We start from the raw sequence: 55,782 nt of genomic DNA on the forward strand, positions 1-55,782 counted from the left end.
TAGGAGGAATCCCATGCGCACGCGAGCCGCCGTTGCCGTAGAGGCCGGAAAACCACTTGAGATTATGGAAGTGAACCTTGAAGGCCCGCGTGCCGGCGAGGTTTTGGTTGAGATCAAGGCCACCGGCCTGTGTCACACCGACGAATTCACCCGTTCTGGCGACGATCCCGAGGGGATCTTCCCGGCCATTCTGGGCCACGAAGGCGCAGGCGTCGTGATTGAAGTGGGCGAAGGTGTGACCTCACTCGAAGTCGGCGATCACGTGATCCCGCTCTACACCCCAGAATGTCGTGAATGCGACTATTGCCTGAACCCGAAAACCAACCTCTGCCAGTCGATCCGGTCAACGCAGGGTGCAGGCTTGCTGCCCGATGGCTCGACCCGTTTCTCGATGCTGGATGGCACGCCGATCCACCACTACATGGGCTGCTCGACCTTCGCCAATCACACCGTGGTGCCCGAGATTGCGCTGGCTAAGGTCCGCAAGGACGCACCGTTTGATAAGATCTGCTACATCGGCTGTGGCGTCACAACCGGCATTGGCGCGGTGATCAACACCGCCAAGGTTGAGATCGGGTCGACCGCTGTGGTCTTCGGTCTGGGCGGCATTGGCCTGAACGTGATCCAGGGCCTGCGGATGGCCGGTGCGGATCAGATCGTGGGTGTGGACCTGAATGACAGCAAAGAAGAAATGGGGCGCCACTTTGGCATGACCGATTTCGTGAACCCCTCGAAGGTGGATGGCGACATGGTGGCCCATCTGGTTGAACTGACGGGCGGTGGCGCGGATTACAGCTTTGATGCGACCGGCAATGTGAACGTGATGCGGCAAGCGCTGGAATGCGCCCACAAGGGCTGGGGGGAATCGATCATCATCGGCGTCGCGCCTGCAGGTGCCGAGATCTCGACCCGCCCCTTCCAACTGGTCACCGGCCGCGTCTGGCGTGGCACGGCCTTTGGTGGCGCGTCGGGTCGGACGGACGTGCCCAAAATCGTCGACTGGTACATGGACGGCAAAATCGAGATCGATCCGATGATCACTCACAAGCTGAGCCTTGATCAGATCAACGAAGGGTTTGACCTGATGCACAAAGGCGAAAGCATCCGCGCCGTGGTGGAATTCTAACCATCAACAAAGCAATCACAAAAGGGGGCCAAGGCCCCCTCAGACCGCTGACAAAGGTCGGGCTTGCGTTTTCGCGGCCCGACCTTCTTTTTTGCTGAAAATCAGATGTGCGCCTTATTCTTCAATTTTCATTCGGTTAGCTATGGGTAGCTTGTGCAAGTTTACCTTGCTAGCATTTTTGCCCTAGGATCTTGATAACTAATTCAGGTTTGAGTTCCGAATGCTTAAGATCACTCTCCGATATCTCCCTTCAATAATGGTGGCGGGAACGCTTCTAGTACTTTTTTTCCTGTTCAGTTTTTCAGACCGCGATGAATACAACAAATTTTCGACATGCAAGAACGAAACCTCTGCGCAATGTATAACAGATTTGGGGTTGGATCGCGTAGCGAGTGCTCGTTCTCTTCCGCCACATATGCGTGAAGTCGACATGTTGGCCCAGATGGATCGTATAGAAGATGCTTTCGCGCTGGAACTGCGAATCCTGAGTGAAAAAGAGCGACCACCAAAGAACATAGAAGCATCCGCAAATCGCAGGCTTGCCAGTCACAGGATAGCCGCCCAAATTCGCAAGGGTAACAGCTTAGAGACCGCGATAGACCAAACACCATCTACAGACGCGGGTGTTCTTTGGATCAGCGCACTCGATTTGCTTGGGAGAAAGCCATACGGCCCGTTGATCAGCCCGACGTTGAAACCTGATAAGAGAACGCTTGAAATCGTTTCTGAGATTGCAGAACGCATTGCCAGGTTTGCTACAGAAGAAACAGAGCGCGCTCGAATAAGCCACCTTATCTATGCGGCGGAGTTGTACGCAGCACTCGGAAACCAGACTCGTGTGATCGAGTTATTAGGCAATCTCCCACAAGCTAAAAATCCTCACATAAACCTATCAGAAGACCTTTTGCGGCTCATTGGTCCACAGGAAGGGATGCATCTTTACCACAAGGCAGGCGGAAATAGGCCCCACATTCTTCTGACCGCGGCTTCGGCAGAAACAGATTTGATCCGCGCTGCCGACTACTTGGAAAGAGCGTTCAATGAGTATTCCACAGCAGATCGTCGCCCCGACTTGGATAGGATGGAACGCATCGTTTCCCTCGCTGCGGATCTTGGGCTGGAAGAGTTTGCGTTGCGATTGGCGCGCGCGGTTGCAGATCAAGCTCAAACAGCGCCTTCGAACTTTCCGGTGTTCCCACATCTCAATGCAGTGCGTGCACTTATGGCCGCCGGCGCTGATGAATCCGAAACTCGTGAGAGTCTGGTCCGTGCGGAAGAAGACTTCCCACAAAACGATCAAGAATACTTAGGTGTAGGCCTTGTAAGCGGCGCCATTTTTTGGGGAAGTTCGGGGCTTAAGGCGCAAGCGAGGCGCGAGTTCGCAACCCTGTCGGCGCGTCAGGGTGGGGTCGACGCAACGATCCAAATGATGGATGACATTGAACAACCCGTATTCGCTTGGAACGACATGCTAACCCATGAAATTCCACTCGAAGCCTTGGATGAATTGTTTAATGCCGCAAGCGCTGTTCTTACGAGAGAAGAACTAGCTTATGTGAAGGCGCAGCATGCGCAGGACTTGCTGCTTTCTGGTGGGGCGGAAGAGCAGCTTTCTTGGGTAAAAGAAACCACAAAAGATGTTTTACGAGGTGAGCAGTTGGTTGGAGATAGGTCGGTTACGACTTATAGTACGCTGACGAGGATTGCAGCCAGGTTGGGCGATCAGGATAATCTGAAATTGGCGTTGAGGAGAATGGCTGATGCAGCTCTGGGTTCTAGAGAACCGAGTGATCTGATAACTGCCGGTTTCTATTGGTATCAAGCTGATAACATCCGCTAGAGCGGACGTTGGGTTCTAACACATCTGTGCTCACCTCATGCGGCCCCGCCACCCTTCAACGTTCTCTGAATCTCCCCTTGATCCGCCGCCTTTGTGCTGATTCAATCTTATAATGTTGAAGAGACTAACAGCCCGCCAGACCGAGCTTGAGATGGTCACGCTTGAAAGCCTGGTGCCCGCCGATCACTTGTTGCGCAAAGTGGAAGCAGCGATTGATTATAGCTTCATCCGCGAACTGACTGAGGGGCTTTACTGCCTCGACAATGGTAGGCCGCCGATCGCGCCGGAGACCTTGTTCAAGGCATTGTTCATCGGCTACCTGTTTGGCATCCGATCAGAGCGCCAGTTGATGCGCGAGATCGAGGTGAATGTGGCCTATCGCTGGTTCCTAGGGTTGCGTCTGACGGACAAGGTGTTTGATGCCTCGACCTTCAGCCAGAACCGGCGTCGTCGCTTTGATGGCACAGACATCGCCCAGCAGATCTTCGATCACATTGTGGAACAGGCCATTGAGTTAGGTCTTGCAGATGGGACAGTGCTCTATACGGACAGCACCCATCTCAAAGCCTCGGCCAACAAGAGCAAGTTCGATTCCGAGATGGTGGCGAAATCCAGAGCTGCCTATTGGGATGATCTGGATGCGGCAATCTCGGCCGATCGGATAGCACATGGCAAGAAGCCGCTAAAGCCCAAGCCACGTGAGGCGGAGATCAAGGAAACGCGCGTGAGCCGCACCGATCCCGATGCGGGCTATATGGTGAGGGACGGCAAGCCCAAGGGGTTCTTCTATCTCGATCACCGAACTGTAGACAGCAAGCACAGCATCATCACCGACACCCATGTCAAAGCTGGCAATGTGCATGACAGCATCCCTTATATCGAGCGGCTGGATCGGCAGCGGCGTCGCTTCGATTTGGATGTGAAGGCGGTCGGACTGGATGCGGGATATGCCAATGCACCCATTGCACAGGGTTTGGAGGAGCGCGGCATTCTGGGCGTCACAGCGTATCTCCGGCCTGCTGGTCCGAAGAACACGTTGCGCAAACGACAGTTCGAATATGATCCGAAGGCAGACGTCTATCGCTGTCCAAATGGGCAAGAGCTGCCATACTCGACAACCGGTCGGGGTGGCTATCGCTACTATCATTCGGATCCAGAGAAATGTCGCGAGTGCCCGCTCCTGTCTTCTTGCACCAAGAACGCCAAAGCACAGAAAACCCTCACCCGCCATGTCTGGGCCGATGCCCGAGAGCGTGTGGATGCTCACAGGAAAACAGACTGGGGCAAGCGCATCTACGACCGGCGAAAGGAAACCGTCGAGCGATCCTTCGCCGATGCCAAACAACTCTTCGGACACCGATACGCCCGCTATCGAGGGCTCACCGGTGTCAAATGGCAATGCCTCCTCGCCGCAACCGCCCAGAACATCAAGAAAATCGCAATGGTCATGGACCAAACGACCACAACCAGCCCCGCATGAGGGGCTGGGCAACCGTTTATCTCGCCAAATCAACTCCTGCCAGATCACCAAAAAAGAAAACCCCGCTCAAATGAGCGGGGTTTGTCAGTGGTCTGAGGGGGCCAAGGCCCCCTTTTTTATTTCAGGCGCGACAGAATGTAAGCTTGCCTTCCCGTCCGAAAGCCATAAATTAGAACCATTCTAATTCAGGAGCTTTCAATGCTGTCCGCCACTCTGCACCGCCGCCGTTTCTCGGACCTGTCGGAACAAGAAATCCTCGCACTCGCGATCTCGAACGAAGAAGACGATGCGCGGATTTACCGGCAGTATGCTGAACACCTTCGTGAGGAGTTTCCCTCGTCCGCAAAGGTATTCGACGGCATGGCCGAGGAAGAGGACGAGCATCGCCGCCTTTTGATCGAAGCGCATCAGGCGCGGTTTGGGGATGTGATCCCCCTAATCCGGCGCGAACATGTGGCGGGGTTCTATGCGCGTCGCCCGGTCTGGCTTGTCGAAAATCTTGGCCTTGAAACCATTCGAGGTGAAGCGCGCGAGATGGAGCGTCAGGCCGAGCAGTTCTATCGCAAAGCTGCCGATCGTACGTCGGATGCAAACACCCGTAAGCTTTTGGGCGATCTGGCCGCCGCCGAAGCGGACCACGCTCATACGGCGGGCGATCTTGAAGCAAAGCATCTAGACGATGCCACGCGCGAAACAGAAGACGACGCTGCCCACCGTCAATTCATCCTGACATGGGTGCAGCCAGGGTTGGCGGGACTGATGGATGGATCAGTGTCCACACTCGCGCCGATCTTTGCGACCGCTTTCGCCACGCAAGACACGCACACCACTTTTCTGGTAGGCCTTGCTGCCAGCGTAGGCGCCGGGATTTCCATGGGATTCACGGAAGCGGCCTCGGATGACGGAGAGCTGTCAGGGCGCGGCAGCCCGGTCAAACGCGGCTTTGCCTCGGGCATCATGACCACACTGGGCGGACTGGGGCACGCCCTGCCCTATCTGATCACCGATTTCTGGACCGCCACGACCATCGCGATCCTTGTTGTCTTCGTAGAGCTTTGGGCGATTGTCTGGATTCAAAACCGGTTTATGCAGACCCCGTTCATGCGCGCGACTCTTCAGGTCGTGGTCGGCGGCGCGCTGGTCTTTGCAGCTGGCGCCATTATCGGCGGTGGTTAGACTGGGTCGATAGGTTCCCACCACTGGCGATATGGCTGGGCGACGCCTGCTTTCATGCTCTTTTGCAAGAAGGAGCCGAACATGTGCGAAGCCAACGGAACAGCTACGGGTAAAATTCTGCTAGAGAACAGCCGGATGCGTGTCACAGAGTGGCGCTTTGCCAAACGTGGCGACAACACGGGGTGGCATAAGCACGCCTTCGACTATCTGGTGATCCCGATGTTCGATGGCGTTCTAGAGATCGATCAACCCGATGGTACGCGTGTCGAGGCAAAGCTTCAGAACGGTGTCCCGTATGATCGCAAGGCCGGTGTCGAACATGACGTGATCAACGGAAATGATTTTGAATGCGCCTTTATCGAAGTCGAACTTCTTGAGGATGCGCCGTCGGTCTAACCGCCGCATAGCCAAGCGAAATCTTGCGTGCTAGGGCTTGGCACATGATCGACGTGCTGTTGCAAACTCTGCCCTTCTTTGCCCTGATCGGATTGGGCTATGGCGCTGCGGCGCGTGGTTTCTTTCCACCCGAGGCGACCGCCTATCTCACCCGATTTGTTTTTTACTTTGCGCTGTCGGCTATGCTGTTCCGGTTCTCGGCCAGTCTGTCGCTGGCGGACGTGATCAATTGGCCTTTCATCTGGGCCTATGCGTTGGGTGGATTGGCAGTCTATATCCTTGCTACAGTCGTCGCTTTGATACGCAAACGCGGCGCCCAGGAAGCCGCGGTCGAGGCGCAATGCGCCGTGATCGGCAACACGGGTTTTCTGGGCGTGCCAATGCTTGCCCTCTTGTTGGGCGAGGCCGCAATTCCCGCTGTCATGCTGGTCCTCGCCATCGACCTGTTTCTATTCAGCAGCCTTATCGTGATCATCATCACAGGCACCCGCGATGGACGGCTCAGCCCGGCGGTCTTGGGAACTGTTGGGAAAGGGCTGATCTCGAACCCGATGATCGTTTCGATGGCGCTTGGGTTCGCGTGGTCGGCAACCGGCGTGTCACTGGCCGAGCCGATCAGCCGCTTTCTTGATCTTCTAGCAGGTGCCTCAACCCCCTGCGCGCTGTTTGCCATTGGCGCGTCACTTGCCACAAAATCAGCCGAACGGGTGTCAGTCGCAGGTTGGCTTAGCTTTGCCAAACTTGTCTTGCACCCGTTGGCGGTCGGCGTATTGGCCTTCATGGTCTTCGATGTTGAACCTTTCATGGCCGGCGTCATGATCGCCGCCGCAGGTCTGCCCGTCGCTGGGAATGTTTACATGCTTGCACAGCACTATGGTGTAGCACCGCAGCGTGTTTCGTCAGCAATCCTTCTTTCGACAAGCCTGTCGATTTTCACAGTGTCCGCCATCATCGCGTGGGTAACATCATGATTATTTTAACCGGAGCGTATCGTGTGTTTTTCCCAGCTGCGCTCTTGTTTGCTGGGGTCGCAATTCCGCTTTGGATCATGAGCTTTGCAGGGGCAACGTCGCCAAACAATGACCCAATGCTCTGGCACCAGCACGAAATGCTTTGGGGCTATCTTCCCGCTGCATTGGCAGGGTTTCTGTTTACCGCGATCCCCAACTGGACCGGGCGCCCGACCCTGCCCCCAGCCGTACTGGCAACCCTGTTTGCACTTTGGCTGGCTGGCCGCGTCGGTATGTTCGTCGCCCCAGACGCCCTGCCTTCACAGCTGATCACCATGGCCTTTCTGCCCCTCACAGCCGCCCTTGCCCTGCGCGAGCTGATCGCGGCTGGCAACAAGCGCAACTACGTGGTGGGGGCTGTGATCTTCGGCTTCGCCGTGTCGCAAGCGCTGTTCCTTTGGCACGACCGCGACATAGGCCTGAGCGCTGGCTTTGCCCTTGCGCTGATCCTGATTGTACATATCGGCGGTCGTGTGACCCCGGCCTTCAGCCGCAACTGGCTGAAGAAACGCGGGGCAACTCGCCTGCCCGCAGAATTCGGCCCGGTCGATAAGGCAGCCCTTGGCTTAACCGTAGCAACCGCCGTCATCTGGATCGTGACGGGAGACAGCTTGGTGACCGGTCTAAGCGCCGCCGCAGCCAGCCTATCCCTTGCCCTGCGCTTGTCACGCTGGTCAGGTTGGGCGGTTCGGGCAGAGCCCCTGCTTTTTGCACTTCATATGGCCTACCTCTGGCTGATCATTTCCACAGCTCTTCTTGCGGCAGCCTGCTTAAGCGCGTTTGCCACCATCGGGCAGGCACATCATGCATTGGGTGCAGGGGCAGTTGGGTCCATGACCGTGATCGTCATGCTGCGCGCGCTATTGGGCCATTCGGGCCGCCCGATCGAGGCCACTCGTTTCGACACCCTGATCTTGATTGCCCTGCATCTGGGCGCCGCCCTACGCGTCATCGCCGATTGGACGGGCGACCCAGTACCCTTCTACCACGCAGGGGGAACGCTTTGGGCAGGGGCGATGATCGCGTTTGCCATCCGCGCTTTCCCCATTGCCATCTCGCCTCGGCTCTAGTTAGGTCAGTTCAAACCTAACGAAGGAGACCACCATGGAAGTGATTTCGGAAAACGCCTGTTTCGGCGGCACGCAGGGTGTTTACAAACATACCTCTGACGCGACTGGCACCGATATGACCTTTGGTCTTTTCCAGCCGAACGAGGCGCAAGATGGTCCGGTTCCGGTGTTGTGGTATCTGTCTGGCCTGACCTGCACGCACGAGAACGCGATGACCAAAGCAGGGGCACAGGCTTGGGCCGCGGAACAGGGCATCGCGCTGATCTTCCCTGACACAAGCCCGCGTGGCGAAGGCGTTGCGGATGACGAAGCCTATGACCTTGGTCAGGGGGCGGGTTTCTATGTAAACGCCACCCAAGACCCCTGGGCCCCACATTTCCAAATGTGGGACTACGTGACCGAGGACCTTCCAGACCTCGTCTTCAACCACTTCGCACTGGATGCAGAACGTCAGGGCATCACTGGCCATTCGATGGGGGGCCACGGCGCGCTGACAATCGCGATGAGCCTGCCGGAACGCTTCCGCTCGGTCTCGGCTTTTTCACCCATTTGCAATCCAACTGGTTCGGACTGGGGTAAGAAACAGCTTAGCGCCTATCTTGGCGACGACACCTCGAAGTGGGAAGCCCATGACGCGTCTCTGCTGATGAAGACCACTGGGTTTGACGGACCGATGCTGATCGATACAGGAACCAAGGATCAATTTGTGGACCTTTTGAAGCCCGAAACTCTGGCCGAAGCCATTGCCACGCGCCGTCAAGAAGCCACTTTCCGCATGCAGCCGGGCTATGACCACAGCTATTTCTTCGTCTCGACCTTCATGGAAGACCACGTGAGCTTCCATGCCGAAGCGCTGTGGTCCTGACCTTTCATGGCTGTCTATATCGACGCAGACGCCTGCCCGGTGAAGGCCGAGGCTGAAGCGGTCGCCACCCGCCACAAGGCAACCATGTACGTGGTGTCAAATGGCGGGTTACGCCCATCGCCCAACCCATTGGTCGAGATGATCTATGTCCCTGACGGTCCCGACGCGGCCGATATGTGGATCGCTGATCGTGTAGGCCCCGACGACGTCGTGGTCACAGGAGATATCCCACTGGCCGCAAAATGCGTAGAATCCGGTGCCGAGGTGATCCGCCACAATGGCGAGCGGTTCACTCAGGCCAATGTGCGTGAACAGCTTGCTATGCGCGACCTGATGACGGATTTGCGGGCGGCGGATCCCTTTCGCCAAGGTGGTGGGAAACCCTTCTCGAAAGCGGATCGTGCGCGGTTTCGGCAGGCTCTGGATACTGCCCTGCGCCGGGTCGGCACACCGCGTTAAGCAAAAGTTACCGGCACTTTCACACCGTTTTTCCCCTTAACTGGCCACGCCGGCTCATGGTTCCATTCGCCCAATGGAAAATTCGGGGCAACTGCCCTGAACTTGAAAGGGACGCAAATGGAATCTCTTCTTATTAATCTCGTTTCGGGCGCAGTTGGCGGCAACGTTGCTGGTGGCCTTTTGAAAAACTTGAACCAAGGCACTCTGATCAACTCGATCGCAGGTATTGCTGGTGGTGGTATTGGCGGATCGCTTCTGTCGATGCTTGGTGCTGGCGGTGTTGCTGATGCAGCCGGTGCCGGTGGTTTGGACATTGCATCCATCTTGGGCCAAGTGGCTTCGGGTGGTGTAGGCGGAGGCGTGTTGCTTGCTGTGGTAGGCGTTGTGCGCAACATGCTGGCGAAATAAGCACCAAAGACTTTTTTAGCGAGTGGCGGGGAAGGCTTAGGCCTTCCCCTTTTTCTTGGTTAAAACGACGCATTCCCTTGCCTATCCGACCATCGAGGACTAGTCAGTAAACGACACTGACCGGAGGGCAAGCCATGCCGCATAGCGACCCGAAAACGCTGGTATCGACCGATTGGCTGGCGAAACATCTGAAAGACCCGGATCTGCGCATCCTTGATGCCAGTTGGTACATGCCGGACATGGGCCGGAACGCGAAGGCCGAATACGACGCGGCCCACATCCCCGGTGCACGCTATTTCGACATTGATGAAATCGCCGACCTGCGCTCGGACCTGCCGCATATGATGCCTCCGGTGGAAAAGTTCATGTCCCGCGTGCGCGCCATGGGCGTGGGCGATGGCCACCAAATCGTTGTCTACGATGGCATGGGGCTGTTTTCCGCTGCACGCGTTTGGTGGATGTTCCGCCTGATGGGCCACAAAGATATCGCCGTATTGGATGGTGGGCTGCCGAAATGGCAGGCCGAAGGCCACCCAATCGAAGACATGCCGCCCGTCATCCGCGATCGCCATATGACGGTCAGCCGTCAGGCCCAAATGATCAAAGACGTGACGCAGGTGGCTGCGGCCTCGAAACTTGGCGATTACGAGATCATTGATGCCCGCGGGGCCGAGCGTTTCCGGGGCGAGGTGGAAGAACCCCGCGAGGGACTGCGCTCTGGCCACATCCCGAACTCAAAAAATCTGCCATTCGGAAACCTTCTGAACGCAGATGGCACCATGAAATCACCAGACGAAATGCGCGCCTTATTCGAAGCCGCGAAAGTCGATCTGAAAAAGCCCGCGATCCTCAGCTGCGGCTCGGGCGTGACAGCCGCCATCCTTGCCTTGGCGCTGGAGCGCATGGGCCATGACCGCCATGCGGTCTATGACGGCAGTTGGTCCGAATGGGGCATGTATTCCGACCTGAAAGTCGAAACCGGAGAGTAGACGATGTTCACCAACCTGAAAGCCCAGCCCAAAGACAAAATCATGGCGCTGATGCAGCAGTATCGCGAAGACCCGCGCGAAGGCAAAATCGACCTTGGCGTTGGCGTTTATAAGAACGCCCAGGGCGTCACCCCAGTGATGCGCGCTGTGAAGGCCGCCGAAAAGGTTCTGTGGGACGTTGAAAGCACCAAATCCTATACCGGTCTGGCCGGCGATCCGGCCTATGGCAACGCATTGACCAAGCTTGTGCTGGGTGATGCTGTGCCTTCGGACCGCCTGTCGATGGCCGCCCAACCCGGCGGCACCGGTGCGATCCACCAAGCAGTCGAACTGATCAAGATGGCCTCGCCTGACGCCACGATCTGGCTGTCGGCGCCCACCTGGCCGAACCACCCCTCGATCATCAAACATCTTGAGATGAAGATGGCCGAATACCGCTATTTCGACAACGAAAGCCGCGCGGTTGATTTCGACGGGATGATGGAAGATCTGAAGGGCATCAAGGCGGGCGACGCAGTGCTGCTGCACGGTTGCTGTCACAACCCGACCGGCGCCAACCTGACCCTGCCCCAGTGGAAAGAGGTCGCCGCGCTGATCGTCGAAAAAGGTGCGACCCCACTGATCGACATCGCCTATCAGGGCTTTGGCGACGGGCTTGAGGAAGACGCCGCGGGCGTGCGCCTGATCGCGCAAGCCGTGCCAGAAGCACTGATCGCGGCGAGCTGCTCGAAAAACTTCGGCATCTATCGCGAACGTACCGGGCTATTGGTTGGCATCTCGGAAAACGCTGAACAGGCAGGTATCACCCAGCAGAACCTGACCCACCTGAACCGTCAGAACTTCAGCTTCCCCCCCGATCACGGTGCCCGTTTGGTGACAATGATCCTTGAGGACGAGGGCCTGAAAGCTGACTGGATGGCCGAACTGGAAGAGGTTCGCACCGGCATGCTGGGTCTGCGTGAAAAGCTGGCTGGCGAGTTGCGCGCCCGCACCGGATCCGACCGCTTCGGTTTCATCGCCGACCACCGCGGCATGTTCTCGCGCCTCGGCGCCACGCCCGAACAGGTCGAGGCCCTGCGCGTGGATCACGGCATCTATATGGTCGGAGACTCGCGCATGAACATCGCGGGCCTGAACGAAGAGACCGTGCCGATCTTAGCAGAAGCGATTGCGAAGGTTGGGGTGTAAGCCCCGACCTATTTGAAGCTGGCTTCATAGGCCGCATATCGACCCGGAAATAGAGTTTCATAGAGTGGATAGCTAATCGCAATTACATCTACCAGAAACTCCTTTTCTGATCCGTAGTCATACTCAAAAAGAACCACATCTAAACACTCAATTTGTTCGCCGCCCGGTGTGATCGCGGACAATCCAATCCATCGCTTCACGGCGGTGTCCTGATCGTTTTCAGGTAGTTTGTTAGATACAAACTGCTCAAAACCTGCGCTCGGAAAGAAATTGCCTTCGGCACACCCCATTGGAGGATCGCCATTCTCTAATTCGGAATGACCAATGAGCAGTCCGTCGATATAAATCTGAAACATCACCTCAGAATGGTTCATGTGTCGCGGCACTTGCTGCAATCAGCCAATGTCACACCAAAGCTACCCATAAATTGACCGTTCCGATTTGTGTACGAGTGCTCAATATGGGCACCTTTTTTGATGTAAGGCCAGACACCCCCTTTGGGATTGCAATTTCCGCGGGTCGTAGCCTCGATATGCTCGTCCAGCAAAGGTCCTGTCCAATCGGTATCAACCACATAGTGATAGGTGAACACATGCCCGCAGGCCTCGACCTTCACCACTGTGGTTATCCCATCCTTGTAGTGCTTGGGCAGGAGTGGCTGAAAATGGGCAACAATCTCCTGCAGCCCGTCTTCGATCGTTTGATTGCCTGCGACCGTGCGTGAAAAGGCGCTATCGGGTGCAGTGAAGAAAGCGGTCCCAGCCGACGAGATGGCATCCAAGCTTTTAGAAACAAACTTCTTTAGTATCGACATCAGGTAAATAGATCTTCTGTGGTGAGAAAACAGGGTGCCCCCACTTATCACCACAGAGACGAAGCGGCACAACCTTTCGTTGACGTGATTTGGGGACCACTCAATGGTGCCGGAAGGGCGGCGGAGACCCGTCTACGCAGAAACGTCCCGGCTGATCCCCTTGAACAAACTTTCCCGCCGACTGTGCTAAGGGCAGCTATTCCGAGCTAGCATTTCACAGCAAAGAAACATCGAACTTAGATCACGATTCCCACTCGGACCGGATCTTTCTGTTCGCTTGGTCAACAGATCCATCAACGTCATCGCAAGAAAAATACACAATGTTGAGCGCCGCAAAGTTGCCTTCGAAGCATGATATCTGATCCATCTGTATCAGTGCATCCTCAACCGAGCAGAGTTTGTCATGCACCATTGCTCGTGCCACTTTAGCCATTGAAGAAACCAACGGGTGATTGGTCCGCTCTCTCCATTCTTGGATCAACTCTAACCTAGTCTCTTTGGAAACCTCTGCAGAAACTACAGGACGAGCTATCTCTTCGAGCACCATGAAGGCTGCGTTCGACGAGATTGCGTTTGCATGATCCATCAGCGCAATAGACACGTCGTGATCATTGTAGGGAAATCTGCAATCGATCAAGCCTGCGAAATCTGCCTCGGTCATATTAGACAACCTCTTGTCAATTCCATGACGCATCGCGCCCTCAATCAACCGAGTGTAGAAAAAGAAAAGGGGACCTTCCAGCCCCCTTTTCCACCCTGTTGGCCTTGGCATTTGCGCGGCCAGCGTGTCGGGGGTTTGCCCCCCGTTCACTTCTTACCCGTTGGTGAATTCCGGGTAGGCTTCCATGCCCAGCTCGGCCATGTCCAGCCCGTTCACCTCTTCCTCTTCGCTGACACGCAGGCCCATGGTGGCCTTGATGATCGCGAAGAAGATATAGCTTACGACGAAGACAAAGATACCGATTGCCAAGAAGCCCATGATCTGGGTGCCAAAGCTGGCGTCCGCGTTCGTCCACGCCACGATGAACGTGCCCCAGAAGCCTGCAACCAGGTGAACCGGGATGGCACCAACCACGTCGTCGATCTTCAGGCGATCCAACAGCGGAACAACGAAGACCACGATCGCGCCGCCGATGCCACCGATGATCAGCGCTTGGAACAGCGAGGGTGCCAGAGGCTCGGCGGTGATCGAGACCAGACCAGCCAGTGCGCCGTTCAGGGTCATCGTAAGGTCGACCTTTTTGAACATCACTTGGGTCATGATCATCGCAACAACAGCACCTGCGGCAGCGGCCATGTTGGTGTTGGCAAAGATACGTGCCACGTCCGAGACGTCGCTGATCGTGCCCATGGCCAGCTGCGAGCCGCCGTTGAAGCCGAACCAACCCAGCCACAGGATGAACGTACCCAGAGTTGCCAGCGGCAGGTTCGAACCCGGCATCGGGATCGTGCGGCCGTCTTTATACTTGCCGATACGCGGCCCCAAGATCAGGACACCAGCCAGTGCAGCGAAGCCACCCGCAGCGTGCACCAGTGTCGAACCAGCGAAATCCGAGAAGCCAGCTTCCGACAACCAGCCGCCGCCCCACTGCCAGCTTGCCTCAATGGGATAGATGAAGCCGGTCAGGACAACCACAAAGGCCAGGAATGGCCACAGTTTGATACGCTCAGCCAGCGTACCAGATACGATCGAGGCAGTCGTGGCACAGAACATCAGCTGGAAGAAGAAGTCCGATGCGCCCGAGGCATAGCCCACGTCCACGGCTTCCGCGGCAACGCCAACTGGATCAAGCGAGGTTACGGCGAAGAACGGTCCCAGCCAGCCTTCGATCAGCCAGTCGCCGGGATACATAATGCCGTAACCAGCCAGCCAGTACATGATCGCCGCGATGGAAAAGAGCGCGATGTTCTTGGTCAACTGCATGGTCACGTTCTTGGACCGCACAAGACCAGCTTCCAGCATGGCGAAACCAGCGGCCATCCAGAAGACCAGAATACCGCCTAGAAGGAACAGGACCGAAGTCAGGATAAAGCCGGTATGTGCTGCAGCTTCGCCTTCCGCGAAGGCCAGCCCCGGCAGTGCGGCCAAAAGGGCCGTCGAAATCAGAAGTTTGCGTGTCATCATCTGTCCTTTCACGCTTATACGGCGTCTGCGCCGGTTTCGCCGGTGCGCACCCGCATGGCGTCCGAAACGTCGAGAGTGAAGATCTTGCCGTCACCGATCTTTCCGGTGTGCGCGGCCTTCGAAATGGTCTCGACCACCTCGGCGGCAAGGTCGTCATTCACGACGATCTCAAGCTTGATTTTCGGCAAAAAGTTCACGGCGTACTCCGCGCCGCGATAGATCTCGGTGTGGCCCGATTGGGCGCCAAACCCCTTTACCTCAGATACCATCATGCCGGTGACACCCACGGCGGTCAGCGCCTCGCGTACGTCTTCCAACTTGAACGGTTTGATCGCTGCTATGATCAGTTTCACGTTCTTTCCTTTCCTTCTTCGGCACGGCTCGTTGACCATGCGCCTGCAGAAAGTCAGTCGCCGCAGCGCAGAAATTGCACGTAAATGGACAGGAAAAAGGGCCTGAAAATCTGACCTGCGTAGAAATTGGTGCGGATGCCTAGAGCAGTGCTGAAAAAGCGGGCAGCGCGAAAAGTCGCGCCCCGCCGGGCTTCGGGCTACACTTGTCTGAAACGAATCGCTAAGTCATAGCGACAGGCCCCGAGCAGACCCGGACGAGTATCATGAGCCAATCTGGCCAAAAGCGCCCCACTTTGGTGGCAGACAAGCGTTACCCGACAAAAAGGGCAGCGCCAAAAAAGCCTGCGCGCGCAACAAAGCGCAAAGCAGCTCCGAAACCACGCAAAGGCGGTGGCGGCGGTGGCCCACGCAAGCCGCGTTCAATTTTGGCGTGGCCATTTGTGGTGATCGGGTGGCTTCTGCGACTGTTCTGGCGGTTGATGTGGAAGGGGGCCGTGGTTGTCGCCTTGATCATCGGGGTGGCTGTTTTCTACTTCGCATCGACCATGCCCGAGCTAAATGCGATGCTGGATGGCCGGGCTAAGGGGTCGGTCACCATTCTGGATCGCTATGGCGAAGTCTACGCTTGGCGCGGGGATCAGCGTGGCCGCACCATCACCACCGAAACGGTCAGCCCGCATCTGAAAAACGCGGTCGTCGCGACCGAAGACAAACGGTTCTATCGCCACTTCGGTCTTAGCCCACGCGGGATCGCGAGTGCGGTGAAAATCAACATGAGCGAGGGCCGCGGACCGCTTTCGGGTCACGGTGGCTCGACCCTTACGCAGCAGGTCGCCAAGCTTTTGTGCCTTGGCGTGCCGTATGATCCCGATGTTTGGAAGACCGAAGCAGCCTATGAGGCCGACTGCCGACAGGGGTCTTTGTGGCGCAAGATGAAGGAAGCCGTCTATGCGATGGCGCTGGAGACCAAGTTCACCAAAGATGAGATCCTGACGATATATATGAACCGCGCCTATTTGGGTGCCGGCTCGTTCGGGTTCGATGCAGCAGCCCAGCGCTATTTCGCGATCCCGGCATCCGAGCTGAACCCGGCACAGGCCGCGATGCTGTCGGGCATGCTGACGGCACCGTCCCGTTATGCCCCGACCAACAACTTGAAGCGTTCGCAAGACCGCGCCGCGACAGTGCTGCGCCTGATGAACGAACAAGGGTACCTGTCAGACAAGGAGACGGCACAGAACCAAGACAATCCTGCAACTTTGTCAAAGGCGGCCAAGGCTCAGGCAGGCGGATATTTTGCGGATTGGATCATGGGCGATCTGCCAGCCTTCCTGACCCGGAAAACAACCGAAGACGTCATCATCAAGACCACGCTTGATCCGCGCATCCAAAAAGCCGCTGAAAATGCGGTCGAGAAGATCTTTGCGGAGAAGGTCTCGGCCGGGTCGAAAGCACAAGCCGCCGTTGTTGTGATGAGCGCCGATGGTGCGGTCCGCGGCTTGGTCGGCGGGCGGGAATCCCGCGTCACCGGCGCGTTCAACCGCGCCACACAGGCCAAGCGGCAGACCGGCTCGGCGTTCAAGCCGTTCGTCTATGCCGCAGCGCTGGACATGGGGTATCAGTGGGACGATTTCGTCGTCGATGAACCATATTGTTTGAACATCCCGGGATCGGGCGAATGGTGCCCTAAGAACTATACCAAAAAGTACTACGGCACTGTCAGCTTCACCGAAGCACTTGCCAAGTCGCTGAACATTCCAGCCGTAAAAGTCTCTGAAGAGGTTGGGCGCGAGGCCGTGCGCTCGGTCGCATCCATGTTTGGGATCGAAAGTGATCTGGCCGCTGGTCCCGCACTGGCTTTGGGCGCGTCCGATGGCACGCTGCTGGAAACCACTGGGGCCTATGCGGGCATCCTGAACGGCGGGTCGTCGGTCACACCATACGGCCTGACCGAACTGCGCCTAGTTGGCGACCGAGACCCCTTGATGACCCAGACAGGCGGGATCGGAGAACGCGTCATCTCGCGCGAGGCAGCCGCACAGTTGACCTTTATGATGAACCGAGTGGTGGAAGAAGGCACCGGCACCCGTGCGCGGATCGACGGGCTTGAGATTGCAGGAAAGACCGGCACCAGCCAGTCCGCGCGTGACGCTTGGTTCATTGCCTTCACCGCAGACTACGTCATGGGCATCTGGATGGGCTATGACGACAACACCCCATTGAAGGGTGTGACCGGTGGCGGGCTTCCGGCCGAGATGTGGCGTGAAGCGATGGTCGAAATCCAGTCGCAACTTGTTCCGACCCCATTGCCCATGATCCGCCCTCGGTCGACCCCTCAGTTCGATGGGCGGTTGATGTCTTCCGACGATCAGCAGGGATTTGGCGCTCAGCAAAAAGGCGGCGGCAACCAGGGCGGGCAATCCGTCGGTGAGGCTGTCGAGGATGCGTTGATTGGAGTGCTACGGTCGATCTTCGGTCAGGGCAACTGATCCAGTTCACTTGAACCTAAAACAAGAAAGCCCCGGCAAACTGCCGGGGCTTTCTTGTTTCCATTTGGTTGCGATCAGCCTTTTTGCAAATCGGCAATCAGTTGGTTCAGGTCGCCCTTGCGGCGGTCAAGCATCGCACCGATCTCTTTCCGCTCGGATTTCACAATCGAGATACCTTCGACTTGCATGTCGATAAATTTTCCGTTTTTCGCGGACACAACGAACACAACATCAAAGGGGGAATGTCCTTTAAGTGTGGTCTTGGTCAGAACTTCGAAGCGGGTTTTCACTGGCTTCGAGCTGACAACGTCAATTCGTCCACCCTCGAACTCGCGGAAACGGCTGCCATAGCGACGTGCGATGTAGGCGCGGAAGGCTTTGACAAAGGCACTTTTCTGCGAAGAGCTTGCCGAACGGCCATCAGGGCCCAACGCCGACAACGCAATAAAGTTCACATCAGCATATTTCGCGAACACGCCTTCGAACTTTTTGATCATCGATGCTTCAGACGCACCCGAATTGATGATCGAGTTGATGTCTTTGACAACCTTGTTGATCAGGCTCTCTGCCTGTGCTGCCGAGATTGCTGCGATTGCGCGCCCTGGCATTGCGGCCAGAACACCCAATCCGGCCAGACCACCAACAAAGGCGCGGCGAGTCATAGAGGTCTCGTTACCCATCATACGCATCATAAATATCCTCAAGCTCATCATCTTCTACTTCTACACCCAGCTCATAACGACGCGAGTCCAGATAGTAGAGCTGCATGAGGTCATAGCCCTCTTCGCTCTCATAGAACTCTTCAATCGTATCGCTGAACTGATAGCGATCACCGAACTTAGACAGGACCCAAGCTGCCTTTGGAAGGTGTTTCACATCGGTCGGCAAAACCAAGCTTAGTGGGTTCAGCGCGAAATCGACCAGAATGCCGAAACCATCACGTTCCGTGGACGGGCCAAAGAACGGCAAAACCACATAATCACCTTCCGGCGCACCCCAAACATGTAGGGTTTCACCAAAGTCGCTGTCACGCTCTTCTAAACCAATATCGGTGGCCACGTCGAAAAGACCAAGAAGTCCTAACGTAGAATTGAACGCAAAACGCACAGTGTTGTGTACGGCGTCTTCGACGTTGCCTTGAAGCAGGTTGTTCACAACAACGCCCGGCAAGGATGCATTATCCGAGAAATACGAGACAGAGTTTCGCACCGGCTCAGGCAAAACGGTGCCATACGCATCTGATGCGGGCGACACCAAAGCACGGTCGAGCTTGATGTTGGCACCATGCGTGCGTCGGTTTTTTGCTTCATGCGGATCGTCATAGCCACTAGGCGCGGGCGCTGTTGCGCAGGCGCTAAGCCCCATAAGGGCCAAACCGGTCAATGCCGCTACAATTTTCGAATTTCTTTTCGTCACGTGAACAATCGCTGAATCTGGTGTTTTTTTGCCTATCTGCGCCACACATAATAGATGCAGTCGTGTTGCACAGATGTTAAGGCTTCTGCAGCTATTGAATGTGACTATTTGGCGACAGTTGCAAGCAGAAACCTGCCGAGCGTTCGCAACAGCAGGGGTTGCACGCAAGTGTCCAGCAGAGCAAGCAGGTAAGCATGAAACAAAACCAGCTGATACAAGGGTTGGAAGAACTGCGCGACCAGCGCCGCAAATTGCGCGGGTTGATGTGGAGTGTCGCTCTTTTCTCGGTTTTCGTGAATTTGTTGATGCTGACCGCACCAATCTACATGCTGCAACTCTATGACAGGGTTCTGGGCAGCCGATCAGAAGCAACTCTGATTGCCCTTACGCTATTGATGGCATTCTTGTTTCTGATGATGGGCGTCTTGGATTATGCACGTGCGCGTATCCTTGCGCGGGCTGGGGCACAGTTTCAGGCGGCACTTGATCAAAGGGTGTTCTCGGCCGTGATGCGCCAACCTAGCGGGGGTGGCACAACAGCCGGTTTGAAGGATTTGGAAGCAGTGCAAAAACTGCTATCCAGCCCGGTGATCACTGCAGCTTTTGACATTCCATGGACGCCTGTTTTCCTATTCGCCATCAGCGTTTTCCATCCGTGGCTTGGTATTCTTGCAGTCGTTGGCGGCGGTCTTCTGATCGGTATCACGGTGCTGAACCAGATCTTCACCAAAGGGCCGCTAACTCAAGCCACAGTGGCAACCATTCGCGCGGATCAATTGGCCGAACAAATGCGCACGGAATCCGAAATGGTGCGCGCATTGGGAATGTCCAGCGGCGCCTACCAACGCTGGCACCAATCGCGCGCGGTATCGCTTCTTGAAAACCTGCGCGCATCGGATCGCTTGGGCCAGTTTTCGGCCATGTCGAAAACGTTCCGCCAGTTCCTGCAATCTGCAATGCTTGGGCTCGGCGCATACCTGGCCTTGAAAGGCGAGATCTCGCCCGGTGCCATGATTGCCGGGTCAATTTTGCTGGGCCGTGCGCTTGCGCCGGTCGATGCCGCAGTCAATCAATGGCAATTGGTGCAGCGCGCGCGATCAGCTTGGCAAGCACTTGCCGAGCTTTTGGCCGAAACTCCGCCCGAACAGGACCGTACCACCCTGCCCCGGCCCGCAGCAAAACTTCGCGTCGACAAGCTGACCGTTATTCCACGTGGCGCGAACCGCGCGGTTTTGCGACAAGTCAGTTTTGACATGAACCCGGGCGAAGCGCTTGGCGTGATTGGACCATCTGGGGCTGGCAAGTCGACCCTTGCACGCGTTCTGACAGGGGTCGTGCCCCCGGATGGGGGAACCGTTCGCTTGGATGGCGCGTCGCTTGACAACTACTCGCCCGAGGCATTGGGGCGCTACATCGGATACCTGCCTCAACGCGTTCAGATGTTCGAAGGTACCATTGCCGAAAACATCGCAGGCCTTGATTTGCAGCCAGATTCCGCGGCCGTCGTGGCAGCGGCGCAAATGGCTGGAGCGCATGACCTGATCCTATCGCTTTCCGAAGGATATGACACGCACATCTCTCCAGGCGGAAACACCCTGTCCGGCGGCCAAATGCAACGCGTTGGGCTGGCACGCGCGATATACGGAGATCCCGTGATCCTTGTGCTGGATGAACCGAACTCAAACCTTGATAATGACGGCACGAAAGCTCTGAACACCGCCATCCGCGCCGTGAAAGAACGCGGCGGGGCTGTGATGATCATGGCCCATCGTCCTGCTGCCATCAAAGAATGCGAGATGCTTTTGATCATTGATGACGGGGTCACACGCAGTTTTGGTCCCCGTGATGAGGTGCTGCAAGCACATGTTCGCAACGCAGAGCAGATACAGTCTTCGCAAACAAACGGGGGCGCGCAGTGATGCAGGATAATCCGGTTCAAACCACCCAGAACTTCTCAGCGCGGCGCCCGATGATCCTTGGCTTTATCGCCTTGCTAATCTTGGTCGGCGGCTTCGGCACTTGGTCCGTGGCCAGCAAGCTTTCCGGCGCGGTCATTGCTGAAGGTCAGGTGCAGATCGAGCAAAACCGAAAAGTCGTCCAGCACCTTGATGGTGGCGTTGTCACAGAGATCCTGATCGACGAAGGGGATACGGTGCAAGCCGGAGACGTGTTGATACGGCTTGATGCGGCACAACTTGCATCGCAGCTCACGATTATCGAGGGACAGTATTTTGAGCTTCTCGCCCGTCAGGCAAGGTTCGAAGCTGAACGCGATGGCACAAGCGCACTGCAATTCAGTGAAGAGCTGATCAAAACGGCTGAGGAAAGCCCCGAAATTGACAGCCTGATGCAGGGGCAAACCCGCCTGTTCAACTCGCGCATGGATGGGATGGCAACACAGCTGGAGCAGCTGGACAAACGCAAAACCCAAATCTCGCGCCAATTGGATGGATTGGCAGCGCAGATCACTGCTTTGAAAGAGCAGCTTGTTCTGATCCGGGAAGAGCTTGCCAGTCAACAATCGCTTCTGGACAAAGGCCTTTCGCAGGCGTCACGGGTATTGGCGTTGAAGCGGGAAGAAGCCGCAATTCTTGGCCGGTTAGGGGAGCTGACCGCCGCGCAGGCCGAAGCAGAGCTGCGGATCACCGAGACCGAGCTGCAAAGCATTGCCCTGCAAACAGATTTGCGTGAGCGTGCCATTACCGAGCTGCGGGACGGCCGTGCCTCCACCCGCGATTTGGCTGAGCAGCGCAGAAGCACCTTAGAACAACTTGAACGGCTTGAAGTCCGTGCACCTGTATCGGGCGTTATCCACGGGCTGCAAGTCTTCGCGGAACAAGCCGTGATCCAGCCCGCACAGCCGGTTCTGTATGTCGTCCCACAAGACCGGGATCTTGTGATCATGTCGCGTGTCGATCCGTTGCACATTGACCAAATATTTGTGGGGCAAACGGTGTATTTGAAGTTCCCAGCCTTCAACAGCCGCGAAACCCCGGATCTTCTGGGCCGCGTGACCCGAATGTCAGCGGATTCGTTTGTCGATGACGGGACGGGGCAGTCATTCTATCAGGCCGAAGTGCAACTGGAAGATGGCGAGATTGAACGCCTTCCCAAAGGTGCAGTCCTCATTCCCGGCATGCCTGTTTCCGCCTTCATTCGCACGACAGATCGCAGCCCGATGCTGTATCTTGTTGAACCGCTGTGGGATTACTTCACCAAGGCCTTCCGTGAAACCTGATCCCAGCGACGATAATTGTTGCAGCATGTCGGTTTCCATCTTTCCCTAATCCCAGACGCAAGATAGCGTCCGGGCAACGCCTGAAAATCAGGTATGAAATCTAGAAAGGACCGTCCGATGAGTGCATTTGAAACCCGCCTTGCAGAACTGGGCATCACACTGCCTGACGCCCCCGCACCAGCTGCAAACTATGTACCCTACGTGCAGGTTGGTGATCTTGTACATGTATCAGGCCAAATCTCGACCAAAGACGGCGCGTTTTTGACCGGAAAGCTGGGCGACACCATGACCGCCGAAGAAGGTGCCGACGCAGCGCGAAGCTGTGCGATTGCCCTTCTGGCACAAGTGAAAGCCGCTTGTGGCGGTGATCTGGACCGCCTCCAACGCGTTGTAAAGCTGGTCGGCTTCGTAAACTCAACCGCAGAATTTGGTGACCAACCCAAAGTGATTAACGGCGCGTCGGACTTCATGGTCGAAGCGCTTGGGGATGCCGGGCGTCACGCGCGCTCAGCCGTCTCGGCAGCAAGCCTTCCCTTTGGTGTCGCCGTTGAGATCGAAGGCATCTTCCAGATCAAATGACACGCCGCCCCGTCCCTTTGCCACAAAGCTTCTTTGACCGGCCTATCGCCCATCGTGCTTTGCACGATCTGGACGCGGGTCGGCCAGAAAACTCGCGCGCGGCCATTCTGGCGGCGGTCGAGGCAGGGTATGGGATCGAGATTGATCTACAGATGTCTCATGACGGGCAAGCGATGGTTTTCCACGACTATGACCTTGCCCGCCTAACCGCTGCGTCGGGTCCCGTTCGTCAGAGAAGCGCAGTCGAGCTGGGACAAATCAACCTAACCGGCGGCGAAGAGGGCATTCCCAGCTTTGCCGAGGTTCTGGACATCGTTGCAGGTCGCGTACCGCTTTTGGTCGAACTTAAGGACCAGCACGGCGCCATGGGTCCGCATGAAGGCGTGATGGAAAACGCGACCGCCGAGGCGCTTTTGGGTTACGACGGCGACGTGGCCGTCATGTCTTTCAACCCCCACTCGGTCAAAGAATTTGGCAAACACAATTCCAACCTGCCGCTTGGCCTGACAACCGAAGCCTATAAACAAGAAGACACCCCGCTTCTGCCCGCAGCAACGCGCCGCTACTTGCGCGACATTCCTGACTACGACCGCGTTGGCGCAAGCTTCATCAGCCATGATGTTCGGGACTTGGACAACCCGGCGGTGACGCGCCTGAAAAAGCGCGGCGTGCCGGTCCTGTGTTGGACGGTTCGATCGCCACAGGTTGAAAACGAAGCCCGAAAGGTCGCGAACAACGTAACCTTTGAGGGATATCTGGCTTGACCAGACCTCCCCGCTGCCCCTGAATAGGATCGTGAGCGAAACCCAGATCGACATCAGAACCCATGCATCCATCGACGCGATCCGCGCCGAGGATTGGGATGCATGTGCCTGTCCGGAACGTGCCGATGATGGGCGAGCGTTTGATCCGTTCACAACTCATGGCTTCTTGTCTGCGCTCGAAACCTCTGGCTCGGTTGGTGAAGGCACCGGATGGCACCCCCAGCACCTGACCGTTCATCAAGGTGAACTGATCGTCGCGGTGATGCCGCTTTACGTTAAAACACACAGTCAGGGCGAATACGTGTTCGATCACGGCTGGGCGGATGCTTATGAGCGTGCAGGTGGACGTTACTATCCCAAACTGCAAGCCGCCGTTCCATTCTCGCCCGTGGCTGGACGTCGATTTCTGACGCGCCCGGATTGTGTGCAGATTGGGCAGGCGGCCCTGGTGCAAGGCATGGTGAAAATCGCAGCCGACAATCAGATAAGCTCGGCCCACGTTACCTTTTGCACTCAGGACGAAGCCGAAGCGGGCAACGCCATGGGGCTGCTGACACGGGAAGGGCTGCAGTATCACTGGCAAAACGACAACTATGCCGATTTCGATGCGTTTCTAGGTGCGCTCAGTTCCCGCAAACGTAAACAGATCCGCAAAGAGCGCCGTATAGCTCAAGGGTTCGGCGGCGAGATCCTCACTCTGACCGGCGACCAGATCCAACCCCAGCACTGGGATGCGTTCTGGCATTTCTATCAGGATACTGGCGCGCGAAAATGGGGGCGTCCCTATTTGACTCGCGCTTTCTTTGATCAATTGCATGACACAATGGCAGACGACCTGCTTCTGGTGCTGGCCGAACGTGACGGTCATCCCGTTGCAGGCGCATTGAACGTGATTGGGCGTGACACATTGTTCGGCCGGTATTGGGGCTGCATCGAAGACCATCCCTATCTTCATTTCGAACTGTGTTATTATCAGGCCATCGACTATGCCATTCAGCACAGGCTGACACGGGTTGAAGCCGGCGCGCAGGGCGAACACAAGCTGGCGCGTGGCTACCTGCCCGTTACCACCCATTCGCTGCATTGGATCAATGACCCCGGCTTTCGCGAGGCCGTTGATCAGTTTTTACAATCCGAACGGAAAGCCTTGGCGCAGGACATTGATATCCTAACCTCCTATGGCCCGTTCAAATCCGTGGACGTGTCGGAACACGACTGAAGGATCAGCCTTTGATAGCGTCCAGCATGGCTTCGCCTGCAGACGTCTCGCACATGCCGGGGTTCTCTTCGACATGTAGGATTTTCACCTCACCATCCACGACATACGCGCCATAGCGTTGCGAGCGGTTAATCAAACCTGCAGGCGGGGCGGTGAAATCCATGCCGATGGCCTTCGTGAACTCAGCCTGCGAATCCCCAAGGAACTTCAGCCCAGCTTCCGCTGCGCCAGTGCTGTCAGCCCAAGCGCCCATCACGAAGGGGTCGTTGACCGAAATGCAGATCACATCGTCCGCACCCGCATCATTCAGAGCCGCTTTGGTACGGATATAGCTGGGAACATGAGCCGTGGTGCAGGTGCCAGTATAAGCGCCGGGCAGTGCAAAGATCACAACTTTACGCCCATCCAAAAGGGATGACAGACTGACAGATTCCGGGCCTTCTGCACCCATCCGCAGCAGGTTTGCATCGGGAAGCTTATCTCCAACTTTCAGGGTCATTCGCGCGTTCCTTGTAATTGCTTCAATCAGTTGAAACTCGCGCGCTTACGCGCCACTGTCCAGCCAACTTTCTTGTGATGTCATGAAATGCAGATCGTTGCCAAAGCAACCATTTCTGTCATAACGTGACGCGCAACCAAACGCGGAGCAAAACATGTCTCATATCGTCGTGATCGGGGCCGGACAGGCTGGGGCCTCGTTGGTCGCGAAACTGCGCAATTCTGGCTTTGACGGGGACGTTACACTGATCGGTGCAGAAAGCGCGCCTCCCTATCAGCGCCCACCGCTTTCCAAAGCATACCTGCTGGGGGATATGGAGCTTGAGCGGCTCTATCTGCGACCAAAGGATTTCTATACCGACCAGAATATTTCGCTGCGCTTAGACACCCACGTGGACGCGATTGATGCGGCTGCGAAAGAGGTTGTGATTGGCGACGAACGTATTGCTTATGATCAACTGGCGATCACAACAGGCTCGACCCCGCGTTATCTGCCCGCCGCCATCGGCGGAGATCTGGATGGTGTACATGTGGTCCGCACCTTGGCCGATGTCGACGGTATGGCACCTGAGTTTGCCGAGGGTCGCGGCGTGTTGATCATTGGTGGCGGCTATATCGGCCTGGAGGCCGCGGCCGTGGCGGCCAAGAAGGGCTTGAAGGTCACTCTGGTCGAAATGGCCGACCGCATCCTGCAACGGGTCGCCGCGCCCGAGACCTCGGATTATTTCCGCGCATTGCATGCCTCGCACGGTGTCGATATTCGCGAAGGTGTTGGGCTGGATCGCTTGGACGGAGAGGGGCGTGTAAGCGGCGCGATCTTGTCGGACGGCACCAAGCTGGACATCGACTTCGCCATAGTCGGCGTGGGCATTGCCCCCGACAGCGCGCTTGCCGAAAGCGCAGGTCTCGCGCTGGACAACGGCATCAAAACCGACGCGCAAGGCCGCACCTCGGACTCGTCGATCTGGGCAGCAGGTGATTGCGCGTCCTTCCCCTATCGTGGCGAACGCATCCGCCTGGAAAGCGTCCCCAATGCCATTGATCAGGCTGAGATCGTCGCCCGCAACATGCTGGGTGAAGACGTAGAGTACGTGGCCAAACCGTGGTTCTGGTCGGATCAGTATGACGTAAAACTGCAAATCGCAGGATTGAACACCGGCTATGACAACATCGTCACTCGGCCCGGCGATAAAGATGGCAGCGTCAGCTTTTGGTACTATCAAGGCGACACGCTTCTGGCCGTGGACGCGATGAACGATCCGCGCGCCTATATGGTCGGCAAGCGGCTTGTTGAAGGCGGAAAGTCGCCCGAAAAAGCCGCTGTGGCTGATCCGGAAACCGAGCTGAAGGCCCTACTGGCATGAGGATCATCGCAGGGCGGTTTCGCGGTCTGGCGCTGGCCAGTATCGGCAAAGGGGATGTGGGCGCACATCTGCGCCCAACAACCGACCGCGTGCGCGAAAGCTTGTTTTCTATGCTTACTGGCGGGCGCTTTGGCGACCCGATCGAAGACGCCCGAGTGCTGGACCTGTTCGCCGGCACGGGCGCGTTGGGTCTTGAGGCGCTGTCGCGCGGAGCAAAGCATGTCACCTTGGTCGATGATGGCCGTAAGGCCTTGTCGCTAATTAAGGAAAACGTGACCAAATGCCGGTGTGCGGACGAAGCGACGGTCCTGAAACGAGATGCCACCCGCCTGCCTGAAGGCACTCCTCACGATCTGATCTTTCTGGACCCGCCCTATGGCAAAGGGCTGGGTGAAAAGGCTCTCGCTGCTGCACTGAAGGGCGGTTGGATCGCCGATGGTGCACTGATTGTGTGGGAAGACAACGTGCCCGTGATCCCACCCGAATGCATCACCCAACTGGACAGCCGCCGTTATGGTGACACGGTGATCACGATTTGCGAGTTCTCTGAAGATGAGTGAAATCGCACAGTTCAAATATGGTGACGTTGTGGAAGTCGTAGGCAACACAACTAAAAAGCCGACGTTTCCACAAAATCAGGGAAGTATTTGCGGTATTCACCATATTACCTCAGTGAAACAGGCTCAGGAGTTTAGCGTTCCCTACGGATCCGCGATCTATCTTGTTGAGTTTTCTGATGGCACGGCAATTGAGGTTCCAGAGAGCTTACTGCGACTTTCGCGTTAAGCCGTGGCTATTGAAACCCTAAGCCGCGGCTTGTCTTTTGGTCAGCTCTACTTTGCGCGGGTTACGGACACGGCAGCGCGGGCGTCGCGCACCATTGCATCCCCATCCAGACCCTTCGCATTCATATCCGCGATCCATTCTGCGATGACGTCATCACCCAGATCGCGAATTTTTGCTGTCTCTTCTTCCGATAGTTCAGCCAGAGCGTTGCCGCTGGCCGCCATCTTCTCACGCCCGACCACGTCACCAGTGTCATGCGCGCGGCCCGCCCAACCCGAGGCATGGAAGCCCGAGTTCGCGTCGATCACAGCCTTCAGATCATCGGCCAAGCCGTCATAGACGTCTTTGTTCATCGCCCAGATGAAATAGAGGTTATAAAGCGACTTCTCGCCGGCCACATCGGTGTGGCTGTCGGTCAGTTCGTCCAGCTTCAGGGACGGGGACATTTCCCACGTGATCACTCCACCATCGACAACACCTTTCGACAGCGCCTCGGGGAAAGCCGGAACAGGCATACCGATCGGCGTCGCCCCCAGCTTGTCCAGAAGGCGGGTGGCCGTGCGCGATGGGCCACGCAGCTTCAGGCCGTCAAAATCCGCGACCGAGGCAATGGGCGCGCCTTTCTTGTGCACAATCCCACGGCCGTGCATGTGTGCCGCGATAACCTTCACGTCAGCGAAGTCATCCATCAGGTATTTCTGAGTATAAACCCACGCGGCCTTCGATGCTTCTTCGCCCGACTTCGTCACCATGAAGGGCAATTCCATCGCTTCCGCTTCCGGGAAACGGCCAGGTTGATAACCGGGGATCACCCAGCCACCATCAATGGCGCCATCGCGGATCAGGTCATACTGGCTGGTCGCCTTTCCACCCAGCTGCATCGCCGGATAAAGCTCGACCTTGATGCGGCCACCTGAATCCTTCTCGATCTTCTCGGCCCACGGGGCCATGAAATATGTGGGGTTCGCCGAAAGCGGCGATACGAAATGCTGGAAGCGCAGCGTGACTTCCTGCGCGGCGGCAGCACTGGCAGCCACAGCCAAGGCGGCGGCAGCGGTCAGGGTTGAGAAAGTGGATTTCAGGGTGAAAGTGCGGAAGCTGGTCATTGGCCCCTCCGTATTTCTAATAGACAGCCGCGCGCGCGAAGTCGCGGAAGCCTAAGCACCTTTTGTGCCTAGGCAGGCAAAACCTAGGCACGAAATGCTGCACTTGCAAACGGTAAATGGCAAAATTCCTGACCTAAAGAACATCAGGCTGATTGAACGGCGAATTTAAAAGGAAATTTTGGTGACTAGGGGGAAACTTGAAAAAGTTTCCCCTAAGTAAGCTTTGGTGTCAGTCCCAGGTCGGATGGAACTTTCCGGCGGGCGACAAGGTAAAGATTTCGCATCCATCCGCCGTCACCCCAACCGAGTGTTCAAACTGCGCGGATAGGGATTTGTCGCGAGTGATCGCGGTCCAGTCATCTGACAGGATCTTTGTCTCTGGGCGACCAAGATTAATCATCGGTTCTATGGTGAAGAACATGCCCTCCTCCAGAACGGCACCGGTGCCGGGGCGGCCATAGTGCAGAACGTTGGGCGGCGAGTGGAATACACGACCCAAACCGTGGCCGCAGAAGTCACGCACGACTGACATGCGCTGTGCTTCGGCATATTTCTGGATGGCGTGGCCGATGTCCCCGAACGTGTTGCCTGGCTTCACAGCTGCAATGCCCTCCATCAATGCGTCATGGGTCACTTGGATCAGGCGATCGGCGAAGGACTTGATTTTGCCAACCTTGTACATGCGGCTGGTGTCACCATACCACCCATCGACAACGACGGTGACGTCGATGTTCAGGATATCGCCCTCGACCAGTTCGTCATGCTTACGACCCGTTTTGTCATTCTTCATCTTCGGCGTTTTCGAGCCGGGAATGCCATGGCAGACGACGTGGTTGAGCGAGATGCACGAAGCGTGTTTGTAGCCCTTGTATCCAATCGTGGCCGATACAGCGCCGGCTTCGTCCACCATCGCCTCAATCGCGGCATCCAGTTCAGCTGTGGTAACGCCGGGCGCGATCATCGGGGCTACGCGGTCCAAAATTTCGGCGGCAAGCTTGCCAGCCGCATGCATTCCAGCGAAATCCGCTGAATCGTACAGGCGAATGCCTTCTTTGGTTACGCGCATCTTGTCGTCCATCTTGGTTTCCTTCTTCTGCCCCTTAGATAGGGCGTTCAGACCAAAGACGCCAGAGGGGCCGCGACGTCTACACCGGTAGGCGAAATAGTCGTCCCCAAAACGATCACCTCAACCCCAGAGGAACGGGCCGCGTCGAAGGCCTGCCCATAGGTGGGATCAATATCGCGCGCCAAATCGAACCGGTCGCAATCGGTGCGCTGTACCAGATACAGCATCACGGCCCGGTGGCCATCGCCCACCATCTTTGCAAGCTCACCCAGATGCTTGGTGCCTCGGGCTGTTACGCTGTCTGGAAACTCGGCTAGACCGGGCTGGCGAGAAAGGGTCACAGACTTCACCTCGACATAGGTCAGACCATCACCTTCCAGCAGGAAATCAATGCGGCTCTTCTCGCCGTATTTCACCTCGGCCCGGACGGTGTGATAGTCGCCCAAACCCGGCACGTCCCGCGCCTCCAAAGCCGCCCGCAAAGCCCGATTGGGGACCGAGGTGTCCACACCGGTGAAATTCCCATCAGCATGCTCAACCAGCCGCCACCCAAATTTCAGCTTCTTTTTCGGGTCATCGTTCGGTTCCAGCCAAATCTTCGATCCCGGCTCGGCCAGCCCCATCATGGATCCGGGGTTGGCGCAATGGGCAGTCACCTCGCGACCATCGCCCAACTGACAGTCTGCCAGAAAACGTTTGTAGCGACGAATAAGCACTGCGGGCACAAGAGGGCTGGGAAATTCCATATCTCGGGCCTATACCGGAATAAGGAAAGGAACAAGCAATGCCCAATCCTTCAGCCGCAATGTTGGTGATCGGAGATGAAATCCTGTCCGGACGGACACGGGATGCGAACATGCATCATCTTGCCGGAAAGCTGACCGAATATGGCATTGACCTGAAAGAGGTTCGGGTGGTCTCGGATGATGCTCAGGCCATTGTTGCTGCTGTGAAAGCTCTTGCAGGTAGCTACGATCATGTCTTTACCTCGGGCGGCATCGGTCCGACCCATGATGATATCACTGCCGACTGCATTGCATGCGCCTTTGATGATCACATCGACATCCGCAAAGACGCCTATGATCTTCTGGCGGCGCACTACGCTGCATCGGGTCGAGAGTTCAATGACGCCCGCCAGCGCATGGCGCGCATCCCGGATCGCGCGACATTGATTGATAACCCTGTGTCGATCGCCCCGGGTTTCACGCTTGAAAATGTACATGTGATGGCCGGTGTGCCTTCCGTTTTTCAGGCGATGGTGGACAGTGTTCTGCCGACCCTGACCGGTGGTGCGCCGTTGATCTCGCGCTCAGTTAGGATCAATCGAGGGGAAGGCGATATTGCCGGCCCATTAGGCGAGCTTGCGCAGCAACACGACACGCTTAGCTTCGGGTCCTATCCCTTTATCGAAAACGGCGCTTACGGTGCAAACATCGTTATTCGCGGCACAGATCCATCCCAACTGGATCAAGCCACCCGCGCGCTTCAAGACCTGTTCAAGGAGGCAATATGACAACGCCACACCTTCCCACTCCCGAACAACTGATCGAGGCCTGCGAAGCCACCTGGCCTCCGGCGGCCACTCATCGTGTCGGCGCTTGGGTGCTGCGAGATGGCGCTGGTGGGGGCAAACGCGTCTCAGCCGCGACCGAGAGCTGGCCCACAACCGAGGCCGACCTGCCCGCTGCCGAAAAAGCAATGCGAGACATGGGTATGGAGCCCTTGTTTCAAATTCGTGCGGGCGACGAGCATCTGGATGAAATGCTGGAACAACACGGCTATGACATCATCGACCCCGTGAATATCTGGGTTATCCCAGTGTCTGAGCTGACACGCGATCCGTTGCCGCCCGTTTCTGCCTTTGCCATTTGGCCCATACTGTCGATCATGACTGAGCTGTGGGAGGCAGGCGACATCCATGAAAAGCGCCGTGCCGTAATGGAACGTGCGGACTGCCCAAAAACGGCACTCTTGGCACGGACGGATGACAAACCAGCAGGTGTCGGATTTGTTGGCATTCATGATGGCATCGCCATGGCGCATGCGCTTCATGTCGATCCGGATCTACGCCGTATGGGAACTGGACAAAACCTGTTGAAACAGGCCGCAAAGTGGGCTGAAGAACAGGGTGCAGAATATCTGTCGCTGATCGTGACCCAAGGAAATCACGCGGCCAATCCGCTATATGCAAATCTTGGTATGCATCTTGTCGGCCACTACCATTACCGCGTGAAACGATAGGAAGGATATAGAATGGCGCACAGCTCAAAGGGTGTCACCGCACTTGATCTGCCAATGGTCGACCCGCTGCCCGAAGACATCCAGAAGTATTTCGACATCTGCGACGACAAACTGGGACTCGTTCCTAATGTGCTGAAGGCCTACGCCTTCGACATGGCGAAACTGCGCCCCTTCATGGACATGTATAACGAGGTCATGCTGGACGACAGCGGCCTGTCCAAACTGGAGCGCGAGATGATTGCGGTCGTCGTAAGCTCGATCAATCGCTGTTGGTACTGTCAGGTGGCGCATGGGGCTGCCGTTCGTCAGCTTTCGGGCAACCCGCAATTGGGCGAGGCTATGGTGATGAACTGGCGCATGGCTGATCTGGATGCGCGTCAAACGGCCATGCTGACATTCTCTGAAAAGATCACAAAAGCATCATCAGAGACATCGGAAGAAGACCGTCAGTCTTTGCGGGATGTTGGGTTCTCGGATCGGGATATTTGGGACATTGCTGCGACTGTTGGGTTCTTCTCGATGTCCAATCGCATGGCTTCCGCTGTAGGCATGAAACCAAACGATGAATATCACGCCCAAAGCCGATGATCCCAATCCGACGCCTTCTGACCTCTGCATTACTTGTCTGCGCGCTTCCTGTTGCTGCGTGGTCTTTGGATCTACCCGCAGGAGCCGAGCTTCAAGCCACACATGCCGGAGAGGGCCAAGCCGAAATCGCCTTGGGGCGGTTTGACGGCGAGATAGTCCCATCTATCACTGCCGTGGGTTACATCGAACGTCAGGCGTGGCGATCTGAAGGCTTGGCGGCGCGAAGTTATCAAATCCTGACCACCATTCGTGACCAACTTTTGCAGGATGGCTATCAGTTGGTTTTTCAGTGTCAGGCAGTATCATGTGGCGGGTTCGATTTCCGCTTTCAGACCGGACATTTTCAAGCGCCGGATATGTTTGTCGACTTGGGAAACTACCATTTCCTAAGTGCGCGCAAGGGGGAAAGCTTTGTGCAACTTCTTGTCAGCCAAAGCGCCAAAGATGCGTTCTTTGAACTGACCTTCGTTTCACCATCCAAAGATGATGTCCCAGAGCTGGCTACGGTTGCAACCGGGCCGACGACACCCCCCCCTCAATCGACAGACCCTTTGGACCTGCAGCTTAAGACTGTTGGGCGTGTGGTCCTGTCAGGTCTTACCTTTGCAACCGGATCATCCCAGTTGGAAGAAGGTGAGGTACCTGCCCTGTCCGATTTGGCAGCGTTTCTTGCACAGTCCCCTGACCGACGCATTGTTCTTGTTGGGCACACTGACGCCGAAGGAAGCCTTGAGGGGAACGTGGCCCTTTCACGCAAACGGGCGACATCCGTGATGAAACGGTTGATCAATCAATATGGTGTCGATGCAAGCCAGCTGACCGCCGACGGGGTTGGTTTCCTGTCACCTTTGGCTGGGAACCTGACGGCAGAGGGACGTGAACTGAACCGTCGGGTTGAAGCGGTATTGTTGAACACGAACTGATACCCACAAAAAAACGGCGGGGATAACCCCGCCGTAAGTACTCTCCACTTTTTACTGCTCTGCCATCACCACGTATCTGGCCCTTTGTTTGCAAAGGCATGTACCAGAAAATCAATGAACGCCCGCACTTTAGGCTGGGTAAATCTGCCGGGAGGATAGATGGCGTAAATTCCCTGCACATCAGGCGGCAAATCTGGAATGGCGTCGACGACCAGTCCTTGCTCAAGAGCATCAGCAAAAAGGAAGCTGGGCAGATAGGCAATGCCCAAACCCGAGATCGCCGCGTTCAGCAGAGATTGCCCGTCATTTACACTCAGCCAACCGGCCGAACGCACCTGTCGAACTTCACCGGACGGTGCCGGGATCTTCCACACGTTCCCGGAACTCTGGCTGGAATAGTGCAAAAGCTTGTGTTCGTTCAGATCATCAATGCGTTTCGGACGGCCATATCGTTCGAAGTAAGCAGGGCTGCCAACCATACGGCGCGTCGTGTCGGCAATCTTACGCGCCCGAAGAGAGCTGTCTTCAAGCTCACCCACACGGATCGCCATATCGAATCCTTCGGAAATCAGCTCGACATAGCGGTTGGCCAGTTCCATCGTGACATTGACGTCTGGAAAATCTTTCAAAAACTCGCCCAGAACCGGGCTTAGGTGGTTCACACCGAAATCTGTCGCAACCGAGATACGAAGCATCCCGGCAGGCGCGGATTGCATAGACGTGACCAAGGCGTCCGCTTCGCCTGCATCGTTCAGGACGCGGCGCGCGCGATCATAATAGGCCAATCCGATTTCGGTTGGGCTGACACGACGCGTCGTGCGGTTTAGAAGGCGTGCGCCCAAACGTGCCTCAAGACTTGAGACATGTTTTGATACAGCGGATTTCGAAATCCCCATTTTCTTCGCTGCATCAGTGAACCCACCTTGGTCCACAACGGTCGCAAATGCCTCCATTTCGGTCAAACGATCCATCAGAAACTCTCTACAATTATCCCCCGATCCCATTTGTATCGCCATGAATTGGGGCAAGACTGTGAAGACCTGCCGACATTACAGGGGTAATTCGGCTTATGTTCGCGAAATGGAAACACGAAAACTTGAATAAATACGGATACTTCTCAATCTTTGCGCGAGGCTTAACAGCTTTCAACTGCCAGAGATTTCACCGGATCCCTGTTTTTATTGCTCTTATTGGACAAGGCCAAAAACCTAACGCACCGCAAACACAATCTCGGCGAGTGTTATCCAAATTGGCAGGGTGAGTGCGGATAGCAGTGTTGTTTGTGCAATTAATGTGGCGACCAACCGTCGATCAGCCCCAAATGCCGATGCAAGAACGTGTGCGGCAGACGCGGTGGGCAGTGCCGCGAAGACAACAAGCACCGAAGCGATTCCCGCTTCCAGCCCAAAAACCACCCCGCAAAGCAGCGCAAAGGCTGGCATCGCGACCAGCTTGATTGCAGAGATAGCGGCGTTGAAACGGTTCAGCCTTGCCAGTGCCTTCCAATCCATCGTCGCACCGATTGACAGCAATGCGATTGGAATGGCCGCCTTGGCCAGAAGCTCTAACGGAGCCATGATCGGGGATGGAATTTGCACCTGAAGCAGCCCGATGCATAGGCCGGACAAGCTGGCCAGCAAGAAGGGGTTCAGCGCGATTTTCGCGAGCGTTGCCTTCCAACCGAAGGACCCACCGCGCGACAACACGCTGACTGCCATCAGATTTGCTACCGGCACCCCCATCCCGACGGCCACGGCCATTTCTCCAAGGCCACCATTTTGTAGAAGGGCAACCGCAACTAACCCCAGCGCAGTGTTGAACCGCCAAGCGACCTGCCAGGCCCCAGCAAAATCCAGAAAGCGATCTGGCCCGTGGCGGCGCGTAATCCATCCCAATCCCAAGCCAACACCCATAATCGCCCAGACAAGGGGCGCCATGGCCGCGACTTGCGAAACTTCGATCGGGCGGCTGGCGGCTGCAACGAACAAAAGGGCTGGAAACAAGATCTCAAAATTCAGGCGGTCGAGACCCTGCCACGCATTTTCCGACAAGCGCCCACGCACCAGTCCACCCAGTCCGACCAGCAGAAAGCTGGGCAGAAGCCCCAGAAAGATCGAGCTGAAAAGCATCTGGCCTCCTTCAAGGCCTCATGCACATCAGAGCGAGGCCGCCAGTCGCGATCCTTGGTCAATCGCACGTTTGGCGTCAAGCTCGGCAGCGACATCGGCCCCACCAATTATGTGGGCGCTGATGCCTTTGTCCGCGAGCTGATCAAAAACTGAGCGTTCCGGAAGTTGTCCGGCGCATAGAATGATGTTGTCGACCTCAACCAACCTCGGGTTTTCGCGCGCTTCGCCGGACGAGACCATCAGACCTTCATCGGTGATGCGCTCGTAATTCACACCGCCCACCATCTCGACACCTTTCATCTTCAAGGTTGCGCGGTGGATCCAGCCAGTGGTCTTACCCAAACCTTTGCCCAGCGCCTTTGCCTTACGCTGCATCAAGGTGACGTGTCGTGCAGGGGCTTCAGGTTTCGGTCCGTCGGGTGCAAGACCGCCTCGAGCGGTTTCGGGATCGGTAACGCCCCATTCTGCAAGCCATTCTTCAAGGTTCTCGGTTGGGCTTTCCCCTGCTTGCGTCAAGAATTCAGCAATATCAAAGCCAATACCACCCGCACCAATGATTGCCACCTTGTCGCCCACCGGCGCGCCGTGACGCAGCACATCAACGTAGGACAGCACCTTGTCGCTGTCTTGCCCTTCGATGCCGGGATCACGTGGGGTGACGCCCGTGGCGATGATCACCTCGTCAAAGCCGGTTAGGTCATCAGCGGTTACATCCCGACCCAATTGCAGGTCGATGTCGGACGCCTGAACCATCCGGTCATACCATTCGACAAGCCCGATGAATTCCTCTTTGCCTGGGATCTTCTTGGCCATGTTAAGCTGCCCGCCAACTTCGTCCGCGCGGTCAAACAACGTCACCTTGTGACCACGTTCATCTGCCACCAGAGCCGTTGACAAGCCCGCTGGCCCTGCGCCTACGATGGCGATGGATTTCGGCGTGTCAGTCATTTCGTAGCTGAGTTCTGTTTCATAGCACGCGCGCGGGTTCACCAAGCAGGTTGAGATTTTACCGCCGAACGTGTGGTCCAGACAGGCTTGGTTGCAGGCGATACATGGTGCGATTTCGCCCGCGCGATCCTCAGCCGCTTTCACCACAAAGTCAGGGTCAGCCAAGAACGGGCGCGCCATGGATACCATATCAGCAGCGCCACCGGCCAGAACCTCTTCCCCTACTTCCGGCGTGTTTATGCGGTTTGACGTGATGACCGGGATCGATACCTGGCCCATCAGCTTTTTGGTCACCCATGTGAAAGCTGCACGCGGGACCGAGGTTGCGATGGTTGGAATGCGGGCTTCATGCCAACCGATGCCGGTGTTGATAATCGTCGCTCCTGCCGCTTCGACCTCTTTCGCCAGTTGAACCACTTCGTCAAACGTGGATCCGTTGGGCACAAGGTCAATCATAGACAGGCGATAGATCACAATGAAGTCTGGCCCCACGGCTGCACGGACGGCCTTAACCACCTCAATCGGCAGGCGCATCCGGTTCTCATATGATCCACCCCAGCGATCCTCGCGTTTGTTGGTGTGGGTCACAAGAAACTGGTTCAGGAAATAGCCTTCAGAGCCCATGACCTCGACCCCGTCATAGCCGGCTTCTTTGGCGCGGGCGGCGGCGGTGGCGAAATCGTCGATTTGTTTTTGAATGCCCTCTTCATCCAGCTCTTTCGGCGGGAAGGGTGAGATGGGGGATTTCACCGGGCTGGCAGAGACGCAATTCGGCCCATAGGCATAGCGACCCGCGTGCAGTATCTGCATGGCGATCTTGCCACCTTCCGCGTGCACCCGATCCGTGACCGTCTTGTGGTTTGCAATGTCTTGATCAGAAAAAAGCCCGGCTGCACCGGGGAACACGCCCCCTTCTTCGTTGGGAGACATCCCGCCGGTTACGATGAGCGATGCGCCACCACGGGCACGGGCTGCATAGAACTCGGCAACACGGTTCCAATCACCACGCTCTTCCAATCCAGTGTGCATAGATCCCATCAGCACGCGGTTCTTCAACGTTGTAAAACCAAGATCGAGCGGGGCAAGAAGATTTGGGTAGCGGGTCATAACGGTCCTCGGGCTGCCAGTTTCCACAAGTATTGACGTTCACGTAAAGCACTGTCACTTGAAACGCTGCGTAACCTTGCGTGGATGTCAATCTACCAAAGCGGCCAGTTCTTCGATCCGTTCGGACGAAAACACCTGTACGCCAGCCTGTCGCAACGCCGCTGTTACGACCCCCATACCTGAACGCCGCGCACCATCATGATGACCACTATAGATCACGTAAGTACCGCACGAGGGGCTGGCTTCGGTCAACAAAGCGTATTGGCATGCATGCTTCTTGGCCACGGCCACAGCCTGTTCTGCACCAAGCAGATAGGCCTTGGTCACATCTTGCCCTGACACATCCAGAATTCGACCCTGTCCGGCAAAAACGGATACGCCGTCAAAATCAGGCTCGATCTCGGCAGGCAGGCGCGGAATTGGCAGGCCGCCCAGAAGCTCGGGACAAATGGGGTGCAGCCAACCCTTTTCACCCCAAGCACTTAGACGATCGTCGCGCAGTGTTTTTGCCGCCCCGTCATAGCGCACCTTCTGGCCAAGCAAGCAGGAGCTGACGAGGATACCTGTCATTCTTCAGCAATATCATGACAATGGCGCCGAAAGGCGCGCTTCAGCATGTCCAGTTCTGCTCGAAGAAGATCCATTTCAGCGCGAAGATCGGCCTCCAACGGGTGACCGGCGACAATGACGAAACTGTCCAGGGATTCGCCACTGGATCTGTCTTGGACCAAAAAGGTTTGGACGCCATCACTTAGAAGCTCGGCCGGGATAGGAACGCGCACAATGTACTGGCCTTTGCCATCCGGCAGGGCAGTAACCTCAACCCCTGACACAGGTTCCGCCAAATGCGTCACCTCAATTTCAGGCGCAATTGTGCCCTTTGAGGTCAGAATGCCTTCCCAAACACCCGCGTGAATGCGAGCAGAACTAAGTGCCATGTCAGCCATGAGATCTCCTAAACATGTCGCCCTTACATCTTGGCGCGGGGATGGCGACACAGTGTCAAATCACGCAACACCATCTTGTTCATACTGGGATCTTCGAACACAAGATCTACCCACATTTTCTCGACCCGTTTTTCGTTCACTTTTGAATACGCCAAGTCAAATTCGATAACCTCTTCACCGGTGTTCAGCGCTTGTTGCTGGTGTAATTGTTCGGTGTTTGGGCCGTGTTGGATATTTAATCGCGCAAAAAGACCGACCGGTCTTTCAACTTCAGCTGTAATCGACAAACGAATGATGTGATTTCGATGCAAACCTTCGGTCGCCAATGATGGGACATCCACAACCAATGACACGAACGTTCCGTTAAAGCCCAACACTTCTAGCGTCATCCCAAAAGGAGCAAGGTCGGTTTCACGCGAGTTCCGAACCTGTCGGAATGTCAGCTCTGCCAATGGGCAGTCGTGAAATAACTTAACCTCATCCCCGAAAGCTGTGCCACTTGGCACCGACGCAACGCCTGAAGGCTCAAGCGGGCCACGCCAAACCTCCGGACGATATGCCCAATCAGAATGAAGCGGCTTTTGAATGACGTTTGAACCCAAAGCGGGCAAGGCAAGACGGCTGTCTGCCTCGAACAAAACCTGATCGATATTTTGACGCAACTGACGCGCTTTCACCCGCAGCTGACGTAGCGCGGATTTATCCAACCCTTCCGCGCCATGTGCCAAACGCGCCCAACGGCGCAAGGCCCTGCGGTCATTCAAACGATCCGAAAGGGAAGTAATCCAGCTTTGCATAGTTGTTGCGGTGCCCGTTCCAGTGGTGATCAGGTGTCAGGATGGCTGCACTTAACCAGATATTCCCTAGTTTCGCAATTTGCCAAAAATCGATGCTATCCCGCCATTGCCTTTGTCGCCACTTGGATTTGCGGCAGCGATAGCATCCACAAAACCATTCAGCTGCGAAAGCCCATTACGCCGGTCAATTGGGTGATCTGTGAACCCGGTTACACTGGCCACAACCAGCTTGTCCCCAAGGGGTAAAAAGGCGCGCCATGTCGTGTCTGACAGGGTTTTGGGTCGGTTCGGGGAACTGTCACGCGTTAGAACTTTGACAACGCCGGAGGCTGTTTTCAGATCCAGAACCTCAACGGTGTCGGCTTTCCCCGATCGGCTAAGCGCCGCACGTCCAGAGGCGCTTTCCAGAAAAGCGCGCGCTTGTGCCATCAACGGCTCAGTTTCATCCACGCTTGAAGCCACACCTTTCGGTATGGGCGACACACTGGACACAAGGAAGGCTGGTTTCTTAGGACTGGGATCGGCTGGATTGCGCGTGAGCGCCGCACAAGCGCCAAAAGGCACAAACGCACCCGCTGCCTGATCACGAAGCGAGCTTACATCAACGCAGTAGCCCTCAGGCGCAGCGATTGTGACCGCGCCAGACATAACGGTCCGTTTCTGCACCAAATCGCTCGACGCAGACGGCGCTTGTTTTGAAAACAAGGGACTGTTGCGCACATCGTCAGGCTTCGCACCCCCGAAGCACCCGGCCAAAAGGCCCGTCATCAAACAGATCACACCCCATCGCGCAGCCCTTTGGGCCACTTTGGCTTCTCTTACTAAGTACACAAACTCACCTTACTCTGCACATGCGCGGGTCGTTGCCCAGCATCATCCCTTCCGTCTTATGTTCCGGATAGCAACTCAAGGGGGCATGACGCAAGTCGGCTAAAACCGGATTGTCCTTTGCATTCTTTCAGGACACAGTTGGGATAAATCACCAGTTCATGTGCTCTGGAGCGTTTATTGTGACATCTGCCCCCCAACTTTCCTTCTGGTCCCCCGCGCGGCCGTATTGCCAGATCTGGCGTTCAGTTCTTGGGTTTGTTCTGATCCATGTTGCATTCTTTGCGGCGACTTTTGCGATCTTCATGACCGGGGGCTGGTTGATCGGAGAGCACCCAGCAAACATCCTGAATGCGACAACAGCCGTGCATGCAGGTATCTTCTTTCTGACTTTCCTTGGGTATCATTTGGGCCTCTGGATGGTGGTGCGTTTCCTGCACAAACGCAGCTTCTCAAGCCTGTTTGGCGCGCAGCACCGTGTTCTGTGGCGACATTTTCGGACTGGCATATTGATCGCGCTGGCGATCAGCTTGGCAGCAACCGTTCTGCAGATGCTGGAACCGCTGTTCGTTGCCCCGCAGGAACAAACAGAGCTTCAGCGTAACTTGCCCACCAGCGAATGGGCTTTGGTTCTTATTCCCGCTCTGACCCTGATTTTCATTCAGATCTTCGCAGAGGAATTGGTGTTCCGTGGGTACATGCTTCAACAATTGCGCGCGCGATTCAGGTCACCTTGGATCTGGGCCATCCTGCCTTCAGTGGCATTTGGATTGCTGCACGCCGACCCGGCATCTTGGGGGGTGAACGCAATTTTCTATGTCATCCACACCAGCGTCGTCGGCATCGTTCTAAGCATAGTAACCGTGCGCACGGGGAACATTGGCGCGGCCGCCGGGCTGCACTTTGGAAACAACGCGTCGATGGTTCTTGTTGGAAATGCGGGAAACTTGGATGGTTTTTCCCTTTTTATTGCAGAGGTCGATCTGATGGGATCAACAATGACCGCTTCGATGATCCTGCAAACCACGCTGGTTCTGGTTGCGTTTGCGATTTGGTGGCGCCTGTCCCAACGTAACCGCCCAATTGCAAATGCCGTCGAGGCAGACTAACTAAGGCCAAACGCAACAAGGAAGTCTGGCGATGAACTGGATCTCGAACTACGTCCGCCCCCGCATCAACTCGCTTTTCTCGCGCCGCGAGGTGCCCGAGAACCTGTGGACCAAGTGCGGCGAGTGCGGCACCATGCTGTTCCACCGTGAATTCACCGAGAACTATAACGTCTGCACCAACTGCGACCACCATATGGGCATCACACCACGTGATCGCTTTTCCCTAATGTTTGATGGCGGCATCTTCACCGAAGTCGACGTCCCCGCACCGATCGATGATCCGCTTCACTTCAAGGATCAAAAGAAATACCCCGAGCGCATGAAATCCGCCCGCAAAGGCACAGGCGAACGCGAAGCGATGCTTGTGGCGGAAGGCGAGATCGGTCGCACTCCGATCATTGCGGCTGCGCAGGATTTCAGCTTCATGGGTGGCTCTATGGGCATGTATGTTGGCAATGCCATCATTGCTGCCGCCGAACGTGCCGTTGCACTGAAACGCCCGCTGGTGCTGTTCTCGGCTGCAGGTGGCGCGCGTATGCAGGAAGGCATCCTGTCGCTGATGCAGATGCCGCGTACAACCGTTGCCGTGCAGATGCTGAAAGAAGCCAACCTACCTTATATCGTCGTATTGACTCACCCGACCACCGGCGGCGTCACCGCGTCTTACGCCATGCTTGGGGATGTGCATATCGCCGAACCCAACGCACTGATCTGCTTTGCAGGGCCGCGCGTGATTGAACAAACAATTCGCGAAAAACTGCCCGAAGGTTTCCAGCGTGCGGAATACCTTCTGGATCACGGGATGCTGGACCGAGTCACGCACCGCAAGGATATGAAGGAAGAACTGGTGACGATCCTGCGCATGCTGACGGGCCAACCGCCAGCGGTCAAAGGTGACCTTCCCAAACCGGAGCCGGAAGCAGAAGCAGAAGCCGCACCGACCGAAGAAGCGTCCACTGACGCCAGTAAGGTCGACGAAGCGTGAGCGCCCAAGGCTCGGACGTCATCCTTGACCGGATGATGTCACTGCACCCGAAGATCATTGATCTGACACTAGATCGGGTCTGGCGCTTGCTAGAAGCTGTGGACAATCCACAAGACCGGCTGCCAGCGGTCATTCACCTTGCCGGGACCAATGGTAAGGGATCGACCCAAGCGATGATCCGCGCGGGGCTCGAGGGCGCTGGTAAGACTGTGCACGCCTATACCTCGCCTCACTTGGCACGGTTTCACGAACGTATTCGTCTGGCGGGTGCACTGATCAGCGAAGACGCCCTGACCGAGGTTCTGGACCGCTGCTATGCCGCCAACGGCGGTGAGAACATCACCTATTTCGAAATCACCACCGTCGCAGCGCTGATGGCCTTCGCCGAGACACCAGCCGATTTCACTTTGCTAGAAACCGGGTTGGGCGGACGGCTGGATGCAACCAATGTGGTAAAAGAACCTGCGCTGACCGTGATCACCCCGATCTCGATCGACCACACTCAGTTCCTCGGTGAAACCCTGCCCGAGATCGCAGGCGAGAAAGCCGGCATTCTGAAACGCGGCGTCGCGTGCGTGGTGGGTCCGCAAAAAGACGAAGCACTGGATGTGATCGAAGCACGCGCAGCTAAGCTGGGCTGCCCCCTGTTTGTTCACGGCCAGTATTGGCATTTCTGGGAAGAACGCGGACGTCTGATCTTTCAAGATGAAAACGGGCTTCTGGATCTGCCCTTGCCCGCGCTTATCGGACCGCATCAGATCGAAAACGCAGCTGCCGCAATTGCCGCGCTGCGCGTGCTGGGCTTTGACGAAGCCGCCTGCGAGGCTGCGATGCGTGATGTGACATGGCCCGCACGGATGCAGCGTCTGCGCCAAGGTCCACTAATTGATGCGGCCGGTGAGGCCGAGCTATGGCTCGACGGTGGCCACAACCCCGCGGCAGGAGAGATGCTGGCAACGGTCCTGGCAGACCTCCCGAAACGCCCGACCCATCTGATCTGCGGAATGCTGAACACCAAAGACATCGCGGGTTACCTGCGGCCACTTGCAAGCGTGGCCGACACCCTGACCGCCGTGTCCATCCCGGATGAACCCAACACTTTGCCAGCAGACACTACTGCTGAAGTCGCCGAGGGCGTCGGTATGACTGCAAATACCGCTGAGAGTGTTGAGGCAGCAATTCTGTCGATCACAACGCGCGATCCTAAGGCTCGGATCCTGATTTGCGGTTCTCTTTATCTTGCGGGTGCGATTTTGCGTGAAAACGGCTAAATCGGCCACTTTCACAATCGTGATCACAAAATAAATTTCAATCGACACCGCGCACCCGCATCAACAACACGATTCAAGCCACGGAAAAGAATCACTTTTTTGCCGGTTTCGCGAATCACCAGTGATTCTATGTAAAATGTTGACGGTTTAAGGGGTTAGCGCCTATAAATAGGACATTCTATAGGCAAAGTTCGCATCAAGTGGACGGCTTATCGAGCAGTACATTACGCCAGGGCGGCAAGGTGATTCGAAAGAGGCAGAATTTAATAGCCTCAATGTGATCACAAATTACATCGTGACCCTTTGCCTAACCCAGCGGCACTTCGGGGAGTTCAACTCCCCATATCCGAGTTAGGCAGGCAGGTGAAAACCTGAGGGGTCGCAGACGGCGGCCCCTCTTCAATCCTGCACGCTTCCCCAATCCTTGTCTTGCATTTCGCGCAGCCGGCTGGCGGTGCGTTCAAACTCGAATGATCCTTCACCCTCGACATAAAGCATCTCGGGCTGTGCGGCGGCGGAGGCAATCAAACGCACCTTTGCCTCGTACAGGGCATCAATCAGCGTCACAAAGCGTTTCGCTTCGTTGAAGTTAGAACGACCAAGGCGCGGAATATCTTCCAGCACCAAAAGCTTCACCGCGTTAGCCACGGCAAGATAATCGCCGGGCCCCAGCATCGCACCGCAAAGGTCATGAAACTGCGCCCGCGCAGCCCCGTTGCGATAGGCAGGCAGAACGACCTCGCGCCCCTTTACGGTCAGAGCCAGCGGGGCGGCATCCCCCCCGGTCAGGTCTTTCCACAAAGCGTCGATTGCACCGCGCGCTTCTGCGCCTGAAGGGGTGAAATAGACCTGCTCACCTGAAAGTCGATCCTGACGGTAGTCGTTTGGGCTGATCAGTTCATGCACGACCATCTGGTCCTTCAAAAGCGCGATGAACGGAAGGAATAGCTGGCGATTCAGACCGTCTTTATAAAGCTCATCAGGATGGCGGTTCGACGTGGTGACAACCACAACGCCCGCGTCAAACAGCTTTTCAAACAAGCGCCCTACCAGCATCGCATCTGTGATGTCAGTGATTTGCATTTCATCGAAGGCAAACAGCTTCACATCCGCGGCGATCTTGGCCGCCACAGGCTCCAATGGGTCATCAACGCCAGTTTTGCGCGCGGCTGTCATGCCCTCATGCACCTCTTGCATGAACGCGTGGAAATGCACGCGGCGCTTAGCCGATGTTTCAAGGCTGTCGACGAAAAGGTCCATCAGCATCGACTTGCCGCGCCCGACCCCACCCCAAAGGTAAAGGCCCTGCGGAACCTCTTCGGGTTTGGAATGAAACAGCCCGCCCAGAATGCCGCGCTTGCGCACAGGGGCGGCGTCCAAATGGGCCCGGATGTCTTCCAGCGCGGGCAGACATGCCTCTTGCGCCGGGTCGCGGGTAATCTCGCCTCTTTCGGCCAGAGCGTCATAGATCTTTATCAAATTTGCCATGAGGTCTGATAAAACGACGCGTCACATAAGGAAAGGTGAACTGTCCCATCAAAAAGCAGGAATTGACGAGGCGTGATCCTTACCTGACAGTGCCGGAATGACAGAGACACGCGCGCCCCTTATTACACCCGTCCTTGTGGCCGGGTGCCTTATCATCCTTGTAAGCTTTGCGATCCGCGCCAGCTTTGGCGTGTTCCAAATCCCGATTGCGACCGAATTCAACTGGCCACGGGCCGAGTTTTCGTTGGCGATTGCGATCCAGAACCTCGCTTGGGGGATCGGCCAGCCGATTTTTGGCGCAATTGCCGAGAAGATGGGCGACCGCAAAGCCATCATCATGGGCGCGTTGATCTATGCGGTTGGACTGGTTGCCAGCTCGGCGGCCGTCACACCCGCCGCGCATCAGATGCTTGAAGTGCTGGTCGGCTTCGGCATCGCAGGCACCGGCTTTGGTGTCATTCTGGCCGTCGTGGGCCGTGCAGCGAGTGACGAGAACCGTTCGATGGCGTTGGCAATTGCCACGGCGGCAGGGTCTGCCGGGCAGGTCTTTGGTGCGCCATTGGCGGAGTTTCTGCTGTCTATGATGAGCTGGCAGGATGTGTTCCTGATCTTTGCCGCTGCCATCGTCGCGACTCTCGCGTTGTTGCCCCTGATGAAGACCGAAAGCATGGCATCGAAGTCCGAGCTTGAGGAAAGCATGGGGCAAATCCTGATCAAGGCGTTCAAAGACCCAAGCTATACCCTGATCTTCCTAGGCTTCTTTTCCTGTGGCTATCAGTTGGCCTTCATCACCGCACACTTCCCCGCCTTCGTGACCGAAATGTGCGGGGCGATTGACCCGTCAGGCACGCTGGCCGCCGTGGGTGTGTCGTCCACATCGGCGCTAGGGGCGATTTCCATTTCGCTTATCGGACTTGCGAACATCGCTGGCACGCTGTTTGCGGGCTATCTGGGCAAGACCTATTCCAAGAAATACCTGTTGGCGGCAATCTATACCGGGCGAACCATCGTAGCGGCGCTGTTTATCCTAATGCCAATCACGCCGACCTCGGTCATCGTGTTCTCGATTGCGATGGGATCTTTGTGGTTGGCCACGGTGCCCCTGACCTCGGGTCTGGTCGCGCATATCTACGGGCTGCGCTATATGGGCACGCTTTATGGCATCGTCTTCTTCTCGCACCAGCTTGGCAGCTTCCTGGGTGTCTGGTTGGGCGGCCGGATGTATGACGCCTTTGGCGACTACACCTTCGTTTGGTGGATCGGAGTGGGCGTCGGGGCGTTCTCGGCCATTGTGCACTTGCCGGTAAAGGAACAGCCTTTGAGCGCACGGACGGCGTAAAAAAGCTTCAGACCGGTAAAGCGGTGGTTTTGAATACTGTGCGCAGTGCGAAGCTGGATTGCATGCCCTGTACGCCCGGCAAGCGCGCAAGATATTGGCGGTGAATACGGGCGAAATCCTCGGTGTCCTGCGCAACAACTTTCAGCAGATAGTCCGCCGTTCCCGCCATCAAGTGGCATTCTAGAACATCCGGCACACGGGAAACTTCACGCTCAAACGCATCAAGAACTTCGTCAGCCTGCCCCGAAAGCGTAATCTCGACAAACACGGTTGTTGGGCAGTTCAGCTTCCGCGCATCCAAAAGTGCCACGTAGTTCTTGATAAAACCCTCAGCCTCAAGCCTTTGCACGCGCCGATGGCAGGCAGATGGCGACAGGTTCACCTTTTCAGACAGTTCAGCGTTTGAGATGCGCCCGCTGCGCTGCAATGCCCGCAAGATGCGGCGATCTACACTATCAAGTTCCAATTTCGATCACATTCCTTGCGTGTTTTTTACGGTAAGCGCTGTTTTCTTCGAAAAACTATACTCACTACGCCACATCTTTTCAAAGCAATTGCGTCAACCGCCCCCCAAGATCAAGGCAGTAGATACAATTTCCCCTGCAACAGGGACAAGGAGGAACCCATGCTGATCGGATGCCCAAAAGAGATCAAGCCCCAGGAATTTCGCGTCGGCCTGACGCCTGCCGCCGCCGGCGAAGCCATCGGTCGCGGCCATTCCGTGATTGTCGAAACCAATGCCGGTGCAGGCGCTGGATTTTCGGATGAAGACTATACCGCTGTTGGCGCTAAGATCCTTGGCACCGCCGAAGAGGTGTTCGCCAAAGCCGACATGATCGTGAAGGTTAAGGAACCGCAGGCAGTTGAGCGTAAAATGCTGCGTGAAGGCCAGCTTCTGTTCACCTACTTGCACCTTGCCCCCGATCCCGACCAGACGCATGACCTAATCGCCTCGGGCGCGACCTGCATCGCCTATGAGACTGTGACCGACAATAGCGGCGGTCTGCCTTTGCTGGCCCCGATGTCGGAAGTTGCTGGCCGTCTGGCCCCGCAAGTTGGTTCGTGGACACTGCAAAAAGCCAATGGCGGTCGTGGCGTTCTGATGGGCGGCGTACCGGGCGTTGGTCCGGCCAAGGTTGTTGTGATCGGCGGCGGTGTCGTTGGAACACACGCAGCCAAGATCGCTGCTGGCATGGGCGCGGATGTAACTGTGCTGGATCGTTCGCTGCCGCGTCTTCGTTACCTTGACGACGTCTATGGCGGCATCTTCAAAAACCAGTATTCGACCGCTGCAGCCACGGCAGAGCTTATCACCACCGCCGATATGGTGATTGGCGCAGTTCTGATCCCGGGTGCTGCGGCCCCGAAACTGGTTAGCCGTGCACAGCTGTCGACCATGAAGCCGGGTGCGGTGCTGGTAGACGTTGCCATTGACCAAGGTGGCTGCTTCGAGACCTCCAAAGCCACCACGCACGCCGATCCAATCTATGAAGTCGACAACGTGATGCACTACTGTGTGGCCAACATGCCGGGTGCTGTTGCCCGCACCTCGACCATCGCGCTTGGCAACGCCACCCTTCCCTTCATGCTGTCGCTTGCCGACAAGGGCTGGAAAGAGGCATGTGCGGCCGACCCGCACCTGCTGAACGGTCTGAACGTGCATGCTGGCAAGCTGACCTATGCGGCTGTCGGCGAGGCACTTGGGCTCGACTACATTTCTGGACAAGATGCGCTAAAAATCTGAACCTCCCTTCAGAATTAATCGCAACGAAAGCCCTGCCATCGTGCGGGGCTTTCATTTGACACCCTCCCCATCCACGGGTTGAGTAGGGTCATGTCACCGCACCAAAACATCCCGGACACCCGCGTCCAGAAAGCCTTTCAGGACTTCCCCGACAATGTGCGAGCCAAACTGCATGAGCTTCGAGCGCTGATCCTAAGAACAGCCGCAGAGCTGCCAGAAATCGGTCCGTTACAAGAAACCTTGAAATGGGGTCAGCCAGCCTATCTGACCCCGGAAACGGGTGCGGCGACCACGATACGGCTGGGTATCCCCAAAGCTGGTGGATACGCGCTCTATACCCATTGCCAGACCAGCGTGATCTCCGAGTTTCAGTTGCTCTTTCCTGACGAGCTGAAATTCGAAGGCAATCGCGCCGTTCTTTTCGCTGCTGGTGAAGATCTGCCCGAAGGTCCAATGATCGCCCTGATCACTCGTGCGCTGACCTATCACCTAAGGAAACGTTGAAATGAAAGAAGCCCCGCCGTTAGGCAGGGCTTTCTTCAATCTGGTGATTGAGATGGTAGCGTGGGGCGGACTTGAACCGCCGACCCCAGCATTATGAGTGCTGTGCTCTAACCAGCTGAGCTACCACGCCATCTCATATCGGAGGTTCGAATATTCTGGCGCGTCACAAGTGTCAAACGAAAAACACGCAGAATCCCGAAACAAGCCAAGAAAAACCAAACAAAAAGGGCGCTGAAAAACTCAGCGCCCTTTTCGAATTATTTCGGACCAGCCTTACTTTTTCAAAGCGTCGCGGATCTCGGTCAGAATATCCAGCTCGCTTGGGCCAGCCGGTGCTTCTTCTGCGGCTTCCTCTTCCTTGGCGGCTGCTTCTTTGGCTTTGTTCACATAGCGCACCAGCATGAACACAACCCATGCGATGATCAGGAAGTTGATGATGGCCATAATGAACGAACCATAGGCGAAGACAGCAGCGCCGCCTTCACGAGCGGCTTCAAGCGAAGCGCCGGCTGCAACGTCGCCAGACAGAACAGCGTACATATTGGTGAAATCGATACCGCCCATGAACAAGCCGATAATCGGATTGATCAGGTCAGCAACAAGTGAGCTTACAATCGCGGTGAAGGCTGCGCCGATTATGATACCAACAGCCATGTCCATGACATTGCCCTTGGCGATGAAATCTTTGAATTCTTGTAGCATACTGTCCCCGTATGTTTGATGGTCTCGCACTATGCGCGACCCTGTTCGCATTGCGGACAATATACACGAAAATCATCTGTTTTTGGGGGGAAAAACATTTCCCCCGTCACCGCAGGTTGACGTGGGTGTCAACCTGGCAGAGTTCCGGTCAGAACATATTGAAGGATTTCCACGACCTGAGCTGGATCACGCGCGACCGCCAACGCTGCTGCATCAACCTCTTTAAGCGCGTGGTCGTGTTCGGGCATTTGAAGCACGATCAGGGATTTGCCCTTGGCAGCGGCATAGCCCGCATCAAAAGCCGCATTCCACTGGCGGTATTTCTCGCCAAATCGCACAACGACGACGTCTGCGTCTTCGATCCCCTTACGGGTGCGGATTGCGTTGATCATCGCACCTTTGTGGTCATGCCAATACTTGTTGGGCTCTTCGCCAAGGATCGCCACACCGCAATCGTCCGAGGCATCGTGATCCGTTACAGGGGCGCTGAAAACCACATCCAGCTCCTTCGCACCATCGATAATTTGCTCACGCCAATCGGTGTGGATTTCGCCGGAAAGATAAACGTTCAGGGTCATGGCTGTTCTCCAAATGAAAACGCGGCCCCGAGGGACCGCGCTTTTGATTTATCCGCGTAGGCTACCGCCTGTCGCCTTCTCGACCTTCTGGACGATCTTCTGACTGACCGCCTCGATGTCCTTGTCGGTCAGCGTCGCGTCACGTGGTTGTAGGCGCACGGTGATGGCCAGAGACTTCTTGCCCTCGCCCAGCGATCCGCCGATGAATTCGTCAAAGACGTTCACGTCGGTGATCAGCGCTTTGTCGGCACCTGCGGCGGCATTCACCAGATTGATAGCTTCCACATCAGCGTCCACCACGAAGGCGAAGTCGCGTTCGACCGGTTGCAGATCCGAAGCACCCATCGCACCGCGCCCCGTGCCCTTGGCTTTCGGGAACGGCACTTTCGCCAGATGCACGGCAAACGCCACAACCGGGCCTTTCACGTCCATCTCTTCAATGGTTTTCGGGTGCAACTCTCCAAACGCGCCAAGGATGTTCTTTGGTCCCAGTCCCAGCTTGGCCGAGCGTCCCGGATGCCACCACGCGTTCATGTCGCGCACGAAGGTCAGCTTGGCAGGTGCGCCGATGGCGTTTAACACAGCCTCGACATCCGCCTTGGCGTCATAGGTGTCGACCGGGCGACGAGCGCCGAAGCGATCACGCGGGCCGGTGTTGCCAACCAAGATACCCGTGACCATCTGCTCGTACTCTTCCGGCTCGCCGCCGCTGAACACGGGGCCAACTTCGAACAGCGCCAGGTCCATGAAACCACGCGATTGGTTGCGCGCTGCGGCTTGCAGTAGACCGGGCAGCAAAGATGGGCGCATGTGGCTCATTTCCGACGAGATCGGGTTGGCCAAAGCGACGTTATCACTACCAGTGCCAAAACGCGCAGCGCTTGCCTGATCAATGAAGCTGTAGGTCACACATTCGTTGTAGCCCAACGCCGCGGTAGTGCGCCGCGCAATGCCTTCACGCTTTTGCATCGGCGACAGGATCGCCTTGGGCACGCCCACATGGGTGCGCGGCAGCGGTTTGCCAACCAGCTTGGTCAGGGAGGCCACACGCGCGACTTCCTCGACCAGATCAGCGGACCCAAGGACATCAGGACGCCAAGACGGCACGTGGGCCATGTCGCCGTCGATGGTGAAGCCCAGCGCGGTCAGCGTCTTGCGCTGCTCATCCGCGGGAATGTCCATTCCGACCAGCGACTGAACGCGGTCAGTGTCGAGCTTATAGGCGCGGCTCACATCAGGCTCTGCACCCGCTGTCACAACGTCTGATGCCTCGCCACCGCAGAGATCAAGGATCATCTGGGTCGCGGATTCGATCGCTTGGGCGTTATAGGCCGGGTCGATGCCACGTTCGTTGCGATAACGCGCGTCCGAATTGACCTTTAGCGCGCGGCCCGTTTTGGCAATCTGGATGGTTTCCCAGAACGCCGCTTCAAGGAACACATTGGTGGTGTCGAAGGTCGCACCCGTGGGCAGACCGCCCATGATGCCACCGATGCTTTCAACACCTTCATCGTCCGAGATAATGACCATGCCAGCGTCGAACGTGTATTCTTTCTCGTCCAACCCCATCAGCGTCTCGCCACCTTTGGCACGGTGCACGCGCAGGTCGCCTTTGACCTTGTCCGCATCAAACACATGCAGCGGGCGGTTCATGTCGTAGGTGAAGAAGTTGGTGATATCGACAAGCGCCGAGATCGGGCGCAACCCAACCGCCTTCAGACGGGCCTGCAACCACGCAGGCGACGGGCCGTTCTTCACGCCCTTGATCAGACGCCCCATGAACAAGGGGTTCGCGTCGCGCGTATCCTCGTCGATGGTCACGTTGATCGGGCTGGGACCGTTGCCGTCAACCTTGTGTTCTTTCATCGGCTTCAGCGTGCCCAAACCACGAGCGGCCAGATCACGAGCAACACCACGCACGCCCAGCGCATCGGGGCGGTTGGGCGTGATTGCGATTTCAATCACCGGGTCGACTTTTTCGGGGTCATTGGCGGCAAGCCAATCGACGAAACGGTCGCCCACTTCACCCGATGGCAGCTCGATAATGCCGTCATGTTCTTCCGACAGCTCCAGCTCGCGCTCGGAGGCCATCATGCCGTGGCTTTCGACACCGCGGATTTTGCCCACGGACAGGGTCACGTCGATGCCGGGCACATAGTCACCGGGCTTGGCGAGGACCACTGTGATTCCTTCGCGCGCATTGGGCGCACCACAGACGATCTGCTTTTCGCCTTCGTTGGTTTCCACGGTGCACACGCGCAGACGGTCGGCGTCGGGGTGTTTCTCGGCCGATTTGACTTTGGCGATGGTGAAGGCACCCAGACGGTCCATCGGGTTGAAGATATCCTCAACCTCGAGCCCCAGATCGGTGCAGGCCTCGGCGATTTCGTCAACCGAGGCTTCGGTGTCGAGGTGGTCTTTCAGCCAGGAGATGGTGAATTTCATTTGCGTATCCTCTTTCGGCACCGCTTAGCGGTCTGCCAAATCCTCAATCAGGTCAAAATGCTCGAACACCAGCATCATTTCAGGGTCAAACCCGCCGTTCCTAGCAAAATAGGCCTCATGCCCTTTGCGCCAGCTAGCCAGCGTTTCATCTTCGCCCTCGGCCAGAGCCATCTCTTCGGTGACGTCGCAAAAACGGATCTCTTCGACCTTCACGGTCTTGATCACAAGGGCCGGTGTGCCATCCCAGTTCGCTGCAATGTCGGTGCGCCCTACAACGGGCATGGCTTCGGGTTCGTCTTTGAAATCGGTCAACGCGCCACAGGTCGCGCGCTTCTTACCGGAGCGAACAAGACCGATCAGTCGTGCTGAAAGCTTGGCGCTATCACCGAACTTGAACGTGCCCGCGCCGGGGTATGTGACCTGAAGGTCTTCCATGTCGTCGCTCATCGCGACAGCCCCCCACGCATGGTCGGCACGTCCAGCGAGCTGAAGCCATAGTGGCGCAGCCAGCGTAGGTCGCTGTCAAAGAAGGCGCGCAGGTCGGGGATGCCGTATTTCAGCATGGCCAGACGGTCGATGCCCAAACCGAAGGCAAAGCCCTGCCATTCGTCAGGGTTCACGCCCGCCGATTTCAGCACGTGCGGGTGCACCATGCCAGAGCCTAGGATTTCCATCCAGTCGTCGCCCTCGCCCAGTTTCAGGGTGCCGCCTTCCCATGAACAGCGAATGTCGACTTCGGCCGACGGCTCGGTGAAGGGGAAGTGCGAGGCGCGGAAGCGCAGTTCGATTTCGTCGATTTCGAAGAAGGCGCGGCAAAATTCCTCCAGCGTCCATTTCAGGTTCGCCATCGAGATATCTTTGTCGATCGCCAGACCTTCGACCTGATGGAACATCGGGGTGTGGGTCTGGTCATAATCTGAGCGGTACACGCGGCCCGGTGCAATCACGCGGATCGGCGCGCCGGTCTTCTCCATCGCGCGGATTTGCACGGGCGATGTGTGGGTGCGCAGCACGTGCGGCGGGCGGTTATCGCCTTCGTCGCGGTGCATATAGAACGTGTCGAACTCCTGCCGCGCGGGATGGTGCGGCGGGATGTTCAGGGCGTCGAAGTTGTACCAGTCGCTTTCAATCTGCGGGCCTTCCGCGACCGAAAATCCCATGTCACCAAAAATCGCCGAGATCTCTTCCGTGACTTGGCTGATCGGGTGAATGGTGCCTTGGCGCGCAGGGCGGCCCGGCAGGGTGACGTCCAGCCATTCGGTGCGCAGACGTTCGTCAAGTGCTGCATCAGCCAACCCGGATTTCTTGGCGGCGATGGCCGAGTTAATCTCGTCCTTCAGGGCGTTCAGCTTGGGGCCGGCAACTTGGCGTTCCTCGGGCGTCATTTTGCCCAGCTCGCGCATTTTCAGGGCCACTTCGCCCTTTTTACCGACCGCTTGCACGCGGATATCTTCCAGAGCAGCCTCATCAGCGGCCCCACCGATTGCGTCCAGATATTTTGTTCTGAGCTCGTCCATCTCGGTCCCTTTACTTCGCACCGTTTCCAGCTAGCGAATGCAGGGCAAAATGGCAAGCCGGGGAAGGGTCTCAGGGCGCGTTCAATTCGTGAAGGCGGCTTTCAAGAAACGCTGCTTGTTCGGGCGCTTGGGACAGGGCGATGGCCGCGCGATAGCTAGCAGCCGCATCTTCATGGCGCCCCAGACGCGCCAGAAGGTCCGCACGACATGCGTGAAACGGCTGATACCGGGCGAGTTTGTCTTCGTCTTCGACGGATGCCAGCAATTGCAGACCAGCATCTGGGCTGTCCGCATAAGACAGGGCCACGGCCTGGTTGATCCGAAGGATGGGATTGGGATGGCGTTGGTAGAGCACGTCATACAGCGCAACGATCTGCGCCCAGTCGGTGTCCGCGAAAGTGGCGGCTTCCGCATGAACCGCGCTGATTGCGGCCTGAAGAGCATATGGCCCAGCCGGTCCATCGGTCAGCGCGGCTTTGGTCAAGGCGAGCCCTTCGTTGATCCGCCCGCGATCCCAACGCGCCCTGTTCTGGGCGTCCAGCGGTACAAAACTTCCGTCCTCGCCCCGCCGGGTCAGGCGGCGACTGTCAGAGAGCAACATAAGGGCAAGCAGCCCCTTTGCCTCGGCATGGTCTGGAAGAAGCGTGGTTAGGATGCGGCCAAGTCGAATGGCTTCCTGCACCAGCTCCTCGCGCATAAGCTGCCCGGACGAGGCGTGACAGCCTTCGGTGAAGATCAGGTAGATCACCCGCAGCACCGCATCGGTACGCTCGTGCAGGTCATCAGGCTCGGGCAGTTTGAAAGCGATCCCCGCATCGGCGAGTTTCTTTTTGGCGCGGGTCAGGCGGGCGGCCATGGCGTCGGTCTTATCCAGAAAGGCGTTGGCAATCTCGGCGGTGGTCAGCCCGCCCAGCGCCCGCAAGGTCAGGGCCACGCGGGATTTTTCCTCGAGCGCCGGGTGGCAGCAGGTGTAAATCAACTCTAATCGGTGGTCGGGGATTACCATGTCGCGATCATCCGGGTCGTCGCGGTGCTGCTCCAGCCACAAAGCCAGCTCGTCCGATTTCCGTTTGGCTGTTTCGCCCTTACGTATCCGGTCCAGCGCTTTGCGGCGGGCCACAGTGATCAGCCATGCATCCGGATGTCGCGGCGCGCCCTTGCGCGGCCAAACCTCCAACGCCGAGACAACAGAATCCTGCAAGCTGTCTTCGGCCAGTGCGTAGTTGCCAGTTGTGGACACCAGCGATGATAAAATGCGCCCCCAATCTTCGCGGATCAATCGCGTGATAAGCGTTTGGGCTTCAATCGGGGGCAACATTGTTAGTCGAAGATCATCACGGGGCGCACTTCAACCCGGCCGTATTTGGCGTCAGGGATCTTGGCGGCATAGTGCAGCGCTTCGTCCAGATCTTTGCAGTCCAGAATATAGTAGCCGCCAAGCTGTTCCTTGGTTTCCGCAAAGGGACCATCGACCAGCTCAGTTTTGCCGTTGCGTACGGATACGGTGGTCGAAGTTGCAATTGGCTCAAGCGCCTCTCCGCCAACCATTTTGCCCGCGTCCTGAACTTCCTTTGTGAAATCCATATAAGACTGCATGTAAGGGCCAAACTCGTCCGTTCCGGGCTGCGGGCCATTGTCTTCGGCATTATAAATCAAACACATGTATTGCATTGGTTTTCCTTTCAACTGTTAGGAAAGGTCTATGCCTTTCTGTGTACCAGACGTTCGGGATTGGGCAAAATCGACAACTGATTGTCAATTTCTGCGC

Annotated in this window: 58 protein-coding genes and 1 tRNA gene; 31 read left to right on the plus strand and 28 right to left on the minus strand. The window is 56.8% G+C overall.

From position 1 onward, the window contains the following. Window positions 1-13: 13 nt before the first annotated feature. The 12 genes from MWU55_RS16025 (at window position 14) to MWU55_RS16080 (ending at window position 12,007) form a co-directional block, all read left to right on the plus strand. Window positions 14-1,126, plus strand: a complete 1,113-nt coding sequence (locus MWU55_RS16025) for an S-(hydroxymethyl)glutathione dehydrogenase/class III alcohol dehydrogenase (protein WP_246937981.1) — start codon at window positions 14-16, stop codon at window positions 1,124-1,126. Between the two features lie 220 nt (window positions 1,127-1,346). Beyond that, on the plus strand, window positions 1,347-2,966 hold the full coding sequence (locus tag MWU55_RS16030) for a hypothetical protein (RefSeq protein ID WP_246937983.1): 1,620 nt from the start codon (window positions 1,347-1,349) through the stop codon (window positions 2,964-2,966). 112 nt (window positions 2,967-3,078) lie between these two features. Then, window positions 3,079-4,446 carry an IS1182 family transposase gene (locus MWU55_RS16035; protein WP_246937985.1) on the plus strand — a complete coding sequence of 456 codons (1,368 nt, stop codon included), beginning with the start codon at window positions 3,079-3,081 and terminating at the stop codon, window positions 4,444-4,446. Window positions 4,447-4,644: 198 nt separating this feature from the next. Beyond that, window positions 4,645-5,622, plus strand: coding sequence for an iron exporter MbfA (gene mbfA / locus MWU55_RS16040; RefSeq protein ID WP_246937987.1), 978 nt, complete (start codon window positions 4,645-4,647; stop codon window positions 5,620-5,622). Between the two features lie 81 nt (window positions 5,623-5,703). After that, window positions 5,704-6,018, plus strand: coding sequence for a cupin domain-containing protein (locus MWU55_RS16045; RefSeq protein ID WP_246937989.1), 315 nt, complete (start codon window positions 5,704-5,706; stop codon window positions 6,016-6,018). A 44-nt stretch (window positions 6,019-6,062) separates the two neighbouring features. Beyond that, window positions 6,063-6,989: an AEC family transporter gene (locus MWU55_RS16050; RefSeq protein WP_246937991.1), complete on the plus strand. Its 927-nt coding sequence runs from the start codon at window positions 6,063-6,065 to the stop codon at window positions 6,987-6,989. After that, window positions 6,986-8,098, plus strand: a complete 1,113-nt coding sequence (locus tag MWU55_RS16055; protein WP_246937993.1) for an NnrS family protein — start codon at window positions 6,986-6,988, stop codon at window positions 8,096-8,098. The genes MWU55_RS16050 and MWU55_RS16055 overlap by 4 nt, the downstream gene beginning before the upstream one ends. A gap of 34 nt (window positions 8,099-8,132) precedes the next feature. After that, window positions 8,133-8,963, plus strand: a complete 831-nt coding sequence (fghA, locus tag MWU55_RS16060; RefSeq protein ID WP_246937995.1) for an S-formylglutathione hydrolase — start codon at window positions 8,133-8,135, stop codon at window positions 8,961-8,963. A 6-nt stretch (window positions 8,964-8,969) separates the two neighbouring features. Beyond that, complete coding sequence (locus MWU55_RS16065) at window positions 8,970-9,422, plus strand: YaiI/YqxD family protein (protein WP_246937997.1); 453 nt, start codon at window positions 8,970-8,972, stop codon at window positions 9,420-9,422. Window positions 9,423-9,539: 117 nt separating this feature from the next. After that, a complete protein-coding gene (locus tag MWU55_RS16070; protein WP_246937999.1) occupies window positions 9,540-9,830 on the plus strand; it encodes a hypothetical protein in 291 nt (96 codons plus the stop codon). A 134-nt stretch (window positions 9,831-9,964) separates the two neighbouring features. Beyond that, entirely contained in the window at window positions 9,965-10,819 is an 855-nt protein-coding gene (sseA, locus tag MWU55_RS16075; RefSeq protein WP_246938001.1) for a 3-mercaptopyruvate sulfurtransferase, read from the plus strand. Between the two features lie 3 nt (window positions 10,820-10,822). Next, window positions 10,823-12,007, plus strand: coding sequence for an amino acid aminotransferase (locus MWU55_RS16080; RefSeq protein WP_246938003.1), 1,185 nt, complete (start codon window positions 10,823-10,825; stop codon window positions 12,005-12,007). A gap of 8 nt (window positions 12,008-12,015) precedes the next feature. Here the strand turns inward: MWU55_RS16080 and MWU55_RS16085 are convergent, their stop codons facing one another. The 5 genes from MWU55_RS16085 to MWU55_RS16105 all read right to left on the minus strand — a co-directional run bounded on the left by MWU55_RS16085 (window position 12,016) and on the right by MWU55_RS16105 (window position 15,299). Further along, window positions 12,016-12,381 (minus strand): hypothetical protein, encoded by a 366-nt coding sequence (locus MWU55_RS16085; RefSeq protein ID WP_246938005.1) that lies wholly within the window; start codon window positions 12,379-12,381, stop codon window positions 12,016-12,018. Then, complete coding sequence (locus MWU55_RS16090) at window positions 12,378-12,821, minus strand: hypothetical protein (RefSeq protein ID WP_246938007.1); 444 nt, start codon at window positions 12,819-12,821, stop codon at window positions 12,378-12,380. The genes MWU55_RS16085 and MWU55_RS16090 overlap by 4 nt, the downstream gene beginning before the upstream one ends. A 241-nt stretch (window positions 12,822-13,062) precedes the next feature. Further along, entirely contained in the window at window positions 13,063-13,482 is a 420-nt protein-coding gene (locus tag MWU55_RS16095; RefSeq protein WP_246938009.1) for a hypothetical protein, read from the minus strand. A 153-nt stretch (window positions 13,483-13,635) separates the two neighbouring features. Beyond that, window positions 13,636-14,946 carry an ammonium transporter gene (gene amt, locus MWU55_RS16100; RefSeq protein WP_246938011.1) on the minus strand — a complete coding sequence of 437 codons (1,311 nt, stop codon included), beginning with the start codon at window positions 14,944-14,946 and terminating at the stop codon, window positions 13,636-13,638. A 14-nt stretch (window positions 14,947-14,960) separates the two neighbouring features. After that, window positions 14,961-15,299, minus strand: coding sequence for a P-II family nitrogen regulator (locus MWU55_RS16105; protein ID WP_246938013.1), 339 nt, complete (start codon window positions 15,297-15,299; stop codon window positions 14,961-14,963). 263 nt (window positions 15,300-15,562) lie between these two features. On the opposite strand from MWU55_RS16105, the gene MWU55_RS16110 reads away from it, so the two are divergent. Continuing rightward, a complete protein-coding gene (locus tag MWU55_RS16110; protein ID WP_246938015.1) occupies window positions 15,563-17,788 on the plus strand; it encodes a transglycosylase domain-containing protein in 2,226 nt (741 codons plus the stop codon). Window positions 17,789-17,862: 74 nt separating this feature from the next. Here the strand turns inward: MWU55_RS16110 and MWU55_RS16115 are convergent, their stop codons facing one another. Next, window positions 17,863-18,477 carry an ABC transporter substrate-binding protein gene (locus MWU55_RS16115; protein WP_246938017.1) on the minus strand — a complete coding sequence of 205 codons (615 nt, stop codon included), beginning with the start codon at window positions 18,475-18,477 and terminating at the stop codon, window positions 17,863-17,865. Further along, entirely contained in the window at window positions 18,461-19,204 is a 744-nt protein-coding gene (locus MWU55_RS16120; RefSeq protein WP_246938019.1) for a VacJ family lipoprotein, read from the minus strand. The genes MWU55_RS16115 and MWU55_RS16120 overlap by 17 nt, the downstream gene beginning before the upstream one ends. A gap of 194 nt (window positions 19,205-19,398) precedes the next feature. Here MWU55_RS16120 and MWU55_RS16125 point away from each other — a divergent pair, with 194 nt between their 5' ends. From MWU55_RS16125 to MWU55_RS16145, 5 genes are all read left to right on the plus strand, one after another. After that, window positions 19,399-21,123, plus strand: coding sequence for a type I secretion system permease/ATPase (locus MWU55_RS16125; RefSeq protein WP_246938021.1), 1,725 nt, complete (start codon window positions 19,399-19,401; stop codon window positions 21,121-21,123). After that, a complete protein-coding gene (locus MWU55_RS16130; RefSeq protein ID WP_246938023.1) occupies window positions 21,123-22,442 on the plus strand; it encodes an HlyD family type I secretion periplasmic adaptor subunit in 1,320 nt (439 codons plus the stop codon). Before MWU55_RS16125 ends, MWU55_RS16130 begins: the two co-directional genes overlap by 1 nt. A 117-nt stretch (window positions 22,443-22,559) precedes the next feature. Further along, entirely contained in the window at window positions 22,560-23,021 is a 462-nt protein-coding gene (locus MWU55_RS16135) for a RidA family protein (protein ID WP_246938025.1), read from the plus strand. Further along, complete coding sequence (locus MWU55_RS16140) at window positions 23,018-23,785, plus strand: glycerophosphodiester phosphodiesterase family protein (RefSeq protein ID WP_246938027.1); 768 nt, start codon at window positions 23,018-23,020, stop codon at window positions 23,783-23,785. The genes MWU55_RS16135 and MWU55_RS16140 overlap by 4 nt, the downstream gene beginning before the upstream one ends. 31 nt (window positions 23,786-23,816) lie before the next feature. Further along, window positions 23,817-25,004, plus strand: a complete 1,188-nt coding sequence (locus MWU55_RS16145) for a GNAT family N-acetyltransferase (protein ID WP_246938029.1) — start codon at window positions 23,817-23,819, stop codon at window positions 25,002-25,004. 4 nt (window positions 25,005-25,008) lie between these two features. Here the strand turns inward: MWU55_RS16145 and MWU55_RS16150 are convergent, their stop codons facing one another. Further along, window positions 25,009-25,503, minus strand: coding sequence for a peroxiredoxin (locus MWU55_RS16150; RefSeq protein ID WP_246938031.1), 495 nt, complete (start codon window positions 25,501-25,503; stop codon window positions 25,009-25,011). A 154-nt stretch (window positions 25,504-25,657) separates the two neighbouring features. On the opposite strand from MWU55_RS16150, the gene MWU55_RS16155 reads away from it, so the two are divergent. Genes MWU55_RS16155 through MWU55_RS16165 form a run of 3 tightly spaced genes read left to right on the plus strand, consistent with a single transcriptional unit; the run spans window position 25,658 to window position 27,652 of the window. After that, on the plus strand, window positions 25,658-26,866 hold the full coding sequence (locus MWU55_RS16155) for an FAD-dependent oxidoreductase (RefSeq protein WP_246938033.1): 1,209 nt from the start codon (window positions 25,658-25,660) through the stop codon (window positions 26,864-26,866). Then, complete coding sequence (rsmD, locus tag MWU55_RS16160; protein WP_246938036.1) at window positions 26,863-27,426, plus strand: 16S rRNA (guanine(966)-N(2))-methyltransferase RsmD; 564 nt, start codon at window positions 26,863-26,865, stop codon at window positions 27,424-27,426. The genes MWU55_RS16155 and rsmD overlap by 4 nt, the downstream gene beginning before the upstream one ends. Next, on the plus strand, window positions 27,419-27,652 hold the full coding sequence (locus tag MWU55_RS16165; protein WP_246938037.1) for a hypothetical protein: 234 nt from the start codon (window positions 27,419-27,421) through the stop codon (window positions 27,650-27,652). The genes rsmD and MWU55_RS16165 overlap by 8 nt, the downstream gene beginning before the upstream one ends. Before the next feature lie 47 nt (window positions 27,653-27,699). Here the strand turns inward: MWU55_RS16165 and MWU55_RS16170 are convergent, their stop codons facing one another. The 3 genes from MWU55_RS16170 to sfsA form a co-directional block, all read right to left on the minus strand. Further along, entirely contained in the window at window positions 27,700-28,758 is a 1,059-nt protein-coding gene (locus MWU55_RS16170) for a TRAP transporter substrate-binding protein (RefSeq protein WP_246938039.1), read from the minus strand. Window positions 28,759-28,987: 229 nt separating this feature from the next. Beyond that, on the minus strand, window positions 28,988-29,836 hold the full coding sequence (gene map, locus MWU55_RS16175) for a type I methionyl aminopeptidase (protein WP_246938041.1): 849 nt from the start codon (window positions 29,834-29,836) through the stop codon (window positions 28,988-28,990). A 35-nt stretch (window positions 29,837-29,871) separates the two neighbouring features. Continuing rightward, the gene (sfsA, locus tag MWU55_RS16180) at window positions 29,872-30,570 is read right to left on the minus strand and encodes a DNA/RNA nuclease SfsA (protein WP_246938044.1); all 699 of its coding nucleotides are present in this window, start codon (window positions 30,568-30,570) and stop codon (window positions 29,872-29,874) included. 38 nt (window positions 30,571-30,608) lie between these two features. Between sfsA and MWU55_RS16185 the strand changes: the two genes are divergently transcribed. From MWU55_RS16185 to MWU55_RS16200, 4 genes are read left to right on the plus strand one after another with little or no spacing between them, the layout of a single operon-like run. Beyond that, a complete protein-coding gene (locus tag MWU55_RS16185) occupies window positions 30,609-31,337 on the plus strand; it encodes a molybdopterin-binding protein (protein ID WP_246938046.1) in 729 nt (242 codons plus the stop codon). Beyond that, a complete protein-coding gene (locus MWU55_RS16190; RefSeq protein WP_246938048.1) occupies window positions 31,334-32,065 on the plus strand; it encodes a GNAT family N-acetyltransferase in 732 nt (243 codons plus the stop codon). The genes MWU55_RS16185 and MWU55_RS16190 overlap by 4 nt, the downstream gene beginning before the upstream one ends. 12 nt (window positions 32,066-32,077) lie before the next feature. Next, window positions 32,078-32,653: a peroxidase-related enzyme gene (locus MWU55_RS16195; RefSeq protein ID WP_246938050.1), complete on the plus strand. Its 576-nt coding sequence runs from the start codon at window positions 32,078-32,080 to the stop codon at window positions 32,651-32,653. Beyond that, window positions 32,650-33,576, plus strand: a complete 927-nt coding sequence (locus MWU55_RS16200; protein WP_246938052.1) for an OmpA family protein — start codon at window positions 32,650-32,652, stop codon at window positions 33,574-33,576. Before MWU55_RS16195 ends, MWU55_RS16200 begins: the two co-directional genes overlap by 4 nt. 65 nt (window positions 33,577-33,641) lie before the next feature. On the opposite strand, the gene MWU55_RS16205 is transcribed toward MWU55_RS16200, so the two are convergent. From MWU55_RS16205 to MWU55_RS16235, 7 genes are all read right to left on the minus strand, one after another. Continuing rightward, window positions 33,642-34,547, minus strand: coding sequence for a LysR family transcriptional regulator (locus MWU55_RS16205; RefSeq protein WP_246938054.1), 906 nt, complete (start codon window positions 34,545-34,547; stop codon window positions 33,642-33,644). Between the two features lie 237 nt (window positions 34,548-34,784). After that, window positions 34,785-35,705: an AEC family transporter gene (locus tag MWU55_RS16210; protein WP_246938056.1), complete on the minus strand. Its 921-nt coding sequence runs from the start codon at window positions 35,703-35,705 to the stop codon at window positions 34,785-34,787. Between the two features lie 27 nt (window positions 35,706-35,732). Continuing rightward, a complete protein-coding gene (locus MWU55_RS16215) occupies window positions 35,733-37,760 on the minus strand; it encodes an NADPH-dependent 2,4-dienoyl-CoA reductase (protein ID WP_246938059.1) in 2,028 nt (675 codons plus the stop codon). Between the two features lie 87 nt (window positions 37,761-37,847). Then, window positions 37,848-38,330, minus strand: a complete 483-nt coding sequence (locus tag MWU55_RS16220) for a DUF523 domain-containing protein (protein ID WP_246938061.1) — start codon at window positions 38,328-38,330, stop codon at window positions 37,848-37,850. After that, the gene (locus MWU55_RS16225; RefSeq protein WP_246938063.1) at window positions 38,327-38,707 is read right to left on the minus strand and encodes a hypothetical protein; all 381 of its coding nucleotides are present in this window, start codon (window positions 38,705-38,707) and stop codon (window positions 38,327-38,329) included. The genes MWU55_RS16220 and MWU55_RS16225 overlap by 4 nt, the downstream gene beginning before the upstream one ends. Window positions 38,708-38,730: 23 nt before the next feature. Then, the gene (locus MWU55_RS16230) at window positions 38,731-39,504 is read right to left on the minus strand and encodes a DUF6478 family protein (protein ID WP_246938065.1); all 774 of its coding nucleotides are present in this window, start codon (window positions 39,502-39,504) and stop codon (window positions 38,731-38,733) included. Window positions 39,505-39,570: 66 nt separating this feature from the next. Next, window positions 39,571-40,170: a hypothetical protein gene (locus MWU55_RS16235; protein WP_246938068.1), complete on the minus strand. Its 600-nt coding sequence runs from the start codon at window positions 40,168-40,170 to the stop codon at window positions 39,571-39,573. A 344-nt stretch (window positions 40,171-40,514) separates the two neighbouring features. Between MWU55_RS16235 and MWU55_RS16630 the strand changes: the two genes are divergently transcribed. Genes MWU55_RS16630 through MWU55_RS16250 form a run of 3 tightly spaced genes read left to right on the plus strand, consistent with a single transcriptional unit; the run spans window position 40,515 to window position 43,697 of the window. Then, the gene (locus MWU55_RS16630; protein WP_246938070.1) at window positions 40,515-41,441 is read left to right on the plus strand and encodes a CPBP family intramembrane glutamic endopeptidase; all 927 of its coding nucleotides are present in this window, start codon (window positions 40,515-40,517) and stop codon (window positions 41,439-41,441) included. A 31-nt stretch (window positions 41,442-41,472) separates the two neighbouring features. After that, complete coding sequence (accD, locus tag MWU55_RS16245) at window positions 41,473-42,426, plus strand: acetyl-CoA carboxylase, carboxyltransferase subunit beta (RefSeq protein ID WP_246938072.1); 954 nt, start codon at window positions 41,473-41,475, stop codon at window positions 42,424-42,426. Continuing rightward, on the plus strand, window positions 42,423-43,697 hold the full coding sequence (locus MWU55_RS16250; protein WP_246938074.1) for a folylpolyglutamate synthase/dihydrofolate synthase family protein: 1,275 nt from the start codon (window positions 42,423-42,425) through the stop codon (window positions 43,695-43,697). The genes accD and MWU55_RS16250 overlap by 4 nt, the downstream gene beginning before the upstream one ends. Before the next feature lie 399 nt (window positions 43,698-44,096). Here MWU55_RS16250 and zapE read toward each other — a convergent pair whose 3' ends face one another. After that, window positions 44,097-45,185: a cell division protein ZapE gene (zapE, locus tag MWU55_RS16255; protein WP_246938076.1), complete on the minus strand. Its 1,089-nt coding sequence runs from the start codon at window positions 45,183-45,185 to the stop codon at window positions 44,097-44,099. A gap of 97 nt (window positions 45,186-45,282) precedes the next feature. On the opposite strand from zapE, the gene MWU55_RS16260 reads away from it, so the two are divergent. Further along, window positions 45,283-46,524 (plus strand): MFS transporter, encoded by a 1,242-nt coding sequence (locus MWU55_RS16260; RefSeq protein WP_246938079.1) that lies wholly within the window; start codon window positions 45,283-45,285, stop codon window positions 46,522-46,524. A 7-nt stretch (window positions 46,525-46,531) separates the two neighbouring features. On the opposite strand, the gene MWU55_RS16265 is transcribed toward MWU55_RS16260, so the two are convergent. Then, complete coding sequence (locus MWU55_RS16265) at window positions 46,532-46,990, minus strand: Lrp/AsnC family transcriptional regulator (RefSeq protein ID WP_246938081.1); 459 nt, start codon at window positions 46,988-46,990, stop codon at window positions 46,532-46,534. Window positions 46,991-47,149: 159 nt separating this feature from the next. Between MWU55_RS16265 and ald the strand changes: the two genes are divergently transcribed. Both ald and MWU55_RS16275 read left to right on the plus strand, forming a co-directional pair. Beyond that, complete coding sequence (ald, locus tag MWU55_RS16270; RefSeq protein WP_246938083.1) at window positions 47,150-48,268, plus strand: alanine dehydrogenase; 1,119 nt, start codon at window positions 47,150-47,152, stop codon at window positions 48,266-48,268. Between the two features lie 90 nt (window positions 48,269-48,358). Continuing rightward, window positions 48,359-48,772: a DUF1801 domain-containing protein gene (locus tag MWU55_RS16275; RefSeq protein ID WP_246938085.1), complete on the plus strand. Its 414-nt coding sequence runs from the start codon at window positions 48,359-48,361 to the stop codon at window positions 48,770-48,772. Between the two features lie 53 nt (window positions 48,773-48,825). On the opposite strand, the gene MWU55_RS16280 is transcribed toward MWU55_RS16275, so the two are convergent. From MWU55_RS16280 to MWU55_RS16315, 8 genes are all read right to left on the minus strand, one after another. Continuing rightward, window positions 48,826-48,902, minus strand: a tRNA-Met gene (locus tag MWU55_RS16280). A 143-nt stretch (window positions 48,903-49,045) separates the two neighbouring features. Then, window positions 49,046-49,474: a large conductance mechanosensitive channel protein MscL gene (gene mscL / locus MWU55_RS16285; protein WP_246938087.1), complete on the minus strand. Its 429-nt coding sequence runs from the start codon at window positions 49,472-49,474 to the stop codon at window positions 49,046-49,048. Between the two features lie 128 nt (window positions 49,475-49,602). After that, window positions 49,603-50,052 (minus strand): YtoQ family protein, encoded by a 450-nt coding sequence (locus MWU55_RS16290; protein WP_246938089.1) that lies wholly within the window; start codon window positions 50,050-50,052, stop codon window positions 49,603-49,605. A gap of 48 nt (window positions 50,053-50,100) precedes the next feature. Beyond that, window positions 50,101-52,497 (minus strand): phenylalanine--tRNA ligase subunit beta, encoded by a 2,397-nt coding sequence (gene pheT, locus MWU55_RS16295; RefSeq protein WP_246938091.1) that lies wholly within the window; start codon window positions 52,495-52,497, stop codon window positions 50,101-50,103. Window positions 52,498-52,521: 24 nt separating this feature from the next. Beyond that, entirely contained in the window at window positions 52,522-52,944 is a 423-nt protein-coding gene (locus MWU55_RS16300; RefSeq protein WP_246938093.1) for an ASCH domain-containing protein, read from the minus strand. After that, complete coding sequence (gene pheS / locus MWU55_RS16305; protein WP_246938095.1) at window positions 52,941-54,014, minus strand: phenylalanine--tRNA ligase subunit alpha; 1,074 nt, start codon at window positions 54,012-54,014, stop codon at window positions 52,941-52,943. The genes MWU55_RS16300 and pheS overlap by 4 nt, the downstream gene beginning before the upstream one ends. A 70-nt stretch (window positions 54,015-54,084) precedes the next feature. Continuing rightward, window positions 54,085-55,332, minus strand: coding sequence for a DUF6596 domain-containing protein (locus MWU55_RS16310; protein WP_246938097.1), 1,248 nt, complete (start codon window positions 55,330-55,332; stop codon window positions 54,085-54,087). 2 nt (window positions 55,333-55,334) lie between these two features. Continuing rightward, entirely contained in the window at window positions 55,335-55,685 is a 351-nt protein-coding gene (locus MWU55_RS16315; protein ID WP_246938099.1) for a YciI family protein, read from the minus strand. Window positions 55,686-55,782 lie beyond the last annotated feature (97 nt).

The organism is Aliiroseovarius sp. F20344, assembly GCF_023016155.1.
GTDB lineage: Bacteria > Pseudomonadota > Alphaproteobacteria > Rhodobacterales > Rhodobacteraceae > Aliiroseovarius.

Excerpts from the sequence above, each read along its gene's own strand:
- MWU55_RS16025 (WP_246937981.1), top strand. The coding sequence starts at position 14 with ATGCGCACGCGAGCCGCCGTTGCCGTAGAGGCCGGAAAACCACTTGAG.
- MWU55_RS16030 (WP_246937983.1), top strand. The coding sequence starts at position 1,347 with ATGCTTAAGATCACTCTCCGATATCTCCCTTCAATAATGGTGGCGGGA.
- MWU55_RS16035 (WP_246937985.1), top strand. The coding sequence starts at position 3,079 with ATGTTGAAGAGACTAACAGCCCGCCAGACCGAGCTTGAGATGGTCACG.
- mbfA (WP_246937987.1), top strand. The coding sequence starts at position 4,645 with ATGCTGTCCGCCACTCTGCACCGCCGCCGTTTCTCGGACCTGTCGGAA.
- MWU55_RS16045 (WP_246937989.1), top strand. The coding sequence starts at position 5,704 with ATGTGCGAAGCCAACGGAACAGCTACGGGTAAAATTCTGCTAGAGAAC.
- MWU55_RS16050 (WP_246937991.1), top strand. The coding sequence starts at position 6,063 with ATGATCGACGTGCTGTTGCAAACTCTGCCCTTCTTTGCCCTGATCGGA.
- MWU55_RS16055 (WP_246937993.1), top strand. The coding sequence starts at position 6,986 with ATGATTATTTTAACCGGAGCGTATCGTGTGTTTTTCCCAGCTGCGCTC.
- fghA (WP_246937995.1), top strand. The coding sequence starts at position 8,133 with ATGGAAGTGATTTCGGAAAACGCCTGTTTCGGCGGCACGCAGGGTGTT.
- MWU55_RS16065 (WP_246937997.1), top strand. The coding sequence starts at position 8,970 with ATGGCTGTCTATATCGACGCAGACGCCTGCCCGGTGAAGGCCGAGGCT.
- MWU55_RS16070 (WP_246937999.1), top strand. The coding sequence starts at position 9,540 with ATGGAATCTCTTCTTATTAATCTCGTTTCGGGCGCAGTTGGCGGCAAC.
- sseA (WP_246938001.1), top strand. The coding sequence starts at position 9,965 with ATGCCGCATAGCGACCCGAAAACGCTGGTATCGACCGATTGGCTGGCG.
- MWU55_RS16080 (WP_246938003.1), top strand. The coding sequence starts at position 10,823 with ATGTTCACCAACCTGAAAGCCCAGCCCAAAGACAAAATCATGGCGCTG.
- MWU55_RS16085 (WP_246938005.1), bottom strand. The coding sequence starts at position 12,381 with ATGAACCATTCTGAGGTGATGTTTCAGATTTATATCGACGGACTGCTC.
- MWU55_RS16090 (WP_246938007.1), bottom strand. The coding sequence starts at position 12,821 with ATGTCGATACTAAAGAAGTTTGTTTCTAAAAGCTTGGATGCCATCTCG.
- MWU55_RS16095 (WP_246938009.1), bottom strand. The coding sequence starts at position 13,482 with ATGACCGAGGCAGATTTCGCAGGCTTGATCGATTGCAGATTTCCCTAC.
- amt (WP_246938011.1), bottom strand. The coding sequence starts at position 14,946 with ATGATGACACGCAAACTTCTGATTTCGACGGCCCTTTTGGCCGCACTG.
- MWU55_RS16110 (WP_246938015.1), top strand. The coding sequence starts at position 15,563 with ATGAGCCAATCTGGCCAAAAGCGCCCCACTTTGGTGGCAGACAAGCGT.
- MWU55_RS16115 (WP_246938017.1), bottom strand. The coding sequence starts at position 18,477 with ATGCGTATGATGGGTAACGAGACCTCTATGACTCGCCGCGCCTTTGTT.
- MWU55_RS16125 (WP_246938021.1), top strand. The coding sequence starts at position 19,399 with ATGAAACAAAACCAGCTGATACAAGGGTTGGAAGAACTGCGCGACCAG.
- MWU55_RS16130 (WP_246938023.1), top strand. The coding sequence starts at position 21,123 with ATGCAGGATAATCCGGTTCAAACCACCCAGAACTTCTCAGCGCGGCGC.
- MWU55_RS16135 (WP_246938025.1), top strand. The coding sequence starts at position 22,560 with ATGAGTGCATTTGAAACCCGCCTTGCAGAACTGGGCATCACACTGCCT.
- MWU55_RS16140 (WP_246938027.1), top strand. The coding sequence starts at position 23,018 with ATGACACGCCGCCCCGTCCCTTTGCCACAAAGCTTCTTTGACCGGCCT.
- MWU55_RS16150 (WP_246938031.1), bottom strand. The coding sequence starts at position 25,503 with ATGACCCTGAAAGTTGGAGATAAGCTTCCCGATGCAAACCTGCTGCGG.
- MWU55_RS16155 (WP_246938033.1), top strand. The coding sequence starts at position 25,658 with ATGTCTCATATCGTCGTGATCGGGGCCGGACAGGCTGGGGCCTCGTTG.
- rsmD (WP_246938036.1), top strand. The coding sequence starts at position 26,863 with ATGAGGATCATCGCAGGGCGGTTTCGCGGTCTGGCGCTGGCCAGTATC.
- MWU55_RS16165 (WP_246938037.1), top strand. The coding sequence starts at position 27,419 with ATGAGTGAAATCGCACAGTTCAAATATGGTGACGTTGTGGAAGTCGTA.
- MWU55_RS16170 (WP_246938039.1), bottom strand. The coding sequence starts at position 28,758 with ATGACCAGCTTCCGCACTTTCACCCTGAAATCCACTTTCTCAACCCTG.
- map (WP_246938041.1), bottom strand. The coding sequence starts at position 29,836 with ATGGACGACAAGATGCGCGTAACCAAAGAAGGCATTCGCCTGTACGAT.
- sfsA (WP_246938044.1), bottom strand. The coding sequence starts at position 30,570 with ATGGAATTTCCCAGCCCTCTTGTGCCCGCAGTGCTTATTCGTCGCTAC.
- MWU55_RS16185 (WP_246938046.1), top strand. The coding sequence starts at position 30,609 with ATGCCCAATCCTTCAGCCGCAATGTTGGTGATCGGAGATGAAATCCTG.
- MWU55_RS16190 (WP_246938048.1), top strand. The coding sequence starts at position 31,334 with ATGACAACGCCACACCTTCCCACTCCCGAACAACTGATCGAGGCCTGC.
- MWU55_RS16195 (WP_246938050.1), top strand. The coding sequence starts at position 32,078 with ATGGCGCACAGCTCAAAGGGTGTCACCGCACTTGATCTGCCAATGGTC.
- MWU55_RS16200 (WP_246938052.1), top strand. The coding sequence starts at position 32,650 with ATGATCCCAATCCGACGCCTTCTGACCTCTGCATTACTTGTCTGCGCG.
- MWU55_RS16205 (WP_246938054.1), bottom strand. The coding sequence starts at position 34,547 with ATGGATCGTTTGACCGAAATGGAGGCATTTGCGACCGTTGTGGACCAA.
- MWU55_RS16210 (WP_246938056.1), bottom strand. The coding sequence starts at position 35,705 with ATGCTTTTCAGCTCGATCTTTCTGGGGCTTCTGCCCAGCTTTCTGCTG.
- MWU55_RS16215 (WP_246938059.1), bottom strand. The coding sequence starts at position 37,760 with ATGACCCGCTACCCAAATCTTCTTGCCCCGCTCGATCTTGGTTTTACA.
- MWU55_RS16220 (WP_246938061.1), bottom strand. The coding sequence starts at position 38,330 with ATGACAGGTATCCTCGTCAGCTCCTGCTTGCTTGGCCAGAAGGTGCGC.
- MWU55_RS16225 (WP_246938063.1), bottom strand. The coding sequence starts at position 38,707 with ATGGCTGACATGGCACTTAGTTCTGCTCGCATTCACGCGGGTGTTTGG.
- MWU55_RS16230 (WP_246938065.1), bottom strand. The coding sequence starts at position 39,504 with ATGCAAAGCTGGATTACTTCCCTTTCGGATCGTTTGAATGACCGCAGG.
- accD (WP_246938072.1), top strand. The coding sequence starts at position 41,473 with ATGAACTGGATCTCGAACTACGTCCGCCCCCGCATCAACTCGCTTTTC.
- zapE (WP_246938076.1), bottom strand. The coding sequence starts at position 45,185 with ATGGCAAATTTGATAAAGATCTATGACGCTCTGGCCGAAAGAGGCGAG.
- MWU55_RS16260 (WP_246938079.1), top strand. The coding sequence starts at position 45,283 with ATGACAGAGACACGCGCGCCCCTTATTACACCCGTCCTTGTGGCCGGG.
- ald (WP_246938083.1), top strand. The coding sequence starts at position 47,150 with ATGCTGATCGGATGCCCAAAAGAGATCAAGCCCCAGGAATTTCGCGTC.
- MWU55_RS16275 (WP_246938085.1), top strand. The coding sequence starts at position 48,359 with ATGTCACCGCACCAAAACATCCCGGACACCCGCGTCCAGAAAGCCTTT.
- mscL (WP_246938087.1), bottom strand. The coding sequence starts at position 49,474 with ATGCTACAAGAATTCAAAGATTTCATCGCCAAGGGCAATGTCATGGAC.
- MWU55_RS16290 (WP_246938089.1), bottom strand. The coding sequence starts at position 50,052 with ATGACCCTGAACGTTTATCTTTCCGGCGAAATCCACACCGATTGGCGT.
- pheT (WP_246938091.1), bottom strand. The coding sequence starts at position 52,497 with ATGAAATTCACCATCTCCTGGCTGAAAGACCACCTCGACACCGAAGCC.
- MWU55_RS16300 (WP_246938093.1), bottom strand. The coding sequence starts at position 52,944 with ATGAGCGACGACATGGAAGACCTTCAGGTCACATACCCCGGCGCGGGC.
- pheS (WP_246938095.1), bottom strand. The coding sequence starts at position 54,014 with ATGGACGAGCTCAGAACAAAATATCTGGACGCAATCGGTGGGGCCGCT.
- MWU55_RS16310 (WP_246938097.1), bottom strand. The coding sequence starts at position 55,332 with ATGTTGCCCCCGATTGAAGCCCAAACGCTTATCACGCGATTGATCCGC.
- MWU55_RS16315 (WP_246938099.1), bottom strand. The coding sequence starts at position 55,685 with ATGCAATACATGTGTTTGATTTATAATGCCGAAGACAATGGCCCGCAG.